This window comes from Microbispora sp. NPDC046973 (assembly GCF_040644495.1).
In the GTDB taxonomy this organism is placed as follows: Bacteria; Actinomycetota; Actinomycetes; order Streptosporangiales; family Streptosporangiaceae; genus Microbispora.
The window spans coordinates 619,928-665,953 of record NZ_JBEYWQ010000002.1 but is presented as its reverse complement, the minus strand read 5'-3'; the positions used below and the strand labels follow the sequence as shown (position 1 = coordinate 665,953).

The 46,026-nt window shown below is 70.3% G+C and carries 44 protein-coding genes and 1 pseudogene (1 of these 45 running past the window's edge); 25 read left to right on the top strand and 20 right to left on the bottom strand.

From position 1 onward, the window contains the following. Window positions 1-296 (top strand): annotated as a pseudogene (locus ABZ860_RS07165) (TetR/AcrR family transcriptional regulator); the annotation flags it as partial. Between the two features lie 157 nt (window positions 297-453). On the opposite strand, the gene ABZ860_RS07160 reads toward ABZ860_RS07165, so the two are convergent. From ABZ860_RS07160 to ABZ860_RS07130, 7 genes are read right to left on the bottom strand one after another with little or no spacing between them, the layout of a single operon-like run. Continuing rightward, the gene (locus tag ABZ860_RS07160) at window positions 454-741 is read right to left on the bottom strand and encodes an HPr family phosphocarrier protein (RefSeq protein ID WP_357216281.1); all 288 of its coding nucleotides are present in this window, start codon (window positions 739-741) and stop codon (window positions 454-456) included. 36 nt (window positions 742-777) lie between these two features. Continuing rightward, window positions 778-1,818, bottom strand: a complete 1,041-nt coding sequence (locus tag ABZ860_RS07155; protein WP_357216278.1) for a zinc-dependent dehydrogenase — start codon at window positions 1,816-1,818, stop codon at window positions 778-780. Then, a complete protein-coding gene (locus ABZ860_RS07150) occupies window positions 1,815-2,282 on the bottom strand; it encodes a PTS sugar transporter subunit IIA (protein ID WP_357216276.1) in 468 nt (155 codons plus the stop codon). Before ABZ860_RS07150 ends, ABZ860_RS07155 begins: the two co-directional genes overlap by 4 nt. After that, window positions 2,275-2,583: a PTS lactose transporter subunit IIB gene (locus tag ABZ860_RS07145; protein WP_079312333.1), complete on the bottom strand. Its 309-nt coding sequence runs from the start codon at window positions 2,581-2,583 to the stop codon at window positions 2,275-2,277. The genes ABZ860_RS07150 and ABZ860_RS07145 overlap by 8 nt, the downstream gene beginning before the upstream one ends. Before the next feature lie 4 nt (window positions 2,584-2,587). Then, the gene (locus ABZ860_RS07140) at window positions 2,588-3,769 is read right to left on the bottom strand and encodes a PTS mannitol transporter subunit IICB (RefSeq protein WP_357216273.1); all 1,182 of its coding nucleotides are present in this window, start codon (window positions 3,767-3,769) and stop codon (window positions 2,588-2,590) included. Between the two features lie 55 nt (window positions 3,770-3,824). Beyond that, complete coding sequence (gene pfkB / locus ABZ860_RS07135; protein ID WP_357216272.1) at window positions 3,825-4,769, bottom strand: 1-phosphofructokinase; 945 nt, start codon at window positions 4,767-4,769, stop codon at window positions 3,825-3,827. Continuing rightward, complete coding sequence (locus tag ABZ860_RS07130) at window positions 4,766-5,527, bottom strand: DeoR/GlpR family DNA-binding transcription regulator (protein ID WP_357216269.1); 762 nt, start codon at window positions 5,525-5,527, stop codon at window positions 4,766-4,768. Before ABZ860_RS07130 ends, pfkB begins: the two co-directional genes overlap by 4 nt. A 210-nt stretch (window positions 5,528-5,737) precedes the next feature. Here ABZ860_RS07130 and ABZ860_RS07125 point away from each other — a divergent pair, with 210 nt between their 5' ends. The 3 genes from ABZ860_RS07125 to ABZ860_RS07115 all read left to right on the top strand — a co-directional run bounded on the left by ABZ860_RS07125 (window position 5,738) and on the right by ABZ860_RS07115 (window position 7,662). Further along, complete coding sequence (locus ABZ860_RS07125; protein ID WP_357216266.1) at window positions 5,738-5,962, top strand: FtsW/RodA/SpoVE family cell cycle protein; 225 nt, start codon at window positions 5,738-5,740, stop codon at window positions 5,960-5,962. A 45-nt stretch (window positions 5,963-6,007) separates the two neighbouring features. Beyond that, entirely contained in the window at window positions 6,008-6,451 is a 444-nt protein-coding gene (locus ABZ860_RS07120; RefSeq protein WP_357216263.1) for a hypothetical protein, read from the top strand. 119 nt (window positions 6,452-6,570) lie between these two features. Continuing rightward, window positions 6,571-7,662 (top strand): hypothetical protein, encoded by a 1,092-nt coding sequence (locus tag ABZ860_RS07115; protein WP_357216261.1) that lies wholly within the window; start codon window positions 6,571-6,573, stop codon window positions 7,660-7,662. A gap of 95 nt (window positions 7,663-7,757) precedes the next feature. Here ABZ860_RS07115 and ABZ860_RS07110 read toward each other — a convergent pair whose 3' ends face one another. Continuing rightward, on the bottom strand, window positions 7,758-9,713 hold the full coding sequence (locus ABZ860_RS07110) for a Xaa-Pro dipeptidyl-peptidase (RefSeq protein ID WP_357216258.1): 1,956 nt from the start codon (window positions 9,711-9,713) through the stop codon (window positions 7,758-7,760). Between the two features lie 241 nt (window positions 9,714-9,954). Further along, window positions 9,955-11,199, bottom strand: coding sequence for a discoidin domain-containing protein (locus tag ABZ860_RS07105; protein ID WP_357216255.1), 1,245 nt, complete (start codon window positions 11,197-11,199; stop codon window positions 9,955-9,957). A 251-nt stretch (window positions 11,200-11,450) separates the two neighbouring features. On the opposite strand from ABZ860_RS07105, the gene ABZ860_RS07100 reads away from it, so the two are divergent. Continuing rightward, window positions 11,451-12,830, top strand: a complete 1,380-nt coding sequence (locus tag ABZ860_RS07100) for an MFS transporter (RefSeq protein WP_357216252.1) — start codon at window positions 11,451-11,453, stop codon at window positions 12,828-12,830. A gap of 37 nt (window positions 12,831-12,867) precedes the next feature. On the opposite strand, the gene ABZ860_RS07095 is transcribed toward ABZ860_RS07100, so the two are convergent. From ABZ860_RS07095 to ABZ860_RS07085, 3 genes are read right to left on the bottom strand one after another with little or no spacing between them, the layout of a single operon-like run. After that, window positions 12,868-13,464 carry a TIGR03086 family metal-binding protein gene (locus ABZ860_RS07095; protein ID WP_357216250.1) on the bottom strand — a complete coding sequence of 199 codons (597 nt, stop codon included), beginning with the start codon at window positions 13,462-13,464 and terminating at the stop codon, window positions 12,868-12,870. After that, entirely contained in the window at window positions 13,461-13,937 is a 477-nt protein-coding gene (locus tag ABZ860_RS07090) for an SRPBCC domain-containing protein (protein WP_357216247.1), read from the bottom strand. The genes ABZ860_RS07095 and ABZ860_RS07090 overlap by 4 nt, the downstream gene beginning before the upstream one ends. Beyond that, complete coding sequence (locus tag ABZ860_RS07085; RefSeq protein WP_357216244.1) at window positions 13,934-14,284, bottom strand: metalloregulator ArsR/SmtB family transcription factor; 351 nt, start codon at window positions 14,282-14,284, stop codon at window positions 13,934-13,936. Before ABZ860_RS07085 ends, ABZ860_RS07090 begins: the two co-directional genes overlap by 4 nt. A gap of 106 nt (window positions 14,285-14,390) precedes the next feature. Between ABZ860_RS07085 and ABZ860_RS07080 the strand changes: the two genes are divergently transcribed. The 4 genes from ABZ860_RS07080 to ABZ860_RS07065 all read left to right on the top strand — a co-directional run bounded on the left by ABZ860_RS07080 (window position 14,391) and on the right by ABZ860_RS07065 (window position 17,298). After that, entirely contained in the window at window positions 14,391-15,146 is a 756-nt protein-coding gene (locus tag ABZ860_RS07080; RefSeq protein ID WP_357216241.1) for a class I SAM-dependent methyltransferase, read from the top strand. 193 nt (window positions 15,147-15,339) lie between these two features. Next, window positions 15,340-15,912: an RNA polymerase sigma factor gene (locus ABZ860_RS07075; RefSeq protein WP_357216239.1), complete on the top strand. Its 573-nt coding sequence runs from the start codon at window positions 15,340-15,342 to the stop codon at window positions 15,910-15,912. A 48-nt stretch (window positions 15,913-15,960) separates the two neighbouring features. Then, entirely contained in the window at window positions 15,961-16,428 is a 468-nt protein-coding gene (locus ABZ860_RS07070) for a peroxiredoxin family protein (protein ID WP_357216236.1), read from the top strand. A gap of 153 nt (window positions 16,429-16,581) precedes the next feature. Beyond that, window positions 16,582-17,298, top strand: a complete 717-nt coding sequence (locus tag ABZ860_RS07065) for a hypothetical protein (protein ID WP_357216234.1) — start codon at window positions 16,582-16,584, stop codon at window positions 17,296-17,298. A 316-nt stretch (window positions 17,299-17,614) separates the two neighbouring features. On the opposite strand, the gene ABZ860_RS07060 is transcribed toward ABZ860_RS07065, so the two are convergent. Then, on the bottom strand, window positions 17,615-19,084 hold the full coding sequence (locus ABZ860_RS07060) for an MFS transporter (RefSeq protein ID WP_357216231.1): 1,470 nt from the start codon (window positions 19,082-19,084) through the stop codon (window positions 17,615-17,617). A 136-nt stretch (window positions 19,085-19,220) separates the two neighbouring features. On the opposite strand from ABZ860_RS07060, the gene ABZ860_RS07055 reads away from it, so the two are divergent. The 3 genes from ABZ860_RS07055 to ABZ860_RS07045 all read left to right on the top strand — a co-directional run bounded on the left by ABZ860_RS07055 (window position 19,221) and on the right by ABZ860_RS07045 (window position 22,432). Further along, window positions 19,221-19,949 carry a TetR/AcrR family transcriptional regulator gene (locus tag ABZ860_RS07055; RefSeq protein ID WP_357216228.1) on the top strand — a complete coding sequence of 243 codons (729 nt, stop codon included), beginning with the start codon at window positions 19,221-19,223 and terminating at the stop codon, window positions 19,947-19,949. Window positions 19,950-20,319: 370 nt separating this feature from the next. Next, the gene (locus ABZ860_RS07050; RefSeq protein WP_357216225.1) at window positions 20,320-21,336 is read left to right on the top strand and encodes an NAD-dependent epimerase/dehydratase family protein; all 1,017 of its coding nucleotides are present in this window, start codon (window positions 20,320-20,322) and stop codon (window positions 21,334-21,336) included. 7 nt (window positions 21,337-21,343) lie between these two features. Continuing rightward, window positions 21,344-22,432 carry a dihydrodipicolinate synthase family protein gene (locus tag ABZ860_RS07045; protein ID WP_357216223.1) on the top strand — a complete coding sequence of 363 codons (1,089 nt, stop codon included), beginning with the start codon at window positions 21,344-21,346 and terminating at the stop codon, window positions 22,430-22,432. A gap of 72 nt (window positions 22,433-22,504) precedes the next feature. On the opposite strand, the gene ABZ860_RS07040 is transcribed toward ABZ860_RS07045, so the two are convergent. Next, on the bottom strand, window positions 22,505-23,710 hold the full coding sequence (locus ABZ860_RS07040; RefSeq protein WP_357216220.1) for a hypothetical protein: 1,206 nt from the start codon (window positions 23,708-23,710) through the stop codon (window positions 22,505-22,507). Between the two features lie 56 nt (window positions 23,711-23,766). Here ABZ860_RS07040 and ABZ860_RS07035 point away from each other — a divergent pair, with 56 nt between their 5' ends. The 5 genes from ABZ860_RS07035 to ABZ860_RS07015 all read left to right on the top strand — a co-directional run bounded on the left by ABZ860_RS07035 (window position 23,767) and on the right by ABZ860_RS07015 (window position 28,936). Beyond that, window positions 23,767-24,912 (top strand): DegT/DnrJ/EryC1/StrS family aminotransferase, encoded by a 1,146-nt coding sequence (locus ABZ860_RS07035; protein WP_357216218.1) that lies wholly within the window; start codon window positions 23,767-23,769, stop codon window positions 24,910-24,912. Window positions 24,913-25,003: 91 nt separating this feature from the next. Beyond that, window positions 25,004-26,248 (top strand): extracellular solute-binding protein, encoded by a 1,245-nt coding sequence (locus tag ABZ860_RS07030; protein ID WP_357216215.1) that lies wholly within the window; start codon window positions 25,004-25,006, stop codon window positions 26,246-26,248. 33 nt (window positions 26,249-26,281) lie between these two features. Beyond that, window positions 26,282-27,148: a sugar ABC transporter permease gene (locus ABZ860_RS07025; RefSeq protein ID WP_357216213.1), complete on the top strand. Its 867-nt coding sequence runs from the start codon at window positions 26,282-26,284 to the stop codon at window positions 27,146-27,148. Beyond that, window positions 27,145-28,011 carry a carbohydrate ABC transporter permease gene (locus ABZ860_RS07020; RefSeq protein WP_357216209.1) on the top strand — a complete coding sequence of 289 codons (867 nt, stop codon included), beginning with the start codon at window positions 27,145-27,147 and terminating at the stop codon, window positions 28,009-28,011. The genes ABZ860_RS07025 and ABZ860_RS07020 overlap by 4 nt, the downstream gene beginning before the upstream one ends. Window positions 28,012-28,021: 10 nt before the next feature. Next, on the top strand, window positions 28,022-28,936 hold the full coding sequence (locus tag ABZ860_RS07015; RefSeq protein WP_357216206.1) for a dihydrodipicolinate synthase family protein: 915 nt from the start codon (window positions 28,022-28,024) through the stop codon (window positions 28,934-28,936). A 47-nt stretch (window positions 28,937-28,983) separates the two neighbouring features. Here the strand turns inward: ABZ860_RS07015 and ABZ860_RS07010 are convergent, their stop codons facing one another. The 3 genes from ABZ860_RS07010 to ABZ860_RS07000 are packed head-to-tail and all read right to left on the bottom strand — an operon-like array spanning window position 28,984 to window position 32,395. After that, the gene (locus ABZ860_RS07010; protein WP_357216203.1) at window positions 28,984-29,703 is read right to left on the bottom strand and encodes an amidohydrolase family protein; all 720 of its coding nucleotides are present in this window, start codon (window positions 29,701-29,703) and stop codon (window positions 28,984-28,986) included. Continuing rightward, window positions 29,700-30,419 carry an amidohydrolase family protein gene (locus ABZ860_RS07005; RefSeq protein WP_357216201.1) on the bottom strand — a complete coding sequence of 240 codons (720 nt, stop codon included), beginning with the start codon at window positions 30,417-30,419 and terminating at the stop codon, window positions 29,700-29,702. The genes ABZ860_RS07010 and ABZ860_RS07005 overlap by 4 nt, the downstream gene beginning before the upstream one ends. 47 nt (window positions 30,420-30,466) lie before the next feature. Further along, window positions 30,467-32,395, bottom strand: coding sequence for a hypothetical protein (locus ABZ860_RS07000; RefSeq protein ID WP_357216198.1), 1,929 nt, complete (start codon window positions 32,393-32,395; stop codon window positions 30,467-30,469). Window positions 32,396-32,516: 121 nt separating this feature from the next. Here ABZ860_RS07000 and ABZ860_RS06995 point away from each other — a divergent pair, with 121 nt between their 5' ends. The 5 genes from ABZ860_RS06995 (at window position 32,517) to ABZ860_RS06975 (ending at window position 39,315) form a co-directional block, all read left to right on the top strand. Continuing rightward, window positions 32,517-34,490 carry a PQQ-binding-like beta-propeller repeat protein gene (locus tag ABZ860_RS06995; RefSeq protein ID WP_357216195.1) on the top strand — a complete coding sequence of 658 codons (1,974 nt, stop codon included), beginning with the start codon at window positions 32,517-32,519 and terminating at the stop codon, window positions 34,488-34,490. A 143-nt stretch (window positions 34,491-34,633) separates the two neighbouring features. Beyond that, window positions 34,634-37,126, top strand: a complete 2,493-nt coding sequence (locus tag ABZ860_RS06990) for a hypothetical protein (RefSeq protein ID WP_357216192.1) — start codon at window positions 34,634-34,636, stop codon at window positions 37,124-37,126. A 71-nt stretch (window positions 37,127-37,197) separates the two neighbouring features. Beyond that, the gene (locus ABZ860_RS06985; RefSeq protein ID WP_357216189.1) at window positions 37,198-38,109 is read left to right on the top strand and encodes a Gfo/Idh/MocA family oxidoreductase; all 912 of its coding nucleotides are present in this window, start codon (window positions 37,198-37,200) and stop codon (window positions 38,107-38,109) included. Further along, window positions 38,106-38,570, top strand: coding sequence for a GNAT family N-acetyltransferase (locus tag ABZ860_RS06980; protein WP_357216187.1), 465 nt, complete (start codon window positions 38,106-38,108; stop codon window positions 38,568-38,570). The genes ABZ860_RS06985 and ABZ860_RS06980 overlap by 4 nt, the downstream gene beginning before the upstream one ends. Before the next feature lie 148 nt (window positions 38,571-38,718). Next, window positions 38,719-39,315: a DUF6368 family protein gene (locus ABZ860_RS06975; protein ID WP_357216184.1), complete on the top strand. Its 597-nt coding sequence runs from the start codon at window positions 38,719-38,721 to the stop codon at window positions 39,313-39,315. Between the two features lie 45 nt (window positions 39,316-39,360). Here the strand turns inward: ABZ860_RS06975 and ABZ860_RS06970 are convergent, their stop codons facing one another. After that, window positions 39,361-39,711 (bottom strand): hypothetical protein, encoded by a 351-nt coding sequence (locus ABZ860_RS06970; protein ID WP_357216181.1) that lies wholly within the window; start codon window positions 39,709-39,711, stop codon window positions 39,361-39,363. Between ABZ860_RS06970 and ABZ860_RS06965 the strand changes: the two genes are divergently transcribed. The 3 genes from ABZ860_RS06965 (at window position 39,710) to ABZ860_RS06955 (ending at window position 44,011) form a co-directional block, all read left to right on the top strand. Next, entirely contained in the window at window positions 39,710-40,804 is a 1,095-nt protein-coding gene (locus tag ABZ860_RS06965; protein ID WP_357216179.1) for a DUF4232 domain-containing protein, read from the top strand. The two genes, ABZ860_RS06970 and ABZ860_RS06965, sit on opposite strands and share 2 nt — an antisense overlap. A gap of 675 nt (window positions 40,805-41,479) precedes the next feature. After that, window positions 41,480-42,331, top strand: coding sequence for a hypothetical protein (locus ABZ860_RS06960; RefSeq protein ID WP_357216177.1), 852 nt, complete (start codon window positions 41,480-41,482; stop codon window positions 42,329-42,331). 231 nt (window positions 42,332-42,562) lie between these two features. Continuing rightward, a complete protein-coding gene (locus ABZ860_RS06955; RefSeq protein ID WP_357216174.1) occupies window positions 42,563-44,011 on the top strand; it encodes a HEPN domain-containing protein in 1,449 nt (482 codons plus the stop codon). Between the two features lie 671 nt (window positions 44,012-44,682). Here the strand turns inward: ABZ860_RS06955 and ABZ860_RS06950 are convergent. Both ABZ860_RS06950 and ABZ860_RS06945 read right to left on the bottom strand, forming a co-directional pair. Next, on the bottom strand, window positions 44,683-45,216 hold the full coding sequence (locus ABZ860_RS06950; protein WP_357216171.1) for a flavoprotein: 534 nt from the start codon (window positions 45,214-45,216) through the stop codon (window positions 44,683-44,685). Continuing rightward, window positions 45,213-46,026, bottom strand: the 3' portion of a protein-coding gene (locus tag ABZ860_RS06945; RefSeq protein ID WP_357216168.1) for a helix-turn-helix transcriptional regulator. Its footprint extends 626 nt past the window's final position; 814 of the gene's 1,440 nt are visible here — the last part of the coding sequence; the start codon falls outside the window, past its right edge; its stop codon occupies window positions 45,213-45,215. The genes ABZ860_RS06950 and ABZ860_RS06945 overlap by 4 nt, the downstream gene beginning before the upstream one ends.

The window sequence follows — 46,026 nt, the reverse complement described above, 5'->3', positions numbered from 1 at the left end:
GCCATCCCGAACTGGTCCGCCTCATGGCCTGGCTGCGGCTCGAACGGCGCCCGACGGGGCGCCTCGCCGATCCCCCCGGCGACGAACCGAAACTCACCGCCATCGCCGCCGCCCAGGCCGCCGGGCGGCTCCGCCAGGGCGACCCCTCCGACCTGATGGCCCTGGTCATCGCCATGGCCTGCGCCTGGTCCCCGGCCAGCGGCTTCTACGCCGCCACGGCGGATGAGCCCGCCACCGACCACGACCGCCGCCGGGCCCTCCTGCGCGAGTGCGTCGCCCGCGCCGTCGCCCCCTGACCGAACACCCGCCTACCGTCCGGGACGGGCAAGTGGGTGTTCGTCCAACGGTCGTTGCTGAACGCTTGGGGGCGCGAGCCCTCGGCACCGGCCAGGCGGCTCCGGGGGCTCAGGCGGTCCCGGAAGCCTCGGCGGCTCCGGCGCCCGCGGCCACTGCTCAGGCGGCCCCCTCGGCCCCTTCGGCGTCGAGGTCGCGGGACAGCAGGTCCGCGAGGGCGGCGAGGGCCTCCTCCGCCCCCGGGCCTTCGGCCTCCAGGGTGACCTCGGTGCCGTGCTCGGCGCCGAGGGTCAGCACGCCCAGCATGCTGGTGGCGGGGACGGCCTTTCCGCCGCCCACGCGGATGCGCACGGGCACCGCCTGCTGCGCCGCCGCCTCCACGAAGATCTTGGCGGGGCGGGCGTGCAGGCCGGAGCCCGAGGCGACCGCCACTGTCCTTTCCGGCATCGCGTTCCTCTCAGCGCTCGATCTCAGGGCTCGTTTTCAGGGCTCGATGGTGACCTTGATGGCGGCGCCGCGGGCGACGACGTCGACGGCGTCCATGACCTCGTCCAGGCCGAGGCGATGGGTGATCAGGTCGGCGACCGGCACCGCTCCGTCGGCGATGAGCCGCAGGGCGCGGGCGTTGTGCGCCGGGCTCGACCCGTTGGCGCCGACGATGGTCAGCTCCCGGTAGTGCACCAGGTTGGAGTCACAGGCGATGATCGGGTCGTCCTTCGGCAAGCCGCCGAAGAAGCTGATCCGGCCCTGCCGTGCGGCCATCTGCAGCGCCTGCTGCTGGGCCGCACCGGAGGCCGCCGCCGTGATCACCACGTCGGCGCCCCGGCCTCCGGTCAGCTTGAGCACCTCGTCGACGAGGTCGGTCTCGCCCGAGCAGATCGCCGCGTCCGGCCGTACGAGGTCGGCGGCCATCGTGAGGCGTTCCGCGTTCAGGTCGGCGAGGAACACCCGGGCGGCGCCGCGCGAGCGGGCCAGCCGCACGTGCAGGCAGCCGATCGGGCCCGAGCCGACGACGACCACGTCGTCGCCCTCGCCGACGCGGGCCAGCTCCTGCCCGTTGAGCACGCAGGCGAGCGGCTCGGCGAGGGACGCCTCGGCGAACCCCACCCCTTCGGGGATGCGGTTGAGCCCGTCCACGGCGAGCACCTTGGCCGGCACGACCATGTACTGCGCGAAGCCGCCGTCGTAGTGGTAGCCCATCGACTCCTGGTTCGGGCAGACCGTGAGGTGGCCCCGGCGGCACTCCTCGCACTCGCCGCACGGGATCGCGGCGATCACCTGCACCCGGTCGTCCGGGCTCCAGCCGGTGACGCCCTCGCCGAGCTCCACGATCTCCCCGGCGATCTCGTGGCCCATCACGCGGGGCGGCCTGATGTGGTGGTGCCCGAACCGGTAGATCTTCACGTCCGTGCCGCACGTCGAGCAGTTGCGTACGCGGATCTTGACCTCGCCGGGGCGGGCGACGGGCTCGGGCACCTCCTCCAGGCGGATGTCCCCGGGAGCGTGGAAACGGGCGACTTTCACTCGGAGTCTTCCTCTCCGTCCGGTTGCAGCAGTTGGATCACCTCGTCGACCTCGGTGGCCGCGCGCAGGGCCGCGGCGCGGTCCGGGTCGAGCAGGATCTGGGCGAGCTCCGACAGCAGCCGCAGGTGGCCGTCCCCGCGGGCCGCGATGCCGACGCACACCGTCACCCGCTCGCCGTGCCAGTCGACGCCCTCGGGGAAGCGCAGCACGCAGACGGCGTCGTGGCGGACCGCCTCCTTCGAGGTCAGAGTGCCGTGGGGGATGGCGACGCCCTCGCCGACGTACGTGGAGATCGACCGCTCGCGCTCGAGCATGGCCGCGGTGTAGCTCCCGTCCACCGCGCCGACCTCCCGGAGGACCGCGCCGCACTGCCGGATGGCGTCCTCGACGTCCGCGGCGGTCGCGGCCGTCCGCACGGCGCGGGGATCGAGGGGGAGCGGGGCCGTGCCGGCCCGGTCAGCCATCGATCGTGCCCCCGTTCTTGATGGCGGTGACGACCCGCGCCACGGCCGGGTCGCCGATGAAGACCTGGAACGGCACGAGCACGACGCCGGGGGCGCTCGCCCTGGCCCGGTCGGCCAGCCCGGTGTGGCACACGATCACGTCGGCGTCCCCGGGGATCGAGTTGACCGGGGTGTGCTCCACGCTGACCGCGGTGCCCTTGAGCTGCTTGCGCAGCGTGCTCGCCAGCATGACGCTGCTGCCCATGCCCGCGTCGCAGGCCACGATGAGCTTGCGGACGTCCTTGCCCTCGATGCTGGACACGGTTCTACGCCTCCTTGGTGGCGGGCACGCTCTCGGCCGCCGTCTCGCCGGTTGTGTCGGGGTTCTCGTCGCTCGTGGTGGTGCTGGCGCCGGTGTCGTTCGCGGCGGCGTCCTGTGCCGGGCCGTCCGCCTGGTCTCCGTTGGCGCGGCCGAAGCCCAGCAGCGCGGCGGCGACGGCGAAGGAGACGGCCGTCGCGACCACGATTCCGGCGATCACGCCGAACCAGCCGCCCTTGGGGGTCACCGCCATGTAGGCGAAGATGCTGCCCGGCGACGGCGTCGCGACCAGGCCCGCCCCGGTGACCAGGAAGGTGAGCACGCCCGAGGCGCCGCCGGCGATCACCGCGAGGATCAGTCGCGGCTTCATGAGCACGTACGGGAAGTAGATCTCGTGGATGCCGCCGAAGAAGTGGATGATCATGGCGGCGGGGGTGCTGGGACGCAGGGACCTGGGGCCGAACAGCAGGTAGGCGATCAGCAGGCCGAGACCGGGGCCGGGGTTGGACTCCAGCATGAACAGGATCGACTTGCCGTGCTTGACCGACTCGGCGACGCCCAGCGGCCCGAGCACGCCGTGGTTGATCGCGTTGTTGAGGAACAGCACCTTGGCGGGCTCGATGATGACCGACGCGATCGGCAGCAGCGAGTGGGTGATGAGCCACTCGACGCCGCTGCCCGCCACCTCGGTGACCTTCTCCACCACCGGGCCGATGGCGAGGACGCCGGCGATCGCCATGACCGCGCCGACGATGCCGGCGGTGAAGTTGTCGACCAGCATCTCGAAGCCGGCCCTGGTCCGCTCGGCGGTGAACCGGTCGACGTACTTGAGGACCAGGGCGGCCAGCGGGCCGATGATCATCGCGCCGAGGAACATCGGGACGTCCGCTCCGACGACCACGCCCATCGTGGCGACGGCGCCGACGACCGCGCCGCGCTGGGCGTGGACCATCCGGCCGCCGGTGTAGCCGATGAGCACCGGGAGGAGGGTGCTGATTATCGGGCCGACGAGCTCGGCGAGTGTCTTGTTCGGCAGCCACCCGGTCGGGATGAACAGGGCCGTGATGAGGCCCCAGGCGATGAAGGCGCCGATGTTGGGCATGATCATCCCGGCGAGATGGCCGCCGAAGCGCTGGATCGTGGCCCGCACACCGGTGCCGTGGACGGTGGGGGTATAGGGCGTGGCCATTACGTGCTCCTTCCGGGGCGACCGGCCTGGCTGGCCGGTTGGTGGGGGGTGGCGCTCATCCCCCGGTTATGAGCTGCCGGGCCGGGTCGGGGGGGCCGATCCGGACGTGTGTGCGATCGATGTCGGCCGGGCCGGGCATCCGGCTGCCGGGCAGCCCGACGGCCGCGCCGGCCCAGGCCAAGCCCTCGGCGAGGGCCGTCGCGCCGCGGGCGCCCGCGGCGAGGAAGCCCGCCAGCAGGGCGTCGCCCGCGCCCACGCTGCTGCGCGGCTCCTCGACCGCGCAGTCGCCGTACCAGACCTGGTCGTCGTGCTCAACCAGCAGCGCGCCGTCCGCCCCGAGGCTGGTCAGGACCGACCGCGCGCCCATGGCGCGCAGCTTGCCGACCGCGTCGAGCACGTCGCCGACACAGGCGATCGACGTGCCCGTGGCCTCGGCGAGCTCGTCGCGGTTCGGCTTGATCAGTGCGGGGCCGGCGTTCACGGCGGACACGAGGGCGGGGCCGCTCGTGTCGACCGCCAGGTTGATGCCGGCGTCGGCGAACCGGCGGCACAGCCCGGCGTAGACGTCCACCGGCACGCCGGGCGGCAGGCTGCCCGAGGCGACCACCCAGTCGGCCGACCGTGCGGCGTCCAGCACGGCGCCCGCCAGCGTGTCCAGCTCGGCGGGGGTCAGCGCGGTGCCCGGTTCGTTCACCTTGGTGATGGTGCCGTCGGGCTCGGCGATCGCGACGTTAGACCTGGTCGGCCCCTCGACCGGCACGGGGATCATGTCGAGGCCCTCCGCCGACAGCAGGTCGAGGAGCCGGCGGCCCTCGCTGCCGCCGTACGGGATGACCGCGCACGATCGGACGTCGTTGGCCAGCAGGGCCCGTGACACGTTGACGCCCTTGCCGCCGGGGTCGAGGTGGGTGGCGGCCGCCCGGATGACGGCGCCGCGGGTGAGCGCGCCGACCTCGATCGTGCGGTCGAGGCTGGGATTGAGGGTCAGGGTGAGGATCACGCCCGGACCACCTCCGGTCCGGCGGCGGCCAGCGCGGCGGCCTGGTCGGAGTCGAGCCCGGTGTCGGTGATGACGACGTCGATCTCGCCGAGCGTCGCGAAGCGCGCCAGGTAGGTGCCGGAGAACTTGGTGTGATCGGCCAGCAGGACGGCGCGGTCGGCGCAGGCGATCATCGCCCGCTTGATCGCCGCCTCGGCCGGGTCGGGGGTGGTCAGGCCCTTGGCCACCGAGCAGCCGTTGGTGGCCATGAAGGCCACGTCCACGTTGAGCTGCGACAACTGCTGGATGGCCCAGTCCTCGACGGTCGCCAGCGTCCGGCCGCGGACCCGGCCGCCCAGCATGAGCACGGTCAGGTTGGGGCGGGTCGCCAACATCGTGGCCAGCGGAGGCGAGTTCACGACGACGGTGAGCTCGCGGTCCGGAGGCAGTGCCTGCACGAGGCGGCTCGTCGTGGAGCCCGCGTCGATGACCACGGAACCGTCCTCGGGGAGTTCGGCCAGGGCGGCCTTGGCGATGCGCTCCTTCTCGGCCGTCAGCACCTCGTCCCTGGCGGCCAGGGCGGGCTCGAACCCCAGGCGCTCGACCGGGATCGCGCCGCCGTGCACGCGCCGCAGGACGCCCGCGCGCTCCAGCGCGGTCAGGTCGCGGCGGATCGTCTCCGTCGTGACGCCGAACCGCTCGGCCAGCGTCACCACGTCGACCCGGCCGGCGTCGCGGGCCGCCCGCAGGATCTCCTGCTGCCGCTCCTCGGCGTACATCGTGTTGGTTCACCGCCGTTTCGATGTTGTTTCGTATGTGTTTATACCCGGCTGTGTGGGAGGGTCAAGGGCGGTGCGCGTAACAAAACGGGCACTCGGCGGTGTGAGGAGATCGTCAGCTGTCCGGAAAGGGCCCGCACAAGCAGCGGCGTTGTCCGGAAGCGGCTTGCTCAGAAGCGCGACTTGTCCGGAAGCTCGGGCTTGTCATGCATGGGCTGCCCTGAATCCACGGGCTGGGGGCCGTGCTCGCGCGGGCCGCCTCGCCGTACGGCACCCTCGCGGCTGCAGGGATCCTGCCGGTTTGGCGTCCAGGCGTTCGTGATCGTCGGAGTCCCGCTGCCCCTCGTGTCGTGCGGCGGGTCGTCCGTCGTGGCCTGCCTTGTGGCGGTCGGCGTCCTCATGTCCGTTCGCCGGCAGGACGTGCGGCGCCTGTGAGACGCCGGAACGGCGGCGCGGTCACTCCCGCGGATCATCGATCCCGTGACCGGGCTGTTCGGGTACGTCTGCCCGTCGGGCGCGTTCGTCCGCGAGCCGGGCGAGGAGCGCCCGCTCTTCGAGGATCCGGCCGTGCCTTCGGGACGTCCGGGAACCCGGGCACCCCACGTTCGGCTGAGCCGTGCGGGTGCGCCGGTCTCGACCCGCGACCTGTTCGGCACCGGGTTCACGGTGCTCGCCGGCGCCGAAGGAGGGGCCTGGGAGAAGGCGGCGGCCGAGGCCGCGCGGAGCCTGCGCGTCCCCGTCGAGACGCACGTCGTCGGTGCTGAGGCGGGGCTCGGCGACCCGGCCGGCCGGTTCCCGGTCGCGTATGGGATCACCTCGACCGGAGCCGTGCTCGTGCGGCCGGACGGGATCGTCGCCTGGCGGTCCCCCGGCGAGGCCGGCCTCGTGGAGCTGGAAGCCGCGCTGCGTACGGTCCTCGGGTGAGCGTTAGGGAGTGTCTGGCAAATGCTGCCCGTCGCGAGCCTGGGCCACGCGCAGCAGGGGCTTGATTCGTCGGACACGACTAGGGTGCTGGACTCGTGAGACCGAGTGGGGAGGCGCGGATGCGACCGTCGGGACCGGAATGGGCCGAGGTGCGGCGGCACCTGGACGGGCACCGGCACGAGCTGGCCGTGGCGGCGGACCGGCTCTACCCCGGGCAGGCCAGGGCCGGATCGACCCGCCTGCTCACCCGGGACGGCTGGACTGCGACCCCGTGGACCCTGGCCACGCCGCTCGACCTGCGCGAGGTGCGGCTCGGCTGGGTGGAGGACGCTCCCGCCCCCGCCGTCACAGGCCGCGAACCGGAGGCGGCGGCCCTGCTGCCGGAGGGCGCCGGCGCCTACCCGGACGCACTGGGGACGCTCGCCCGCCCCCGGCTCTTCGAGGACCGCACCTGCTACCGGCTGCTGGAGGTCGCCTGGCCGGAGCTGACCTTCACCCGGGCGCGTTACTTCGACGGCGTGAGCGTGGGAGAGGCGGCCGCCCACGAGTACGCCGCGCGCGAGCTCGCCGGGTATGGGGCCGGGCGGCCGCTGCCGTTCCGCGCCCTCGTGGGCGACCCGACCGACCTGCGCCGCCGGCCCGCGCTCTGCGCGATCTCGACGCTGACGCTGCGCCACGACGGCCGGACCGGGGAGACGTCGTTCGTCCTGCATTGGCGCGACCCGGCCCGGGTGGCGCACGGCGGCGGGCTCCTCCAGGTCATGCCGGTCGGGGTGTTCCAGCCCGCGCACGAGTCCGCGGACGCGGAGAAGGCCGACCTCGACCTGTGGAAGTGCGTGGTCCGCGAGTACGCCGAGGAGTTCCTCGGGCGGGGAGAGGAGTACGGCGACGGCTTCGACTACGAGAGCTGGCCGCTCTACCGGCTGCTGACCGACGCCCGCGAGGAAGGACGGGTGCGCTGCTTCGTGCTGGGCGTGGGGGTCGATCCGCTGACCTTCGCGACCGACTTCCTCACGGTGACCGTGCTGGAGGCGGAGACGTTCGACGCCGTCTTCGGCGAGATCGCCGCCTCCAACAGCGAGGGCCGAGTCGTCGGCCGCGTCCCGTTCGACGCGCGGACCGTGCGGCGGCACGTGCGCGACGAGCCGATGCAGGCGGCGGGCGCGGCCGTGCTGGACCTCGCCTGGCGGCACCGCGAGGCTCTGCTGTAGTTCCCCCCCGTACGCCGCCGGAGCCGTAGTCACGCGGACGCCGTCCCCGCCGGCCGATCAGGCCGAGGGGGACGGCGAGTCCGCGAGGAGGACGGTCAGCTCGCGGGGGTGAGCGCGCCGGCGCCGCCCACGATCGGCAGCGTCACCGTGCTCTTCGTCGTGTCGAGGTGCAGCCGCGCGCCGGGGGCGGGCCGGATGGTGTACTCATAGTCGCTCGACAGCAGCACGACCCCGATCCGGTGCCCCGCCGGGAAGACGTAGTCGTGCGGCTGCAGGTCGAAGTCGAGGCGGTAGGGCGTGCCCGGCTTGACCGGCTCGGTCCGGGAGACCGACGTGCGGTTCTGCGGGTCGGTCCAGCCCCGGGTGATGATCTTCGCCTTGCCGTTCTGGTCGTAGTCGACGAGCAGCGCGGTGACGTTCGCGGCCGGCTGGTCGAAGGACATCCGCAGCGACACCCGCGGGGTGCCGCTGAGCCTGGCCGCCGCGGTCAGCGCGTCCGACTTGTACGCCAGGCGGTTGGGCGAGGTGGCGGCGTCGGCGAGGGTCTGCGCCCGCTTGGTGGCGTCGTCGACGATCGTCTCGGTCACCGGCCTGCCGACCCGGGTCCTGTCGGAGGTGAGCACACCCGCCGCGCCGCCGGCGCCGGGGGCCAGGTTGAGCTCGGTGGCCGCGGCGGCCGGGTCGGGCCACTCGGGGTACTGCACAAGGGTCCTGTCCTCACGCTGGACCAGGGCGCGTGGGTCGTTCTCCACCCCGTTCCGGTAACCCCACAGGTAGCGGGTGAACCAGCGGTTGAGCACGTCGACGCTGGGGGAGCCGCCGTGCCCGCCCTGGTGCAGGTAGATCTTGTGCGGCACCCCGCGCGCCTTCAGCGCCTCGTACCACTGCGCAGCGTGCTTGGTCTTGACGTTCCAGTCGTTGAGGCCGTGCGCGACCAGCACCGCGGCGTGGACCCTGCCGACGTCGTTCATGTAGTTGCGCTCGTCCCAGAAGGCGTTGTAGTCGCCGGTGACGCGGTCCTGCGCCTTCGCGAGCTCCTCGATGACGCTCCGGCAGACCTGCGTGTCCGCGCGCGTGTAGACGTACTCCGCGAGCACGTCGGTGTCCTCGCCCTGGTAGCCGCCGGGGGCCACGACGGCGCCGTTCGCCCGGTAGTAGTCGTACCAGCTGGAGATCGCCGAGATCGGCACGATGGCCTCCAGCCCCTCGACGCCGGTGCTCGCGACCGCGTTGGGCAGGGTGCCGTTGTAGGAGGTGCCGATCATGCCGACCTTGCCGGTCGTCCACGTCGCCTCGACCTCCCGTCCGGAGGCGTCGTACGCCTTGGCGCGGCCGTTGAGCCAGTCGACGACGGACCTGGCGCCGATGGTCTCGTTGCGCCCGCCGGTGGTCGGGCAGCCGTCGGACTTGCCGCTGCCCAGCGACTCGGCGTGGACCACCGCGAAACCGCGGGGCAGCCAGTTGGACTCGTGGCTGGTGCTGATGACCGGCTGCGGGCCGCTCGCCGCGAGGGACGCGTCCGCGCCGTCGGCCCCGGCGTCGTCGGCGGTCGCCGCGGCCAGCCGCTCGTCGGACGCCGGGTCGAGCACCTTGCCGCCGCGGTTCAGCCAGCCCTTGCCCGGGCGGAGCGCCTCGTTGAGCTCGTGGTCGACGTCGTGGTTGGTGATGGGGTTGCCGCCCGCGTAGTAGGGGCTGACCTCGTACACGACGGGCGACTTCAGGCCGGCCGTCTCGGTCTCCTTGAGCCGGGTGACCTCGGCGTGCACCCGGTCGCCCCGTCCGTCGCCGTCGCTGTCGACCGGGGTCTCGATCCACACCTCCTCGCGGATCCAGTCGTTCCGGTTGGACGAGAACACCGGCTGCGCCATGCCGTCCTGGAACACCGGCCCGACGGGGACGGCCGCGCCCGCGGGGGCCGAGTTCACGGTGAGCCCCGTGACGGTCGTGGCGACGGCGAGGCCCAGCGCCGCCGCGCTCCGGCGTGCGGCTCCCGTACGGCGTGACGCGGCTGGCGGGACGGGACCAGGCGTCACCCGGCGCGATGAGGACATCGGCAGACCTTCCAAGAACGATCGGGGGGATTTCGGGCCGGGGGATTCGGCCCGTAGAGGGCGATGCTAGGGACGCGAGTGAGGAATGTCTTCGGACGACCGTTCTGTCTTGATCAAGACTGTTTTCTACATATGTCGAAATCGCCCATGGTCGGGCGGACGCCCGAGGGCTCGATGATGACCGCCGTACACGACGTGCTGCTGGTGATCCGCGCGTCGCGCCGGCGGGCCCGGCAGGGCGTCAGTAGCCGTAACGGCTCTTCAGGTGCCGCCAGGCGTCGCGCAGCATCCACGCGTCGAACTCCGTGATCGACGTGGCGGAGCCCGCCTTCATGAGGAAGCAGCACTGCCCGGACGGGGTCCAGTCGTAGAAGTCGTCCAGGCCGAAGCTGTGCCCGATCTCGTGGAGGAGGATGTGGATGTCGTCGCTGCCGAGGTTGTCCACCAGATACTCGCTGCCGACCCGCTGTCCCCAGGCGCCTCCCATGCCGCCGTTCATGCCCTCGGTGAGCCAGAGCGACATGTCGTAGTGGTGGGATGCCCCGCCCGGGCAGTTCGGGTAGGCGCCCGACTGGTCGAACAGCCGTCCGCACGGCTCGGCGCACTGCGGTGCGTTCTCACGCATGTCGCCGACGTACACGTCCACCGAGTCGTCGCTCCACTGCAGCGTGGCGCGGTCGCGTACGGCCCAGCCGACCACCTTCACCGGCACGTCCGCGTACGGCCAGCCGTTGTGGCCCGCCATCACGTCCATCCACTTCTTGAACGACCTGGCCAGCGCGGCATGGATCTTGTCCCGCAGTTCCGCGGAGACCGGGGCGCTGGAGTCCCAGCGGACGCAGTAGTTGACGCTGCCGCCGTTGGCCATGATCTGGTCCCAGGCGTAGTTGCGGTAGCCGTACAGGTCGGGGTAGGTGGACTCGACGTGCCGCCAGACCTCGTCGAGCGGCGCGACCAGGCCGGCGGGCGGGCTCCAGGCGCTCTGCCGGGCGGCGTCGGCGAACGCCCTGATCTCCAGCAGCCCGACCGACGCCTGGCCGCTGCGCAGGACGACGCGCAGCCGGGTGGTGGTGACGGCGGGGAACGTGACGGTGTTGTAGGTGTCGGCCGCGGTGGGGTAGGAGGCGGCGATGTCCACGTACGCTCCGCCGTCCCAGCTCTGGAGCTTCCACGAGGCCGGCAGCCGGACGCCGCCTCCGTCGTCGAAGAAGTAGACCTGCACCGAGGAGATCGTCTGGGCGGCCGGCCAGGTCAGCTGGGCCCACTGCTCGCCGGCCTCGGGCCAGGTGCCCCAGCGGCGGTTCCGCGTCTCGTCCGAGCGAGGCGGGTCGATGCCGTCGTTGACGGCGGCCACGCTCTCCCAGGGAGAGGTGTATGAGGCGGAGGCGGTGGCCGACGGGGCCACGTTCGCGACGGCGGCGTCGGCACGCGCGGGCACCAGCAGAAAGCCTGCGACCAGCGCGAATACGGCGAACAATCGCCTCATGCCTGTCTCCTTCGCGGCTGAGCGCTCACCTGGCCGCTGTCGGGGAAGTGCTGTGGAGCGGGGTGCTCCGAGTTTTTTCTGTCACAAAAGGGGTGTCAAGCCCTCAACCGGAACGATGTGACCGACGGGATCGCGGAGCCGGAGAGTCGGCCGCGGCCAATGGGCGACCCGGTGAATTTCGGAATAAGCCGCTGATTTTAGGATGACCTGGTCGTTTGAGGATGACGAGGTGGTTTACGGGATGACAGCGCGTGGATGACAGGGCGGTGGGGGACCCGCCGGTTCCGCATGACGAGGTGGCCCGGGATGAGCCGGTGGTCCGGGGCAAGGTGGTGGATCGGGGCACGGCGGTGCCGAAGGGCGACGGAGCGCGGCGGAGCGCTGCGAAGCGGCGGCAGGGCCGCGCCCGGTCCGCCACGTGGACGCGCCGCCTGGCGGCCGCCGCGCTGGTGCTGGCCGCGCTCAACCTCCGCCCCGTGGTCACCAGTCTCGGGCCCGTGCTCGAAGAGGCCCGCGCCGCCCTCGGGATGAGCGCCACCGTCGCCGGGCTGCTCACGTCCGTGCCGGCGGTGTGCTTCGCGCTGGTCGGCTCGGCCGCACCCCGCCTGGCCCGCCGCTACGGACCCGACGGCGTCGTCCTCGCCGGGATGGCGGCGGTCGCGCTCGGGCTCGCCCTGCGGCCGTTCGTCGGCAGCACCCCGGTCTTCCTCACGCTGAGCGGCCTCGCGCTGGCCGGGATCGCGGTTGCCAACGTGCTGTTGCCGGTCGTGGTCAAGCAACGCTTCCCGGACAGGGTCGGCATGATGACCGGCCTGTACTCCATGGCCCTCAACCTCGGCGCCTCGACCGCGGCCGCCGTCACCGTTCCGCTCGCGGGCGCGTTCGGCGGTGACTGGCGTGCCGGTCTCGGGGCCTGGGCCGTCCTCGCCGCCGTCGCCGTGCCGCCCTGGGTCGCCCTCGTCCGCGACGGCCGGCGGCCACCCGGGCACCAGGCCGAGCAGCAGGCCGGGCAGCAGGCCGGGCAGCAGGTGGGCGGGGACGCCGCCGCGGGGGCCGGCGCGGGCGCACGGGTCGCCCGCAGTCCCGTGGCCTGGGCGCTCGCGGTCTTCTTCGGCCTGCAGGCCACCTCCGCGTACGTCATCATGGGCTGGCTGCCCCAGGTCTTCCGGGACGCCGGGCTGTCCGCCGAGACCGCCGGCCTGCTGTTCGCCGTCACCTCGGTGCTCGGGGTGCCGCTGTCGTTCGCGCTGGCCGCCGTCGCCGGACGGCTGCGGAACCAGAGCGGCATCGCCGTACTGCTCGGGGCGTTCGGGCTCGCCGGGTACGCAGGGCTGTGGGCGGCTCCCGCCGCCGCGCCCTGGTTGTGGGCGGTGCTCCTCGGCGTGGCCAACTGCTCCTTCCCACTGGCGCTCACGATGATCGCCATGCGCGGCCGGGACGGCGCGACGGTGATCCGGTTGTCCGCCTTCGCGCAGAGCGTCGGCTATCTGCTGTCGGTCCCCGGTCCCATCCTGGTCGGAGCGCTCTACCAGCACACCGGCGGCTGGCAGGTGCCGCTGGCCTTCGTGGTGTGCCTCATGGTGCCGCAGATCGCGGCCGGATACTTCGCGGGCCGCGACCGGCAGATCTGATCTCCCGGCGCTCCCGTCGCGCTCCGGCGTACGCGTCTCACCGAGGCCGCCACGCGGGGTCGCGGCCGGTGAGGCCCAGCAGCCGGTCCAGCGGCGGGGCGTCGTCGGGCACGGGCACCGGCGGTCCGAACAGGCCGGGACTGCCCTGGGGGTGCTCGGCGACGACGGCGCCGACCCACCGGCAGGCCCGGTGCACGGCTTCGGCGAGAGCGGGATCGTCGGCGGGGTAGGACGCGCCGATGGAGACGGCGAGGTCCCAGCCGTGCACGATGATCTCGTCGAGCGCGGACGTCCCGGCGATCTCGGCAGGCAGCACGCCGCCGCCGATCTCGGCCGTGCCGGTCCACGCGGACGGCTCCCGCCATGCCTCGGCCAGTTCCGCGAGGCGGGCAGGAATGCGGTCGCGCCAGTCCGCGCCCAGCCTGGACGCGTCCGGCACCGGCGCTCTGCCGCCTCCCTCCAGCGGAATCTTGCGCGCCGCCGCGGCGAACGCGACGCAGAGGCCGTCGATGTGATCGAGCAGCTCGCCGACCGTGGTGCCCTCGCACGGCGTCGGCCCGGTGAGCCGATCGTCGGGGACGCCCCGGATGATCGCGGCGAGCAGATCCGCCGCGGGCTTCAGGTCGGCCGTCACCGCGTCACCGCCACGGTGAGCCGGTCGAGCACGCCGTCCCACCCGCCGCCGATCTGCTCGGCGACGTGCGGCAGCGCGGCGGCCAGCGCGTCGAGCCGCTCGTGCAGGAGGGTCATGTGCGTGCCGCCCTCCGCGGTCTCGCTCAGCTCGACCGTGAGCAGGGAGTCGAACATCGGTCCCGCCTCGCGGTCGGGGCCGACGAATCCCCAGCGCCAGACGATACGGCGGTCCGGGACGAGCTCCAGCAGTTGCGCGTCGAAGCCGCCGATCGGGCGGTCCGAGGAGGCCTGCCAGATGCGGTAGCGGCCGCCCACCCGCTCGTCCACCTCGGCCCGCACACACTCCAGGTCGCCGGGCGCGAGCCACAGCCGCAGGACGTCCGGGTCGAGCCAGGCGCGGTAGACGGTGTGCGGGGGTGCGGCCAGCGTCCGCTCCCGCCGTATGGCGGGGTGGGTCGCGGAATCAGCGATCATGACGGCTCCTCGGGTGTGTACGCGGGTGGGGGGTCGAGGACCTGCTGCAGCGCGTCCAGGCGGTCATCCCAGAACCGCTCGTAGAAGCGCAGCCATTCGACGGCGCTCGCGAGAGGGCCCGACCGCAGGCGGCACACGTGCCGGCGTCCCACGACCGTGCGCTGCACCAGTCCGGCGTTCTCGAGCACCTTCACGTGCTTGGACGCCGCCGCCAGCGACATCCGCAGCGGCTCGGCGAGCTCCCCGACGGTCAGCTCGCCGGCCGCGAGCCGGCGCAGCATGGTGCGCCGCGCGTCGTGAGCCAGGGCGTGGAACACCTCGTCCAGCACCGATCGATCCTCAACCACATGGTTGACGATAGTGGCAGGAAGCACGAAAGCACAACCAGATGGTTGAGCTTTCTGGCGGGAAAACCGTTGGACAGGGTCGTACGCCGATGGTGATCGTGGGAGCATGCGGCAGGAGGAGATCTGGAACGCCGACACCGCCCGGCACTACGACACGCCGGGCACCGGGATGTTCGCGCCCGAGGTCCTCGGGCCGGCCGTCGATCGCCTCGCCGATCTCGCGGGCGACGGGCGGGCGCTCGAGTTCGCCATCGGAACCGGCCGTGTGGCCGTCCCGCTCGCCGAGCGTGGCGTGCCCGTCACCGGCATCGAGCTGTCACGTCCGATGATCGACCAGCTGCGGACGAAGGTGGACGAGGCGACGATCCCGGTCGTTGTCGGCGACATGGCGACCGCCACGGCTCCGGGGGAGTACACGCTCGTCTACCTCGTCTACAACACGATCTCCAACCTGCTCACGCAGGCCGAGCAGGTCGCGTGCTTCCGCAACGCGGCACGTCACCTGACACCCGGCGGCCGCTTCGTGATCGAGCTCTGGGTGCCCGAGCTGCGCAAGCTCCCACCGGGCCAGGAGGCCGTGGTGTGGCATTGCGAACCCGGCTACATCGGCCTGGACACCTACGACTTCCTGCGGCAACACCTCGTGTCGCACCATTTCAGATTCGACGAGAGCGGACAGGCGCAGCTGTTCCGCAGCCCCCACCGGTACATCTGGCCGGCCGAACTCGACCTCATGGCACAGCTGGCCGGGTTCGAGCTGGAGACCAGGCACGCGGACTGGAGCAGAACCGAGTTCACCGCCGAGTCGCGGTCGCACGTGTCCGTCTACCGCATCCCGCCCGGTCGAACCGCGTCTCACTGAGGGATCCTTGCCGGCGTACGGCTCGGGGTGCGCCGAGCGAGATCGATCCCGAGACGGCGAATCCTTTCGCGGCGCGGGGGCCTCTTATGGGATGACGGTCACGCTGGGAAGGAGATCCGGATGAGTGACGTCGTGATGCCGGCCGTGCGGCAGGCACTGTTCACGACCTTGTCCCGGTGGCAGGGGCGCGGACGTGGCTGACCGCTGGGTGAGCACGCGGCTCATCGAGGCCGCACAGGCCGGTGATCGAGAGTCGATCGCCGCGGTGGTCCACGGTGCCCATTCTCATGTGCGGCGCTTCGCGGAACATCTCTGTGCGTCCCCCCAGGACGCTGAGGACGCCGCGCAGGAAGCGCTGATCATCCTCTACCGGAAGATCGGTTCACTCCGTGCTACCGGGGCACTGGCATCGTGGATGTTCAGGATCGTCCGGAATGAGTGCCTGCGCCGGGCTCGGCTGCTGTTCGATCGCTATGACGAGGCCGGCGAGGGTCTGGTGACGTCGGCCGAGGAGGAGGTCATCCGGCGGCTGGAGGCCGAGATCGTCGCGGAGGCGATCAGGGGGCTGCCGGACGTTCAGCGCAGAGTCTTGATCATGCGAGACGTCCTGGGCTACCCGGGGCGGGTAGTCGCGGACAGACTCGGCCTGAGCAACGCCGCGATGAAGTCCCAGCTCCACCGCGCACGCAGGACGGTACGGCTCGGCCTGGGCGGAAAGACCGACGTCACCGGCGGCCGCACGACCCCGGAACCCACCAGCGCCTGACCTGAACAGACCGTATTTCCACCACCCGAGTTGAAGAGGGGTTCCGCCATGCTCGAAACCGGATCGCCCGTGCCCGACATCGTGCTGGAGGACACCGACGGCCAGGCCGTCCGCCTGTCCGACTACCAGGGCAATCACGCTGTGCTCATCTACTTCATGCGGTCGATGTCGTGCCCGGTCTGCAACCGGCACGTCCACGACCTCATCCGGCGCCGCGACGAGCTCGCCGCCGACAACGTCCGCGTGCTCGTCGCGGTGCCCGAGGACCGCCACGCGGCGGCCGAGTGGAAGGCAAGGCGTCAGATCCCGTTCCCCGTCCTCACCGGCCGTCGCGGCACGCCGCACGAGATGATCGGCCTGAGCAGGAAGGTCTTCGGCTCACTGCAGCAGTCAGGCACCATCCTCCTTGATCCTGACGGCATCATCCGCCACGCCCACGGCGCCACCATGCCCACCAATGCCTACGACAGAAAGGCGATCACCGCCGCCGTCCAGGCCCTCGGCACACGTGCGTGATCTACATCAGGGCTTGAGGCCGACGCTGTTGCCGACCTGAATCGCGTATTCGCGAAGGCCTGAGAATCCGCTTTCGCGACGACGGCCGAAATGCGGACAGCGGGCCGAGCCGCCCTCGACGGCAGGGGGAGAGCCCCGCGAGGCGAATGCCTCGTGGGGCAGAAGGGTCCTGCAGGTTCGATGTGCGGTTATCCGGTCCTTGCTGCTGTTGCTGACTCACTCTCCCCGCTGCTGATGCCGCTACCGCGGTTCGCGCTCTTCGAATCGTCCGCGTTCGCGTCCGCGCTCTTCGAATCGTCCGCGTTCTTCCATGCGCCCGCGTTCGCGCCCGCGTTCTTCGAATCGTCCGCGTTCGCGTCCGCGTTCCTCGAATCGTCCGCGTTCGCGTCCGCGTTCCTCGAATCGTCCGCGTTCACGGCCCCGCTCTTCGAATCGTCCGCGTTCGCGTCCGCGCTCTTCGAATCGTCCGCGTTCGCGTCCGCGTTCTTCCATGCGCCCGCGTTCACGGCCGCGTTCCTCGAATCGTCCGCGTTCGCGTCCGCGCTCTTCCATGCGCCCGCGTTCGCGACCGCGTTCGCGCCCGCGTTCGCGACCGTAGTGGCCGTACGTCCGTTGGCGCTCACGGCCACGGCACCTACCTCCGGGGCAGGGCTGTGTCGGATTCTGCATGACCTGCGCGGTGCTGCCGGCCGCATTGACCGGCTGCGTCTGCATGGTCACCGGGACGATGAGGGCCGACGCCGTGATCGCGCCAGCAGCCAGTGCTTCCTTGAGCATGAGTATCACTCCGTCGACTCCGTGACTGTCCCCGGAAAAACCGGGATACACGGAGCGCGAATCGATCCATCGAACCTTGGATCCAGACCCTGATTCTCACGCTAGAGGTAACAAAAGGCCCAGTCACCCAGCAAGGGGCAAACAACCGCTTTCCGCACCTGAAAACAAATGCAATCGGAGGTGATGCCGGTCCGTTTCCTCGCGTGGACAATCCCTTTACACGGGTGGCGGGATTCCTTCCACATCTTCGAAGCTTATTGGTTGCGACCGCACATATTCGGCCGGAGCTCGGCCCCCGGACCCTTCCGGGGCATTACGGTCGACGGCTGACCGAAACCGCGCGGGTTCTCGAGGTTGCCGTGACCGCTGTCGAGGAAGCGGCGACCACGAGATCACGCGGCATGGCCGGCTATTCCGCTTGGGGGATCACGTCGTGGCCGCCGTGCTTCTCCGGTGTCGCCGCGCTCGTACGCGGCAGGACGGCGAAGGCGATGAGGACGGCACCGATCAGGAGCGCCGCGCCGAGCATCATGCCGAGCCCGTAGCCCTCGGTGAGGCCCTCGAGCGTGGTGTTCTGGCCGGTGCGCGCATGGGCGGCGGTGCCGAGAGCGGCCAGTCCGAGCGATGCGCCGATCTGGCGTGAGCTGGAGAGCAGGCCGGAGGCGGCGCCCGTCTCGCTCGGCGCGACGCCTACGGTGGCGGCGGAGACGACCGGTCCGAGGCAGAGCCCGAATCCGATGCTGGCGACGATCGACGGGCCCAGGACGTCGGTGAGGAAAGAGCCGTCGGCGCTGATCAGGCCGAACCAGGCGAACCCGGCCGCGGTCACCAACCCGCCGATGATCAGCATGGTGCGGAGCGGAAGGCGGTAGCCGAGCTTGATGGCGACCGCGGCGCCGGCGATCACGCCGATCGCGAAGGGCAGCAACTGGATACCGGCCATGGTCGGACTGGCGTCGAGCACTTGCTGGAGGTAGAGAGAGGCGAAGTAGAAGGATGAGGCCATGGCGGCGCCGAGGAGGAGGTTGTAGGAGTTGGCGCCGGCGACCGAGCGGTTCGTCAGCAGGCCGAGCCGGATGAGCGGGTCGCGGGTGGTGGTCCGCTCGACGTAGACGAACGCGGCCAGCAGCGCAACGGCGACCGCCAGGGTCGCCAGGGTGACCGGCGAGGTCCAGGCGTGCTGGTCGGTGCGGACGACGCCGAACACGAGCAGGGACATTCCCGCCGTGGCCAGGACGGCGCCCAGCACGTCGGGGCGACCGCCACGGGCCGCGGGCGGAGCGGCGGCGACACCCCGCCAGGCCAGGGCCAGCGCGACGGCGGCCATCGGGACGCTGACGAACATCACCCAGCGCCAGCCCGCGTACTGGGTGAGCACACCGCCGATCAGGACGCCGAGGGCGCCGCCGGCGGCGTTCATCGCGCTCCATATGCCGAAGGCCCGGACGCGGGCCTTGCCGGAGGGGAAGGTGATGGTCAGCAGCGCCAGCGCGGCCGGAGACAGCGCGGCGGCCCCGACGCCCTGCAGGGCGCGGCCGGCCACCAGATGGCCGGGCTCCTGCGCGAAGCCGCCGGCGAGGGAGGCGAGGCCGAAGACGGCGAGCCCGAGCAGCAGGACCCGCTTGTGGCCGTAGCGGTCGGCGATCTTGCCGCCCAGCAGGAGCAGCCCGCCGAAGGTGAGGGCGTAGGCGTGGATCACCCAGGTCAGGCCGACCGCGCTGAAGCCGAGGCCGGTGGCGATCCGCGGGAGTCCCAGGTTCACGACCGACAGGTCCACCGACACCATGAACTGCACGACGGCCACCGCGGCAAGGGTGAGCCCTGGCCGGGCGGCCGCATGGACGACCGGGTGTCCGCTCGCTGATCTCGTGTCCGTCACTGTTCCTCCGTCCTCTGGCCGGTTCTCGTGAGAATACTTTTCGTACACGTACTGAAAGTACAGCGGAACCGGTTCGGTGTCGACAGCCGAAGCCCCCGGTTGGCGGAAGGGAACGGCCGGACGGAATGATGGGACGGTGTCCGGACGCAATGCCCCGCACGGCCGCACCGGCCGTCCACCGGTGACCTCCCGAGCGCAGATCCTGGATGCGGCCCGCCGGCTCATCAATCGGGACGGCTGGGAGAAGCTGAGCATTCGCCGGCTGGCCACGGAGCTCGGCATCGGGACGATGACCCTGTATCACCATGTGCGGGACAAAGAGGACCTGCTGCTTCTGCTGATCACCGAGTACGCGGACCAGGTCCCGCAACCCGACCTGCCCGGCGAGCCGCGGGAGCGCATCATCGCGACCGCCACCCTGGTCCACGACGCCCTCGCGGCCTGGCCGTGGGCCGCGGAGGTCCTCACGGCCGACGGGTTCATCGGCCGGCTCGGCGAATCGGTGTGGATGGTCGAATCCATCGTGGCCGGAGCCGTCGACCACGGATGCACGCCCGAGCAGGCCGTGCACGTCTTCCGCCACATCTGGTACTACACGGTCGGCGAGATCCTCGTCCGCGCCCACTCCGCGCAGCAAGCGGCGGACGCCGGGCGACCCGCCGACCGCGAACCCCTCTTCAGCGGCCTCGACACGTCGCGGATGCCACACCTGGTCGCTATCGGCGATCGGTGGCGGACGCTGTCCGCGCAGGACACCTACTCCCAGGGGCTGCGGGCCCTCGTCGACGGGCTGCTCGCACAGGCCGCCTCGGAGACACCCCATCGGGTGGCGGCCGCGAAGCGGGCCGACGGCTCGGCGGAGTAGGCGCCGACCGGCCGGTCGGCGGCCGCATGCGCGCCGCCGGACGGATAACGGGCGCGACCGAATTCGCGGTGGCGATACTCTCGGCACCCGCCGCGTCGCCGTTCGGCGTCTTCCGGGATGCTCGGCACGGGCGGCGATCGGGGGCGGGAAGGGCCGTCACGCGGCTGGGAGGGCCGTCACGCCGTCGGGCCGCCGGACGCCGAAAAACGCCGTGCGGCCGCCGAGGCCGCAGCCGTTGCCGCAGTTCACGGCGGTTCTCGAGGCGCCGGTCGCCGCCCGCGAGAGCGCCCGGCGCTGCGGTTTCTGTTGACAGCTCCACTCTCTGCCAGTTACGGTCTGGGCCGTAAATCGCGAAAGAGGAGAACCGGGCGTGCGGACGACAGGGGAACTCGAGGAACGACTGGCGCGGCCGAGTGCCGGGCTCGTGGACGATCTGAGCAAGCTCGACGGCGACATCCTGATCCTTGGCGCCGGAGGCAAGCTGGGGCCGAGCCTGGTGCGGCTGGCGCTCAACGCCACCAGGGCGGCGGGAGGCGAGCGGCGGATCATCGCCGTGTCCCGCTTCTCGGAGCCGGGACTCGCCGAGGCGCTCGCCGGGGAGGGCGCGACGGTGGTGCCCGCCGACGTGGCCGACGAGCAGGCGCTGCGCGACCTGCCGGACGCCCCGAACGTCGTCTTCCTCGTCGGCGCGAAGTTCGGCACGCAGGGGCGCGAGCACGCCACCTGGTTCACCAACACCTACCTGCCCGGGCGGGTCGCCGAGCGGTTCAGGGACAGCAGGATCGCCGCCCTGTCCACCGGGAACGTCTACCCGCTCGTCCCCGTCACCAGCGGCGGCAGTTCGGAGGACTCGCCGGCGGGACCCGTGGGCGAGTACGCGATGAGCTGCCTGGGCCGCGAGCGGGTGCTGACGCATTTCTCCGACAGGTACGGCACGCCGATGGCGCTGCTCCGCCTGAACTACGCGGTCGAACTGCGGTACGGCGTGCTGGTCGACCTGGCGCAGAAGGTCATGGCGGGCGAGCCCATCGACCTCTCGACGGGACAGGTCAACGTGGTCTGGCAGGGGTACGCCAACGAGGTCGCGCTCCGGTCGCTGGCGCTGGCGTCCGCGCCGCCGTACGTGCTGAACGTGACCGGGCCCGAGCTGATCTCCGTACGGCGGGCCGCGCTGGCCCTCGGCGCGGCGCTGGGCAGGGAACCCGTCTTCACCGGGGAGGAGGCGCCCACCGCGCTGCTGTCGGACGCCGGGCGCTGCCACCGGCTGTTCGGCTACCCGGAGCTGACCCCGGCCGAGCTCATCGAGCACACCGCGCGGTGGGTGAAGGACGGCGGGCCGCTGCTCGGCAAACCCACCAAGTTCGAGCGCCGCGACGGGCGCTTCTGATCCCGCCATGCCATCTCAACCGCCCAAGGGGGACTTTCACGTGCTCAGCGCGGCCTCAGAGGTACGGACGTCCGTACGCGACCTGTTCAGGCGTGGCCTGGTCATCCCGGCGCACCCGCTCGCGCTCACCGAGGACAGGAAGCTCGACGAGCGACGCCAGCAGGCGCTGACCCGCTACTACGTCGACGCGGGCGCGGGCGGGCTGGCGGTGGGCGTGCACACGACCCAGTTCGCCATCCACGGCACCGGCCTGCTGCCGCCCGTGCTCGAACTGGCGGCGCGGACCGCCGGGGAGTTCGAGCGCGAGATCGTGCTGGTGGCCGGGGCGACGGGGCCCACGTCGCAGGCCGTGGCGGAGGCGGAGATGGCCAGGCTGCTCGGATACCACATGGTGCTGCTCAGCCCGCACCGAGAGCTGGACGAGGACGCGCTCATCGAACGGGCCAGGGCCGTCGGCGAGGTGCTGCCCGTGATCGGGTTCTACCTGCAGCCGGCCGTGGGCGGGCGGCCTTTGTCGCGGGACTTCTGGACGAGGCTCGCATCGGTGGAGTCCGTCGTGGGCATCAAGGTGGCCCCCTTCGACCGCTACCGCACGCTGGACGTCCTGCACGGCGTCGTCCGGGCCGGGCGGGCCGGGGAGGTGGCGCTCTACACGGGCAACGACGACCACATCCTGGCCGACCTCATCACCGCGCACCGGGTGGTGGTCGACGGACGTGAGGTGGAGGTCGAATTCGTCGGCGGGCTGCTCGGCCAGTGGGCCGTGTGGGTGCGACGGGCCGTGGAACTGCTGCAGGAGGCCAAGCTCGCGCGGGGCGGGGACGACGCGGCGGTGCGGCGGCTGCTCACTCTCGACGGTCACCTGACCGACGCGAACGCCGCCATCTTCGACTCGGCCAACGGCTTCCACGGGTGCATCCCGGGCATCCACGAGGTGCTGCGCCGTCAGGGCCTGCTGGAGGGGCGCTGGTGCCTCGACCCGCACGAGGACCTCTCACCGGGACAGCTGGCCGAGATCGACCGGATCTGGGCCGCGTACCCCTGGCTGCGGGACGACGAGTTCGTCGCGGACGGCCTCAGCCGCTGGCTCTCCTGACCCATGCCCGCCAGCCCGGCACCCCCCACCCGCTCCGTGCCTGCCGGGTCGCTCCGCTCCGTGCCTGCCGGGTCACAGGGTGAGGCGGTAGAGGGTCAGGGGGCGGCCGCTGGAGCCGCTGCTGAGGTTGCCCGTCCGCTCCGCCATGCCCGCCAGCTCCAGCCGATGGAGCATGCGGCGGGCCGTGCGCTGCTGCACGGCGAGGCGGTCGGCGATCTCACGCGTCGTCAGCGGCTCGTCCCCGGCCGCGGCCCGCGCTTCCAGGAGTTTCTCCAGTGTGGACACCGACAGCCCGACCCTCCGGGCGATCACCGACAGGTTCTGGTCGTCCGGCCGCGCGACCGGCGCCGACTCCAGCACGATGTCCGTGTCGGCCCGCAGCGACAGGACCGCGGCCACCTGGCCGATCCGGCGCGCACGGGCCAGCGCGCGGCGGGCCAGGCTCTCCGCCTCAGCCGCGCTACGGCCCAGGCCGAAACCGACGCGGACCACGTCGTTGTCGCCGGCGAGCCGCGTCAGCATGGGCAGCCCGGCGAATCCGCCCGTGGCCTCGTGCAGGGGGCCGCGGGTCGTCACCAGCAGGTGCGTGCCACCGCGGAAGGCCGCCAGCGTGCCGCCCAGAGTCGCCGCCTCGCGCAGCAGCCCCTCGTCGTTGTCCACCTCGACGAGCCCGAGCGCGATCTGCGCGTCCTCCTGCGCCTGCCCCTCGGCGCTCAGCAGGAGCTGCCGCAGCGCGACCCGGACGGAGTGGATGGACGGCACCAGGCGCAGCACGTGCATCTCGTTCCGGAGGGCCTCGTGCACCGAGCTCAGGCAGGTGATCACCGAGTGCGCCGGGCCCTTCCGGTGGAAGGCGATGGCCTGGTCGGACGTCATCTTCGGCCGGTAGGGGAGCGTGCGCACCTCGTCGGTCGGCAGTCCGGCCTCCGCGAACGTGGCGTGGACGTCGGCGGTGGACAGCGTGTCGATCGACAGCCGGGCGACGTCCTGGCCCCGGTACTGGAGGCGCACCAGGGCGCTGAGCAGCGTCGCGCCGAGGTAGTCGACGAACTCGGCGGGGCGGGTGAGGACCTCGGCGTCACGCGAGAGCATGTACGGCACTATGCCGGTGAACAGCCATCCCTCGACGGCGGCGGCATGGGCCTCGACGATCGCCGGTGCCTGCGACTCGTGGTCGTAGTCGAGGCGCAGCGTGCTGACGCCGGGCTGCTCCTCGCATACGGCCGCGACGTCGTCGACCAGGTCGTGCGGGCCGACGATCCCGATGACGATTCCCACCTACGCCTCTCTCTCCTCGTTTCGGTCCAGACCGCAATTGTATCGTGAGGTGCTCCGTGAAGTTTCCTTCCATGGCCGAGGCCGACGGCCGTACGCTCGGTGACGAGGAGGTGGCCGCCGCCGAGCGTGTGATCCGCTCGGGCATGCTCAACTCCGTCTGGGGCACGGAGGCGCGGGCGCTCGAACGCGAGATCGCGCAACTGTACGGCGTCCGCCATGCGATCACCTGCAGTTCCGGCACCGCGGCTCTCCACCTGTCGGTCGTGGCCGCCGCGCCGGACCCTGGCGACGAGATCATCACGACACCGATCACCGACTTCGGGACCGTTGCCCCCATCTTGGCGCAGAACGCCGTTCCCGTCTTCGCCGATGTGGATCCCATGGACGGCAATCTCGATCCGGCGGCCGTGGCGGAGCTGATCGGGCCCCGGACGAAGGCGATCATGGCGGTCCACCTGTTCGGCGCCCCCGCCAAGGTCCGCGAGCTGCGCGCGCTGGCCGACGAGCACGGGCTCACGCTGATCGAGGACTGTGCGCAGGCATGGCTGACCGAGCTTCCCGGTGGCGGGCTCGCGGGGACGGCGGGCCGGGTCGGCTGCCTGAGCCTGCAGCAGTGGAAGCACATCACCTGCGGGGACGGCGGGGTGGCGATCACCGACGACGACGAGCTGGCCCGGAGGATGCGGCTGTTCGCGGACAAGGGCTGGGACCGGACGGCCGGGCGGTCGCACGCCGCCTTCGGGCTCAACTACCGCATGACCGAGTTGCAGGCCGCCGTGGCCCGTGCCCAGCTCGCGAAGCTTCCCGGGGTGGTCGCCGCCCGCCGCCGCACCGCCGTCCAGCTGATCGAGGCGGTCGGCCATCTTCCGGGGGTACGGCTGCCGCGCCACGACGGCCACTCCTGGTGGGTGTTCCCCGTCGTGTGCCCCGGCGGCGACGCGCCCGAACTGGCGGCGCACCTGGCGGCGGCCGGGATCCCCGCTCGGGCCGGCTACCTCGCGGAGCCGCTGAACAGGGCCCCGGTATGGGGGGTCCCCATCTACGGGGCCTCCCGCTACCCGCTCGACGGCTACGAGCCGAACTCCTGCCCGTGCGCCGAGGCCCTGGTGGACCGTACGTTGCTGGTCGTCGACTGGAACGAGAACTACACCTCCGAGCACGTCGAGGCGATCGCCGCCGCGATGATGAAGTTTCGGGCATGACCGTAGTTACGGTCATGTCTCATCTATTGACCATGCCCCAGGGTCTCATTAGGTTTCGGTCGGGACCGGTATTAGTGAAAGGAAGCCGCCGATGAAGAAGGCAGCAGCAGCCGGCGTCGCCGTCGCGCTGAGCCTCGCGGCAGCGGGGTGCGGATCCGGCAGCGGTTCGGACAAGAGCGTCGTGACGCTGTGGATGTACCCCGTGATCTCCGACCAGGCGAAGAACCTGGCGTTCTGGGGCAAGGTCGAAAAGGACTTCGAAGCCAGGAATCCCGCGATCGACGTCAAGATCGACCAGCAGCCGTGGGAGGGCCGTCAGGAGAAGGTCACCACCGCGCTGGTCTCGAAGAAGGGGTTCGACCTGGTCGTGCTCGTCCCCGACCAGCTCCCGCAGTACGCCCAGCAGGGCACGATCGAGGCGGTCGACGACGTGGTCGCCCCGGACAAGGCCGCCTATATGCCGAACGCGCTCACCGCGCTCACCGTCGACGGCAAGCTCTACGGCGTCCCCATCTACCAGACGATCACCGCGCCCATCTACAACAAGAAGCTGTTCGCGGAGGCCGGCGTCGACAAGGTGCCGCAGACGCTGGCCGAGCTGAAGGAGGCCGCCCCCAAGCTGGCCGCCAAGAAGGTCGCCGTGCTCGACTACCCGGGCAAGCCCGAGATCAGCCTCAACCAGAGCTTCTACCCGATCCTGTGGGCCAACGGCGGCTCCGTGTTCGCCGCCGACGGCAAGTCCGTCGCGTTCAACGGACCGGAGGGCGTGGCGAGCCTGCAGCTCCTGCTCGACCTCAAGGCGGTGGGCGGCCTGCCGGAGAACACCGCCAGCAAGGGCAACGACATCGAGGGCGGCGCGCTGGCGAGCGGCAAGACCGCGATGTACCACGCGGCCACCGCACTCCAGGCCGACCAGCTCGGAGCGGCCATCGGCGCGGAGAACGTCGGAATCGGCCTGCCTCTCGAAGGCAGCAAGCGGGTCGCGTTCGGCATCGCGGGCGGGCTGGTGCTGGCCAGGCATTCGGAGAACAAGGACGCCGCCAAGAAGTTCGCGGCGTACGTGGCCTCTCCCCAGGTGGCCGCCGAGCTGGCCAAGGAGTCGGGCTTCTTCCCCGCGCGCACGGACGTGACCGTGCCCGGCCAGACGGAGTCGTCCAAGGAGTTCGCCAAGTCCCTGCAGTACGCCTTCCCCGGCGACACCCACCCCAAGGCCCGCCAGGTGATGGGTGTCCTCGCCCCTCATATCCAGGCGGCGCTGCTGGGCAAGGAGGACGCCAAGACCGCGCTCGACGCGGCGGCGAAGGAGGCCGACCAGCTGCTCGGCAGCGGCGGCTGAGCAAGAGCGGCTGAGCGAGAAAGGATTCGCCTCGTGCGTCAACGCCTGCGTGACCCGGTCACCGGCCTGCTGTTCGTGCTGCCCGCGCTCGTGCTCTTCCTGATCTTCCGGATCTTCCCGTCGCTGGGAGCGGCGGGGATGAGCCTGACGAACTGGAACATCGGCGGCGAGTGGCACTTCATCGGCGCGGACAACTACGCCCGGCTGCTCGACGACGTGAACTTCTGGTTGAGCCTGCGGGTCACGCTCGTGTACGTGGCGATCTACGTGCCGCTCACCCTGATCGTGGCGCTGGGCACGGCGTTGCTGCTCAACGCGGTGGTCTTCATGCGCGGGCTGTTCCGCGGCATGCTGTTCCTGCCGTACGTCACCAGCTTCGTGCTCGCGGGCGTCATCTGGCGCTGGATCTACGAGTTCGACGGGCTCGTCAACGGCCTGCTGGCCAGAGCCGACCTCGGCCCGGTGGCGTTCCTGGAGCAGACGTCGCTGGTCCTGCCCGCGCTGGCCGTGGTGTCGGTGTGGAAGGGGTTCGGCTACTCCATGCTGATCCTGCTGGCCGGGCTCAAGTCGATCCCGTCCTCCTACCTGGAGGCGGCCAGGGTCGACGGGGCGAGCGCATGGCAGCGTTTCCGCAGGGTCACGCTGCCCCTGCTCAAGCCCACGATCTTCTTCGTCGTGGTCATCGAGACGATCAGCGCGTTCCAGACCTTCGACACGGTGTACGTCATGACCGGCGGCGGCCCGGCCAGGGCCACCTACACGCTCATCTACGGCATCTACGACCTCGGCTTCAGGTCCTTCGACTTCGGTTACGCGGCCACGTGGGGCATGGTGCTGTTCGCGATCGTGCTGGTCGTGTCGCTGATCCAGCGCCGCTTCATGGATCGGGGGAACGCATGACCATCACCGCCTCGCGCCCCGTCACCGAGGCCGGGACCGCCTCCGCGCCCCGCCGTCGCCGGTGGCGGGGCAGGTGGCCGCTGGTCGCGCTGGTCGCGCTGTTGTCCGTGCTGACCGTGAGCCCGTTCGCGGCGATGCTCGTCGTGGCGCTGTCGCCGGCCGGCCGGCCGACCCTGCCGCGGCAGTGGCCCTCGTCGCTGACGCTGGACAACATCACACGGGTGCTGGGATCGTCCGGGTTCACCACCTGGACGGTCAACTCGCTGGTCTACGCCCTGGTCTCCGTGCTGATCATCTTGCTGACCTCGTCCATGGCCGGCTACGCCTTCGCCAAGAAGCGCTTCCCCGGCCGGGAGGCCGTGTTCTGGACGTTCCTGGCGACCATGATGGTGCCGTTCCAGGCCACGCTCATCCCGACGTTCGTGCTGGTCAACAGCTTGGACGGAGTGGACACGTTCTGGGGTCTGATCGTGCCGACGCTGGCGAACTCGCAGGCGGTGTTCCTGATGCGGCAGTTCATCATGGGGCTGCCGGACGAGCTGTTCGACGCGGCCAAGGTGGACGGCGCCTCGGAATGGCGCGTCTACTGGACGATCGTGCTGCCGCTGACCAAGCCGATCCTGGCCACGCTGGGGGTGTTCGTGTTCCTGTGGCACTGGAACGACTTCCTGTGGCCGCTGGTCATCGGGCAGAGCGACGCCACCCGTACGCTGACCGTCGGCCTGGCCACGCTGCGGACGGAGGAGATGCAGCTGTCGGTGCTCATGGCGTCCGCGGCCGTGTCCGTGGTGCCGTGCCTGCTGGTGTTCTTCCTGTTGCAGCGGTACGTGGTGAACAGCATCGCGATGACCGGGCTGAAATAAGCTCTCTCGGGTGGATGTTTCGGCACGAGAGCTCCGGGACCGGCTGCACGGCGCGCTGATCGCCGCCGCGGCCACCCCTATGACGGCGGCCGGCGAGGTGGACCTCGACGTGGTCTCGCGCTACCTCGCCGGCCTGGTGGCCGACGGCGCGAGCGCGCTCGCGGTGCTCGCCCACACCGGGCGCGGGCCGTACCTGGCGCCGGACGTCCGCGCCGCGGTGATCGGCCGCGCGGTCGCGCTCGGCGTCCCGGTGCTGGCCGGGGTGGGCGGTTCGGACGATCCCGCGCTCGCGCCGGAGCAGGCGCGCGTGGCCGCGGAGCTGGGCGCCGACGGCGTGCTGGTGTTCCCGTCGGCGGGTGACCGGGTGGCGCTGCACGAGGCGGTGTGGCAGGCGAGCCGCCTGCCGATGATCGCGTTCGACCTCTACACGATGCCGTGCCCGCAGGGCACCATGCGCGAGCTCCTGGCGCATCCGGGGGTGGCGGGGCTCAAGACGGCACTGCTGACGGACGCCATCGGGTGCCAGCGGGCCATCGCCCTCACCCGGGAGGCGGGCAGGCTGGCGATCACGGGGGAGGACCGCATGTTCGGCCCCTCGCTGCTCTGGGGCGCGCAGGCGGCGCTCGTGGGGATCGCGGCGGCGAGCGTCGGGGTGACGGCCGCCGTGCTGCGGGCGTATCGCGACTGCGGGCTGCGGGCGTTCGAGGAGGCGTCGGGGCGGCTGGACCGGCTCGCCGAGGTCACCTTCACCGAGCCCATGGAAGGGTACGTCCAGCGCATGCTGTGGCTGGCCGCCGCCGAGGGGCGCATCCCCGAGTCCCACGCCGCGGACCCCTATGGGCCGCCGCTGCCCAAGGAAGAGCGCGCGGTGGTGGTCGCAGCCGCCGGCGTGGCCGGCCCGCGTGCCTGCGCGCCGGCCGGCTGACCGACCGGCGCGCCTCGCGGCTCAGCCCATCGGCATGCTTCGCGGGCTCAGCCGACGGGCAGGCCGAACAGGCCGGCCGCGTTGCGCCAGGCGACCAGCTCGGCCACGTCGGCGGGCAGGTCCGCCGCGGCGACCGCACCGTAGGCGGAGGCGGGATCGATGAGCGTCGAGTCGGTGCCGAACAGCAGCTGCCGCGGGTCGACCGCGGCGGCCACCTCCGCGATGCGTCCTGCGGGGAAGTGGGACCAGCACGGCTCCAGGTAGAGGCGGTCACAGGAGCGCGCGGCCTCGATCGCGTAGCGGAAGCCGTCCGCGCCCATGTGACCGGCGATCACTCGCAGCCCCGGGACGTCGAGGCAGAGCCGGGCCAGGTCGAGCACCGAGGCGCCCCAGGTGTGCACCAGGGCGGGCACGCCGTGCGCGGCGACGAGCTCCAGCGCGTCGCGCAGCTGGGGGGAGGTCACCGGCGAGCCCGTGTAGTCGGTGTGGATCTTCACGCCCACGAAGCGCCCGCCGGGGAGGTAGGCGCGCAGGTCCCGCTCCGCGTCGGCGAGGCGGCGCGGATTGACCGTGACATAGCCGAAGCAGCGTTCCGGGAGGGCCTCGGCCAGCGCGCGGTTGCCCGCCGCGGCGTCGTAGATCACGGCCTCGCTCGCCGAGACGACGGCCAGGTCGATGCCGTACCGGTCCATGGCCGATCGGGTGGCTCCGGCCACGTCCATGGTGAAGAACCAGGGGCCCCAGTGGGCGTGCACGTCGATGATCACGTGAGCAGCCTCCGCGCGTTGTCTCCGGCCACGGCCGCGATCTCGTCCGGCTTGAGTCCGCCGGTGGCCAGCCGCAGCAGGGGGACCAGCGGCTCGTAGTACGGTGCCCGCGACCCGAACAGCAGCCGGTCGGCGCCCAGCTCGGCGACGACGGTCTCCAGGGCGTCGGGGGAGTTGAGCAGGCGGGTCGAGGTGTGGAAGCCGGGCTCCTCCGCGGCCGCCACCAGGAAGTCGCCCAGGTGGTAGAAGTGCGTGTCGAGGAAGACGACGTTCGCCCCGATCCCGGCGAACGGCTGCCAGAAGCGCCGCACGTCGCCGCCGGTCAGGATCGTCAGCCCGAGCGCCGTCGCGCGCCGGGCCACGTGCCGGACGCTGGGAAAGCCCGCCTCGACGCCCTGCTCGTCGGGGAACAGCCGGACGGCTCGCCGGCCGGCGGCGGCCAGGCGGTCGAGCTCGCGTGCCGCGCGCAGCGGGTCGCGCAGGTCGACCACGCCGACCGGGACATGTGGAGGGGCCAGGCGGAGGGTCTCGTCGTTGCCGGAGACCACGTCGAACAGCGCCGCCCGCAGGCCCGCCACGGCACCCGCCCGGATGCCGTGCGCGGCGAGGGCGTCCGGCCAGGGCGCGGGGGCCTCCCGGTCCGGATAGGCCCCGGCGAGGACGTCGACGTCGAGCGTCACCTCCAGTCCGCCGATGAGCCCGCGGGCGTCGAACACGTCTTTCTCCTCGGAAACTCGGAATGACGGTAGATGGCTCGGGATGTTCAGATGGCGATGCGGATCAGGTTACGGCCCCGGATCGAGTACAGCGCGTCGTGGGAGGGGTCGAGGGCCAGCTTGGGCTCGCCGCCGAACCAGTCGCCCGCGAGGCCCGTGGCGAGCGCGGAGGCCCGCCAGCGCACCAGGTCGATCGCGTAGACGGCGTCCAGGTCGCCCGTGTACGCCGTGCGGCCGGCGAGCACGAGGTCGCCGCCTCGCGCGCTCACCTGGAGGGTGCGGGTCACGGCCTTGCGGTCCAGGTCGTACTCGAACAGCAGGCCGCTTCGGGTGATGCCGTAGAGGGCGTGGGGCGTGCCGGCGAGCCCGGTGATGCCGGACGCGCCGGGCACCGGCTCGGCCTGCCAGAGCAGCCGGCGGGAGGTCAGGTCGAAGGCGGCCAGCCGGGCGGTGGTCGTGACCGGAGGCAGCCCGAGGCCCTCCTGCGTCTGGGTGGCCAGGTACGCGACCCCGCGCCGGGTCGTCACCGCGTACACGGTCTGCCGTTCGACGATCGGCCGGAAGGTGACGTGGGTGCCGTCCTCGACGGAATAGAGGGTCAGCGCGCCGTTCTCGTGGCCGGGCTCGGGTTGCGTCGGCATGACGATCAGCTTGGTCTTCTCGTCGTAGGCGAGGTCGCGCGGCCGGTCCTGCTGGTTGCCCGCGCGCAGCAGCAGGGTCGCCTCGGGCTCGCCCGCGCGATGCGCGTAGAGCGCGGCCTGGGTGTAGACGCCCAGGTAGGTGAGGTCCCGCACGGTGACCAGCGTCTTCGGCTCGCCGGGGACGCCGAGCCGGGTGACGGCGCCGGTCGCCAGGTCGTGGATGTCGGCGCCGCCCTTGCCGCCGACGTAGACCCGGCGGCCGTCGCCGTGCACCGACATGGGTTGCTCGGGTGCGGCGCGCAGGCCGCGCTGGACCAGGCTGCGATACTCGATGTCCCCGGTCTGCGGGTCGTACACGAAGACGGCGCTGTCCTGGACCCCGTAGATCTTGCCCTTGTGCGCGAGGATGCGATACGTGGCGGCCTCGAAGTACGGCACGCCGAGCACGTCGAGGACGCCGGTGTCCAGATGGTAGCGGTAGAACGTGCCGGTGGGCCGGCCCGCGAAGTAGACGGAGCCGTCGTGGATGAGCACGGCGACCGTGTACTTCTCGCCGGGGGCGGTGGCCTTGACGACGTGGTGATCGGCCGGGTCGTCCTTGCGGAGCACGAGCAACTCGGCGAGCGAGTTCAGGCCGCCCGCGACGTGGGTGTCCGAGATCGACATGCTGGCCACCCAGTCGCGGGAGGCGACCTCGGCCGGGAGCAGGTCGCGGCTCTCGCCGGTGGCCCGGTCGATCGCGACGAGATGCGCGTGGGTGCCGATCCCGCAGTAGACGTACCTGTCGTCGGCCTCGATGCTGCGCACGTACGCCTCGCCGGGGACGGGCTGCCCGAGGTCGCGGCTGGTCCCGGTCGCCGGGTCGTACTCCCAGACCCGGCCCGGCTCCGAGCAGCCCATGTAGATCGTGCCGTCGGGGGCGGCGGCCATGGTCCAGATGTAGTGGTCGGGGTACTCGCCGACCTTGGTGACCCGCCCGGTGAGCGTGTCGATGCGGTAGAGGTCCGAGCGCACGTGGGTGGCGACGTAGACGTCGGTGCCGGAGGCGCACATGGCCCAGATCCCGATTCCCGTGGGGATCTCGTAGTGCGCGACGATCTCGTCGGAGGCCAGGTCGTACGCGCCGACCACGTTCGGCGACAGGCCGCGGGAGCCGACGTACAGGACGTCGCCCACGAAGACGCCGTTGCCGAGGGGGCTGGCGACGCTGGCGGGCCCGAGGTCGGTGATCTCCCCCGTCGCGGCGCGCGCGGCCGTGGAGGAGGCGAGCGGGGAGACGGCGACGGCCGCCGACGTGGCGGCGGCGACCTGGAGGAATCTGCGGCGGGGGAGCATACGCGGGGGAGTCCCTTCGGATACGGGCCTGACCGCAAACCGATCAGCCCATTGACCGAGCATGCGTGAAAGGTTACGGTCTGGGCCATTATCGAGCAAGAGTGAACATGGAGGTGTGGCCATGCCCCGCGCCCGTGCGGTCCTGCTGGCTCTCCTTGCGGCCTTACTTCCGATGGCGGCTCCGGCCCCCTCCGCCGCGGCGGCCGCCTGTCCCACCCCCGCGTACGAGACCTACGGCCCCGCTTCGCTGACCGGCGCGATCGTCGGCGCGGCCGTGCACGACGGCAAGGCGTACGTCGTGACGCGCGGCCTGAAGCCGCCCGTGGTCGCGGAGATCGACCTGGCGACCCGGAAGGTGGTGCGCACCGCGACCCTGCCGGACGGTCCCGCGGCGGGCGAGCCCGAAGGGGCGTGGGCGACCGTCGTCTCCGGCGGCAAGGTGTACATCGGCACCTATCCGGTCCCGGACCTGTACAGCTTCGACCCGGCCACCGGCGAGGTGGCGCACCTGCGCTCGTTCGGCGCCAACGGCGGCTTCGTCTGGAGCCTCGCCGCCGCCCCGGACGGAACGCTCTACCTCGGCACCTATCCCAACGGCCGGGTGTGGGAGTACGTCCCCTCGACGGGCGCCGTGCGCAACTTCGGGGTCCTCGCCACCGGCGAACGGTACGTGCGCGCGGTCGCGGCGGACGACACCACCGTCTACGCCGGGCTGCTCGACAAGGGCAAGCTCATGGCGATCGACCGGGCCACCGGCGCGGCGCGCGAGCTGGCCCAGGGGCCCACCGGCATCGGCGCCGTCGCCCTCGGCGGCGACCGCGTCTACGCGGCGAGCGGCGGCGTCCTCATCGACGCGCGCAAGGACGGCACGGACACCCGGATGATCGACATCGGCGTGAGCAGCTTCGACGCGCTCGCCGTCGCGCCGGACGGCGCCGTCTACGCCACCTCCCGCCCCGACGGGGCCGTCTACGTGTACCGCGACGGCGCGGTCACCAGGATCGCCGAGCCGCCCTCGCCCGGCGACGAGACCCGGCGACTGGTGCTCGACGGGCAGACGCTGATCGGCTTCTCCGGCAGCGGCGGCATGTGGTGGCTCGACCTTTCCACGGCGAAGTCCCAGTTCGCCGACCTGATCGAGGCGGGCCTGCCCGCCGGCGCGGAACGGCCCCAGAGCATGCTGCTCGTGCCCAACCGGGCGCTCTACGTCGGCGGCCACTTCTGGATGGACGTCCGCGACCTGCGCACCGGCGAGAAGCGGCGCTTCCGGGTGCCCGGCGAGCCGAAGGACCTCGTCCGGCGCGGCGACAAGATCTACGCCGCGATGTACCCCAGCGGCCAGATCATCTCGATCGACATCCGCGACGACTCGGTCCGCAGCCTCGGCTTCCTCGGGCACGGGCAGCAGCGGCCGTGGGACCTCGAATACGACGAGGGGACGGACAAGCTCCTCGTCGCCTCGGCCCCGCTGGGCGCCGCGCTGGAGGGCGCGCTCTCGGTGGTGGACCCCGACACCGGGCGGATCGACGTCTATCCGGGGGTCATCCGCGACGAGAGCCTGATGAGCCTCAGCGTGGACTCCCGGGCGGGCATCGTGTACCTGGGCGGCGACGTGCTCGGCGGCGGAGGCACGCCCCCGGCCCGGACGTCGGCCGCGATCGCGGCGTTCGACCTGCGCAGCCGTACCGTGCTGTGGGAGGTGGAGCCGCTCGCCGGCAACCGCACGCTCCAGGACATCAAGGTCCACGACGGGCTGCTGTACGCGCTGTACAAGCGCAACTCGGGCACCTGGATCGCGCTCGACCTCGCCGACCGCACGATCAAGCACCAGGGCACGCTGTCCGGCTACGGGGAGCTGACCGTCCACCGGGGGCGGGTCTTCGCGCAGACCTTCTTCGGCGGCGGGAACGCCTACGAACTCGGGAGCACGGCCACGCTCCTGGCCACCGGGCTGGGCGACGACTGGTACACCAACCCCCAGCTCCACTTCGTCCCCGGCACCTGGGACGCCTGGACGCTCGTCGGGCGGAACCTGGCGAAGGTGACGCTCGACCCGCGCTGCCCGGCCGTGACGGTCGGCGGCACCTCCGCCTAGTTCTCGGCCCGTACCGAATCGGTGATCGACGCCCACCGGCTCGTCCGGCCTCTGCCCGTCGCGACGGGCCGGCCGGGCGTCGACCGCGCCCCGAGCCGCACCGGTTCGACCCAACCGCACGATCGACGAATGGAGGTGCGGCCGTGCCGCGCTCGCGTCTGACCGGGATCGCCGCGACAGCACTGCTGATCCTGGCCTTCCTCACCGTATCCCCGGCCCGCGCCGCCGATCTGGTCGTCGCCAACGGGGGCTTCGACGACGGCCTCACCGGCTGGAGCGGATCGCACAGCCCCGGCGGGGTCACCGCGGTCACCTGGCAGGGCCGCACCAGCGCGCAGATCGCCGACGCCGACGCCACCAAGGCGTACGGACGGGAGAGCATGCCGTCCCTCCCGGCCGCGGCGGGCAAACGGTACGCGGTGTTCGCCAAGGTCTGGGTGGAGAGCGGCTCGGCCGACCTCTACCTGCGCTTCCGCGACGACACCGGCACCCTGCTGTCCAGCGCGTACACCCACGTCACCGCCAGGGGACAGTGGACCGACGTGCGGGCCACCGGAACCGCCCCGGCCGGGGCCACCCGGGTCTCCGCGCTTATCTACTCCGGCGTCGGCAACGTCGGCACGGCGTACTGGGACGACATCCGCGTCAGCGCGGCGGTCACCGACCTCGGCGTGCAGCTGGAGAGCGCCGTCCCCAACGGGACCGTGTTCGACGCGACCGGCGGCACCGTCTACGCCGTCTACACGGGCACCGAGGCGCGCAACCCGCGGCTCGCGGTGATCGACGTGGCCCGCGAGACGGCGACCCGGACGCTCAAGCTTCCGGACAGCGCGGCCACCCCCACGGTCGGCGGCTGGGCGGCGACGATCGCCAAAGACGGCTCGGTCTACCTCGGCACCTATCCGAATTCCAAGCTCTACCGGTACGTCCCCGGTCAGGCGACGGTGAGCGACCTCGGCCGCGCCGAGGGCGGATACTCCTTCATCTGGGACCTCGAAGCGGGCTCGGGCGGCGAAATCTACGGTGGCACCTACAACGACGGCCGGTACTTCAGGTATCAGAACGGGGCCTTCACGACGATGGGCGCCGTTCCGGTCCGGCCGGGCAAGGAGAACGTCCGCAGCATCGCCCACGACCCGGTCGCCGACGTCACCTACCTCGGCACCGGGACCAACGCCGGGCTCGTCAGGTACGACAACGCCACCGGCCGCACCGACGATTTGCTCCCGGCCGCGTACGCGAACGAGTCGATGGTCGGCGACCTCACCTGGACCGGGGACCGGCTGTTCGCGTGGCTGAACCGCACGCTGCTCGTGCTCCGCGTGGTCCGCAACGCCGACGGCTCCTACCGGGGCGACGTCGACGCGGTGATCGGGGACGCCGAGTGGCACGTCTCCCCGGCGCGGGACGGGAAGGTCTGGTTCGTCAAGGACGAGGTGCTGCAGTCGTACGACATCGCCACCCGGACCGTCACCGCGACGAACGCCCGCCCGGGCATGGACGTCACCGGCTTCGGCTGGGCCGGGGACACCCTCGTCGCGCTCGGCGGCGCCCCGACGGGCACCAAAGTCTTCAAGTACACCCCGGCGACCGGGCAGTGGACGAGCCGCGGGGTGAGCTCCGTCCCGATCCTGCCCGCCGCGATCAACGCGCTCGGCGCCGGTCCGGACGGGAAGATCTACACCGGTGGTTACCTGACCGGCGGCACCGGCGTCTACGATCCGCTGCACGGCGACGCCGACGACGACACCCCCGACACCCCCACCCTGAACGGTCTGCATCAGACCGACAGCCTGCTGGCCGCGGGGAACAGGCTGTACATCGGGGTGTACCCGTCGGCCAAGCTCTACGAGTACGACCCCGCGCAGGCATGGAATCCCGGGACCAACCCCGTGCTGCGCTACACGGGCGGCCAGGCGGGCGACATCGCCCACGACTGCGGCGCCGGCGAGGGCCCGCCGCCGCAGGACCGGCCGTACGCGCTGGCCGCCGCCCCCGACGGCACGGTCTACATGGGATCGGTCCCCAAGTACGGCAAGCGCAGCGGCGCGCTGAGCATCTGGAAGGCGGGCGCACAAGGCCGCACCCTGTGCGTGGTGCCCGGCCAGGCCGTCGTCTCGCTGGCCTACGAGGGCGGCAAGGTGTACGGCGGCACGTCGGCCCGGGGCGCCCTCGGCGTGCAGCCGGTCTTCGAGCCCGACGCGTCGGCGACGCTGTTCGCCTACGACCCGGCGACCGGCGGCGTGACCACGTATCCGCTCCCGGCGGCCGTCACGAACCGGCGGGCGATCACCGACGTCACCGCCGTGGACGGCGACATCTGGGGCTTCGCCGAGGGCTGGCTCTTCGTGTTCGACCCCGGCAGCGGGAGGTACACGACGGCCACGCAACTCTTCCCCGGCGTCGACTACAGCGCGGACCCCACCCACGCCTGGCGGGACGCCAACCTGACGACCGTGCCGTGGGACACCGGCCACGTCTACGGCTCGATCGGCGACCAGATCTTCAGGATCGACAAGTCGACGAAGGCGCTGACCGTCCTCCACACCGAGAAGGGCATGGACGGCCTCGCCGCCGACGCCGACGGCAACCTCTACTACAAGGTCGGCGAGGCGCTGCGCCGCTACGTTCCCTGACGGCGGACCGAGGTGACAGCTCCGATCACGTCACCGGTATCGGCCACAAGGCGTCCTCTATCCTGAGTGCCGTGCTTGTCGCCTTGGCCGGTCTGGCCACCAGTCACCCGTACGCCGACGCCCGGAGCCTCGGCCGCCACGCCGACCTGGCGGTATGGGAGCCGGACCCCGAGCGCCTGCGGGTGTTCACCGACGAGCACCCGCGGGCGGTCGTGGCCGACAGCCTCGCCACCCTGCTCGCCACCCGCCCGGACGGCGTCGTGCTGACCGTGCCGGGGCCACGTGTGCCCGGCGCGCTCGAGGCCGTGCTGGAGACGGGAGCGCCGGTCTTCGTCAACAAGCCCGCCGCGGCCACGCGTCACCAGCTCGACATGGTCGACCGGCTGGTGACGCCGGCCGCCGACCGGGTCATGTCCACGTCCGTGCTGCGCTTCGCCCCGGCGTTCACGTCGTTCAAGATGGACGCCGGCGACGTCCTCGCGGTCCGCGTGACCGTACGGCACGACGTGGGGCTGTGGTCCACCGGCTACAACCCCTGGCAGGACACGCCGGGGGAGGGCGGCGGCACGCTCGTCACGATGGGCGTGCACGGGGTGGAGTTGCTCGTCGCGCTGCTCGGCTCCGACGTCCGGCTCGTCGGCGCCGCCGGATCGATCCGTGCGTACGAGGGACTGCGCTCGGAGGACACGGGTGTGCTGGCGATGCGCTGGGCGAACGGCATCCCGGGGACGGTCGAGGTCCTCGGCGTGTCGGACGAGGAGTCGTACGAGGTCGTGGTCCATCGGCGCGGCGGCAGCGAGTCCGTCCTCATCGAGGCAGGCGCGGCACCGGCACACGACCTCGGCTACGAGGGTGTCATCGAGGCGTTCCTCGCGATGATCGCAGGCGCCCCGAGCCCGGTTCCCTGGTCGCAGACGCGCGCCATCCTCGACGTCCTCGTCTCCGCCCGAGAGGCGGCCGCGCCCGGCTCGTCCCCATCATGATCACCTCGGACTGGAGACTTCGGCCGGCTTCGGCGGCGGACGTCGAGGCGGTGGCCGAGTTGCGGGCCGTGGTGCTCAGAGCGGATCTCGAGCGGCTCGGCCGGTACGACGAGCAGCGCGTACGGCAGCGGCTGCGCGACGGATTCACGCCGGCGCACACCTGGACGATCGAGGTGAGCGGCGCCCTGGCCGGCTGCGTGGCGCTGCGGCCGGCCGACGGCGCCTATTGGCTGGAGCACTTCTACCTGGCCCCGGACCTGCAGGGCAGGGGCATCGGATCTGCCGTGCTGGGCGGGCTGCTGGAACGGTGCGACCGGGAAGCCGCCCCGATCCGGCTGAACGTGCTGCAGGGCAGCCCGGCCCGGCGGCTGTACGAACGGCACGGGTTCACGGTCGAGACCGAGGACGAGGTGGACGTGTTCATGGTGCGCCATCCGGTCCCGGCCGCACCCGGTGACTGATCTCCCGAAGCTGTCACCACTGTGACGTCCGCGGCCGGGCGCGAGGAGCGATGCACCGGCTCCTGGAAGAACCGGCGAGCGCGACGGACGACCTGCGGTAGTCCGGCCCCGAGCGTCGGCGGCCGATCTCCATTCGGATGAGAGGGGGATGTTCATGGCTGGGCCGGCTGTCGCCTTACTGCTCACGAAGCGCCGGGAGCGTTCGGACTTCGGGGATCTCGTGCCGTGGCTGGAGACCTTCTGCGATCCGGTGGAGACCGACGATGACGGGAGCCTCGACTTCTGGATTCGCGAGCCCGCCATGGTGGGTGCTCCGCCCGATCTCGACGTCGCAGAGGCGGCCTTGTTCAACCTGTCGCACGATGACGACTTCGGCATGGACGGCGAGGATTACTCGGCGTTCACCCCGCCACCGGTTCAAGGGCTCACGGTGTCCGCGGCCGCCTCTGGCCGCACCAACCATCTCCTCCTCGGCTATGTCGCGCTTGTGATCGCCCGCCGGCTCGGCGCCCTCGTAGATTTCGACGGCCTGCTCGGGTATGGACATCGCCTCTCGGAACCGGACACCGAGAACGAGGCGCGCCGCGCTGAGGCATGGCAATTGGTGTCGTCCCTACCGGGCGTGATCAGAGAAGTCTCGTGGGACCGTCGGGACGGTGACGGAGGCCACGGCTGGTCCCACGTGGGTGATCCGGAATTCCTGGCCGCATGGCTGGAGCACCCCGAGTTTCACCTCATCAAGTAAATGCGCGCTTGGGAAACAGGCCACTGATCTTGCAACGAGCCGCGATCACCCTGGAGCCGGAGTGTCCCCGCCGGGGGCCTTGTTCCTTCTGCGTCCGCGTGCGACAAGCCACAGCAGCCAGGCCTGGAACAGCCCGGCGGCGGTGAATATCAGCAGGGAGAACAGCACGTCAGACAGTGACCCGAGCGGCAGGAACATGAGGAGTTCCGAGGTCGGCGAGGTGACCGCGAACAGCACGAGCGCTTCCAGGCCTTGGCTGCCCGGCTGACGTGTGGCGATCTCCACGTAGACGGTCGCCGCGACGACGATCAGCACGTACGGGCCGACGATCGACGCGGCGAAGGTTCCGCGCTCGTATCGGGAGACGTAGCGGGCCAGTGCTCGCAGGGGGCGCATGGTCATCACCCTCTACGAGCATCGGTGGCCGCTCATGAGTCCAGGTACTCAGGTGGCGCTGAGTGCAGCGCCGGGTACGGCGGCATCGCGCTCCCACGCGTCGATAGAGGTCGCTGTGCATGATGGTTGGATGCGTACCAGTCCCCTCGGTCTTTGCGCCCTGCTCGCCGGGGCCCTGCTCCTGTCGGCCTGCGGATCGGAGAGGGTCGCTGCATGGAGCGACGGCTCGCAGCAGACCCGGGGACCCGACGGGCCAGACCGGCGCGATGACCCCTCATGCGGTGCACCGTCCGCCGGTACGCCGCCCACGTCCGGCACTTCGGTACTTCCTGGCGGCTCCGAGGATCTGGAGAAGGACGGCGTCGAGATAACCGGTCTGAGCGGACGGTCCCGCGACTGCGACCTCTCCCGGTTCTCCGCCGAGTTTCAGGTCACCAACCACGAAACCGAACCCTTCACGTACACCGTCACCTTCGATCTCGTGTCCCAGTCCGGGGAGGTGCTGACAGGTACGCAACGGACGGTTCCAGCGGTCGAGCCCGGTCAGACTGTGAAGCGCACAGTCGACATGGGTGCGCCTGCTCTGCAGGCGCACCCCGCGGCGGGTGTGCGAATCGCCAGGGTCAGAAGAGTCCCGGCGGACGAGGCGCCCGCCCCGGCAGGGCCCTGCCCGCCCTCCGGCATCCGCGTCACATTGGGCGACGGCGACGCCGCCATGGGGCTCCGCGTCGTGGGTCTCCATCTGGAGAACTGCTCGACCCGCGCCTATCACCTCAACGGCTACCCGCGACTCCAGCTCCTCGACGAGGACAGAAGGCCCGTCACCAGCGTCGAGGTCCTGCACGGCGGCGGCATCTCCTCCGTGGCCGGCTTCGACGACCCGCCCCGGCCGGTGACCCTGAAGCCGGGCCAGAGCGCGTCCGCCGGTCTGATGTGGCGTAACACCGTCACCGTCGGCACTTCCGTGAACCTGCCGTACGTCAGGGTGCACGCCAAGGCCGGTGCTCGTCCTGTGATGGTGACGCCGGAGCTCGATCTCGGCACCACCGGAAAACTCGGCGTCAGCCCGTGGAAAAAGGACGAGAGTTCATAGACCCTGTCGAAGTGCCGGCTTCGACCCTCGCGCTGCTTCGGGTAGGGACACCGTCGGTCACATGCTGATGCTTCCGGCGGCTGCATGTCCGGACAAGCTCGATCAACCACGAAACCGCAGGTGAGACCGCGGATGGCTGATCGTACGTGGTAGGGCGGGTGGGACTTGAACCCACGACCCACGGATTATGAGTGGACTTGATCTTATCGGGGGAGTGGCGCTCTGAGCTGCGCCTCGGCGGGACGTTGATCACGCTGTTTCGGCGGCGTTCCGCGTGTGTGCCGGATCTTGGAATGCGCACCCGCGCACGCCTCGCCCGCCTGATCGTCCCGTATGCCTCGACCCACCGCGCAGCGGCAGCGGGCCGGCGACGGAGGGGCAAGCCCGTCTTGGCGTGTACCTTAGCCGGTCGCCGTTCCTCGATCATCAGATGCCAACGGTCACAGACGGGCTTGAGCCGTAGGAGGCGGTTTGCTGGGCTCTGCCTGGGTCGCGGCAGGAGGGACGATCAGGGTCCCACCTCAGCCAGCTACGGACTCCCGCTCACGCTCGGCGATCATCCCGGAGCCGAGGCCCCCGCCGGAGGCAACTTCCTGGGTAGTTCCGGTGTGCCCATGATTGTCGGTGTGCTTGCGTAGGCTCTTCGTAAACCACACAGCGATGGTGAGGAAGCTCATGGGCAACAGCGCTTGGGATTGGCCAGCACCGACAGCATCCACCTCCCAGAGCCTTCGTTCGTTCGACGACATGATCGATGATCCCTCGATCTCTTCTGAAGAAGGCGACCGGCTCAAGTCAGAGGCGATCGTCGGGACCGCTGCGGTTCTCCTTCTGAGGAGGGGGGACAGTTCGTCGGCCCGGCTGCTGCTGGACGTCGTCCGCGTGGTCAGTGAATGGAACGAGGAGGAGCGAGAGAGCTGGCTCTGGCTGGAAGTAAACGCGGAGCAGCGCGCACAGTTCACGGAACAAATCATGAAAGAGACCCTCAGGCCCGTCTGCCTGGAGGTCATGAAGCGACGGCAACACTACGCTACTTGGGTAGACGTTCGGGAGATGCTGCCGTCCGTCGGGCCTGACTGGCGTGATCAGGTGAAGATGCACCTGTCAGGCAAGGGAGTTACGAATCAGGGCCGCCGTGCGCGTCTGGAGTCCCCACGAATCGTGGAGGACAATTTTGTCTTCACGAATCCGGGAGAGCTGGCCGTCTATAAGACGTTGCGAAAGGTCCAAGAGCAGGACTTTCCAAGCGACGACACGATCGGCATCTTCCCTCTTCCTGGTGTAAGGATTCCTGGTCACAGCTGGGAACCGGATCTCCTTGTGACCTACAAGGGCCGTGCGGGGGTACTCGAAGTCGACGGGCCGCACCACAACGGACGACGTGCGCTTGATGGCACGCGCGACCATCTGTTACGTGATGCCGGTGTGGCGGTGGTTGACCGAATCCCAGTAGAGGCCCTGAACTCTGCGTCCGAGCTCAGCATGGCTATCCGCCGGTTTCTGAAGCGGCTGAGTGAAGCGCGTTGAGCACGTTCGGCAGCCGAGCGCGAAGAAGGGGTGTGCGGCCCGAGCTGCCGGCGGCCGGGACCGGCCCCCAGGCCGCATGCCCGGCCGCCGAGCGGGCGATGGGCCGCGAGGCGGCGCGCAGCGCCGCCCTTGATTCCTAAAAGACCAATTCGGCAGCAATTCACCTCAACAGGTTGCACCTCTTGTGCCATGATGGGGCGTTAGCGTGCGCGAACTGGTACGGAGTGAACCGTGGAAGAGATTGACTCGTTGGGCGTCTTCTGGCTCCCAGGCCGCGACGAGGATCAACTGTCGGGCCGCCTTCAGTTCGACCCCATCGAAGGTATCGATCTTGTATTAGTAGGCGAGTTCGAAAGCCGGCTGCGCAGTGGCGAACCAATCCCTCAGATAGTGGGTTGGATCGAATCGAAGCAGGTAACTTTAGATAATTGCTATTTTAGAGGGGCCCATAGGCGATATCCTGGTGTTATTGAGAGTCGCTTTCATGCCAATCGCCTTTTCGTTGGTCACCAGTTCAGTCAACAGGAGCTCGCATTCAAGTCCGCAACCGTCGAATTGGCATATCTGGAGAATTGGGTAAATCGTAGCGGAATTAATGATGAACAAATGCATGCCTTCGGGCATGCGAGTCCTTACGAGATACACTTTACTCCGCTCGCCGCAGAAACTCAGGCCTTCACGCGCGGCGAAATCACCCTCGGATTCTCTTGGCGATACAACGGAGATCCAATCGCAGGAATTACACTGAAACAACGCCCATTTTTTCGAATCGACTACGATGAGTTGGTTGAGTTCGATAAAATCCGAAAGGATGTTGGCAGGATACAGGACCTTATGACTCTTTGTGTCGACACACCTGTTAACGTCGATCGATTCGTTCTGCGTCGACCAGATCTACACACAATGATGTTATCAGGGCAGGACTCAGGGGAAGAGCAAGAGATCGAGTTTCGTGCGCCTGTCCTTCGTTATAACCCACCAGAACAGCGCAAGACTCGTCACTATCACCAAATGTTTCTCTCCTTCGATGAGATCGGAGGACTTCAAGGCGTAGCGAGTTGGATCGAGAACTCTGCACGATTCCAGCGCGCATTAGATTCACTCATGAGTACTAAGCACGTTGAGCGGATGTACGCCGAGAATCGGTTTCTGAACATCACGTATGCGGCAGAGGCTTTCCATAGGATCACCCGGGGCGGCTCCCTCATGCCCGAAGAGGAGTTCTCCGAGCTGCTGGGTCAATACGTGGAAGTGACACCCGAAGAGCGTCAAATCTGGCTCTTGGATCGTCTCCGCTACGCCAACGACTACTCGTTACCTAAGAGACTAAGGAAGCTTGCTATAGAGGCAAAGATTGTCACGAAACCTCTTATTGGGAGCGAAGGTCGTTGGGCGAATACGATCGCTGGGGTACGAAATAAGTTGACCCACCTTCCTGGCGACGAAGAGTCTTTCCGTGGAGGCGACTTATACTTCCTGGCGGAGTCGGTGTATGCAGTTATGCGTGTATGCATGCTGCTTGAAGCTGGGATTTCGAGGGAAGTCCTAGCTTCTAAAAAGGGATCTGAGCCTGTCTCCTGGCACATGGATCGGGTAGCTAGCGCAATGGAGCGAGTGCGCGCACGCATGCAGAATTCTGAAGGATTAGGCACCCCTGATAAAGCTGCCGAGTTGTCGTAGCTATCTTGCGTGGAAAAACTCCATGTGCGATGACCTGGCCTATGGTGACCGATGGCCGACCTCGTATCGGCCTTCGAGTAGAGCGAAAGAGGCGAAGGTCTCCCGTCCAGCGAATGACGCTGCTCTCGCTTGGTGGCCCTCTTGCCAGCGGTGGGCGGCGTACGCGTTCCCTGGTTGTGCTTGTCAATGTACATCTTGGTCACTTGAGGCAACCGATATCTACCCTGTTCGCCATGACTGGGGTTCTATACCTTGCACCTATGGTGCGAGGGAAACAGGGGTTTTTGGGGAAGTACTGGGGCTATGCGGTGCTTGCCGCTGTCGCGTGGGGCTGGTGGGCAGCAGACGACAAAGGTAAGGTAGCCCCTCTCCTGATAGCGGGATCGCTCCTCGCGATCGTTTACTTCCTATTCCGCGTGCCTCGAACATGCGGAGCAGAAGGGCGGCAAGGCCCCTGCCGTAACAATGCTCGCGGCCTTCTTTTTGGCTGTAACCAGGTCCGGCAACACAAACGTCAGAACTTTGCCCGTAAGCTCGGGCGCGATCGTTGGCGGGAGTTGAACCGCGGACTGTGGATTACACCGAAGGAACGAGTGGCGACCTTGGCGTGCATTGGCTCTACGATCTCCGGCCTGGCTGCCGTCGCGGCGGTCATTCTCGATCGGGGCTAATCACCTACGCAGTACCTTCAACGTCAGTTGCCACGGGAAGGTATCCAGTCGGTCGGTGCCTCCACTCGGCGGATGCGGCTCAAACTGGCCAGGTCCCATGAGCACATCAACACCTTCACTGCGCAGCGAGTCGATGCTGTGGCGGAAAGGCTTGCGAGCAGCAAGGGCGCTGTTGACAAAGGGGAGGACGACGACGGGGATGCCGAGGCCGGGGGCTTCGGCGAGGAGGCCGAGGGCGTAGGTGTCGGCGATGCCTTGGGCGAATTTGTTGATGGTGTTGTAGGTGGCGGGGGCGACGATGATGGCGTCGGCCCTCGGGGGCTTGGGGTCGCCGGGTTTGCGGTACTGGCTGCGGACGGGGCGGCCGGTCTGCTTCTCCAGGGCGGGGACGTCGATGAAGTCGAGTGCGTTTGGGGTGGCGACGATTTGGACGGTCCATCCGTCGTCCTGGGCCATGGTGACGAGTTTGCCGACGTCGCCGGCGGGTCCTGCAGCGCAGACGATGATGTACAGGACCTTGCCGGTGTTGGTCACGCGGTGACTCCCAGGGATTCGGCGTACTCTCGCGCTTCACGGCGGATGCTGATGGGCGCAGTGGCGAGGATGTCGCGGACCAGCCTATGAGTGGCGGGGCGGGTGGTGATTTCCTCGGGGGCGATGTCTCCGGCGGCGCGCAGGATGTAGAGGGCGCGGTCGTGCTTGCCCCAGGCGAGGAACGCGCGGGAGGTGTCCAAGAGGACGGTCGCCTTGCGCTCGTTGATGGGCAGGGCGTTGATGTCGATCCTGCGGGCGTTCTCGATCGCGGTTCCGGCGTCGCCGAGGGAGAGGGCGATGTTCACGCGGTGGCACAGGACGTTGTTCGGGCCGAAGGCGGTCCACATGTGGTTGCCGTCGTAGCCGAGTCGTCGGCCTGCGTCCTCGGCCTCGTCCAGGAGTTCGGCGGCGGTGTGTCGGTTGCTGTGCTGGGCGGCGGCGACGGCTCCGCGTAGAAGGAGTGTGCCGTAGACGGACAGGTCGTTCGGGGACGGCTGGGCCAGGGCGGCGTTGAGGCGTTGGGCGGCGCTGCTGGCCATGCCTGTGGCTGCTCGGTGGTGGCCGCCGTCCATGAGGGCGTGGGTGATGATGCGGGCGCTTGAGCCCATCATGAGCGGGCTCTCGCTGGCCTGGGCGGCGTGGACGCTGCGGTCGGCGGCGAGCCAGGCGAGGCCCTTGTCTTCTTGCTTGAGCAGGATGGAGGCGGCCACATGGTGCGCCTCGGCGGACAGGGCGTGTGCCTTGAGCCGGGCGTCCCCGTCGAGAGTGGCGCACGCGAGGCGCAGGGAGCGGATCAGCGCGGGAAGCATG

Coding starts and splice junctions, on each gene's coding strand:
- ABZ860_RS07160 (WP_357216281.1), bottom strand. CDS start 741: ATGCCGGAAAGGACAGTGGCGGTCGCCTCGGGCTCCGGCCTGCACGCC.
- ABZ860_RS06980 (WP_357216187.1), top strand. CDS start 38,106: ATGATCACCTCGGACTGGAGACTTCGGCCGGCTTCGGCGGCGGACGTC.
- ABZ860_RS07090 (WP_357216247.1), bottom strand. CDS start 13,937: ATGATCGCTGATTCCGCGACCCACCCCGCCATACGGCGGGAGCGGACG.
- ABZ860_RS07105 (WP_357216255.1), bottom strand. CDS start 11,199: ATGAGGCGATTGTTCGCCGTATTCGCGCTGGTCGCAGGCTTTCTGCTG.
- ABZ860_RS07110 (WP_357216258.1), bottom strand. CDS start 9,713: ATGTCCTCATCGCGCCGGGTGACGCCTGGTCCCGTCCCGCCAGCCGCG.
- ABZ860_RS07150 (WP_357216276.1), bottom strand. CDS start 2,282: ATGGCTGACCGGGCCGGCACGGCCCCGCTCCCCCTCGATCCCCGCGCC.
- ABZ860_RS07020 (WP_357216209.1), top strand. CDS start 27,145: ATGACCATCACCGCCTCGCGCCCCGTCACCGAGGCCGGGACCGCCTCC.
- ABZ860_RS06995 (WP_357216195.1), top strand. CDS start 32,517: ATGCCCCGCGCCCGTGCGGTCCTGCTGGCTCTCCTTGCGGCCTTACTT.
- ABZ860_RS06965 (WP_357216179.1), top strand. CDS start 39,710: ATGGTCATCACCCTCTACGAGCATCGGTGGCCGCTCATGAGTCCAGGT.
- ABZ860_RS07070 (WP_357216236.1), top strand. CDS start 15,961: ATGCTCGAAACCGGATCGCCCGTGCCCGACATCGTGCTGGAGGACACC.
- ABZ860_RS07125 (WP_357216266.1), top strand. CDS start 5,738: ATGGGCTGCCCTGAATCCACGGGCTGGGGGCCGTGCTCGCGCGGGCCG.
- ABZ860_RS07030 (WP_357216215.1), top strand. CDS start 25,004: ATGAAGAAGGCAGCAGCAGCCGGCGTCGCCGTCGCGCTGAGCCTCGCG.
- ABZ860_RS07080 (WP_357216241.1), top strand. CDS start 14,391: ATGCGGCAGGAGGAGATCTGGAACGCCGACACCGCCCGGCACTACGAC.
- ABZ860_RS07000 (WP_357216198.1), bottom strand. CDS start 32,395: ATGCTCCCCCGCCGCAGATTCCTCCAGGTCGCCGCCGCCACGTCGGCG.
- ABZ860_RS07115 (WP_357216261.1), top strand. CDS start 6,571: ATGCGACCGTCGGGACCGGAATGGGCCGAGGTGCGGCGGCACCTGGAC.
- ABZ860_RS06960 (WP_357216177.1), top strand. CDS start 41,480: ATGGGCAACAGCGCTTGGGATTGGCCAGCACCGACAGCATCCACCTCC.
- ABZ860_RS06970 (WP_357216181.1), bottom strand. CDS start 39,711: ATGCGCCCCCTGCGAGCACTGGCCCGCTACGTCTCCCGATACGAGCGC.
- ABZ860_RS06975 (WP_357216184.1), top strand. CDS start 38,719: ATGTTCATGGCTGGGCCGGCTGTCGCCTTACTGCTCACGAAGCGCCGG.
- ABZ860_RS07045 (WP_357216223.1), top strand. CDS start 21,344: ATGCCATCTCAACCGCCCAAGGGGGACTTTCACGTGCTCAGCGCGGCC.
- ABZ860_RS07140 (WP_357216273.1), bottom strand. CDS start 3,769: ATGGCCACGCCCTATACCCCCACCGTCCACGGCACCGGTGTGCGGGCC.
- ABZ860_RS07130 (WP_357216269.1), bottom strand. CDS start 5,527: ATGTACGCCGAGGAGCGGCAGCAGGAGATCCTGCGGGCGGCCCGCGAC.